This is a genomic window from Nocardia xishanensis NBRC 101358 (assembly GCF_001613365.1).
GTDB lineage: Bacteria > Actinomycetota > Actinomycetes > Mycobacteriales > Mycobacteriaceae > Nocardia > Nocardia xishanensis.
The window spans coordinates 1-57,671 of the sequence record NZ_BDCF01000044.1; the positions used below are offsets into that span (position 1 = coordinate 1).

General features: G+C 69.2%; 51 protein-coding genes and 1 pseudogene (1 of these 52 running past the window's edge). 21 read left to right on the top strand and 31 right to left on the bottom strand.

The annotated features are described in order from the left end of the window. A pseudogene (locus NX1_RS26610) lies at positions 1–599 on the bottom strand (hypothetical protein); the annotation flags it as partial. A gap of 434 nt (positions 600–1,033) precedes the next feature. Between NX1_RS26610 and NX1_RS26615 the strand changes: the two are divergent. Next, positions 1,034–1,990, top strand: a complete 957-nt coding sequence (locus NX1_RS26615; protein WP_068064801.1) for an alpha/beta fold hydrolase — start codon at positions 1,034–1,036, stop codon at positions 1,988–1,990. An 84-nt stretch (positions 1,991–2,074) separates the two neighbouring features. Here NX1_RS26615 and meaB read toward each other — a convergent pair whose 3' ends face one another. The 3 genes from meaB to NX1_RS26630 are packed head-to-tail and all read right to left on the bottom strand — an operon-like array spanning position 2,075 to position 7,274. After that, the gene (gene meaB, locus NX1_RS26620; protein WP_068064804.1) at positions 2,075–3,124 is read right to left on the bottom strand and encodes a methylmalonyl Co-A mutase-associated GTPase MeaB; all 1,050 of its coding nucleotides are present in this window, start codon (positions 3,122–3,124) and stop codon (positions 2,075–2,077) included. Next, positions 3,121–5,385: a methylmalonyl-CoA mutase gene (gene scpA / locus NX1_RS26625; RefSeq protein ID WP_068064807.1), complete on the bottom strand. Its 2,265-nt coding sequence runs from the start codon at positions 5,383–5,385 to the stop codon at positions 3,121–3,123. Before scpA ends, meaB begins: the two co-directional genes overlap by 4 nt. After that, positions 5,385–7,274: a methylmalonyl-CoA mutase family protein gene (locus NX1_RS26630; RefSeq protein WP_084501783.1), complete on the bottom strand. Its 1,890-nt coding sequence runs from the start codon at positions 7,272–7,274 to the stop codon at positions 5,385–5,387. Before NX1_RS26630 ends, scpA begins: the two co-directional genes overlap by 1 nt. A gap of 182 nt (positions 7,275–7,456) precedes the next feature. Between NX1_RS26630 and NX1_RS26635 the strand changes: the two genes are divergently transcribed. Beyond that, on the top strand, positions 7,457–8,158 hold the full coding sequence (locus NX1_RS26635) for a TVP38/TMEM64 family protein (RefSeq protein ID WP_174555527.1): 702 nt from the start codon (positions 7,457–7,459) through the stop codon (positions 8,156–8,158). A gap of 11 nt (positions 8,159–8,169) precedes the next feature. Here the strand turns inward: NX1_RS26635 and NX1_RS26640 are convergent, their stop codons facing one another. Beyond that, on the bottom strand, positions 8,170–9,072 hold the full coding sequence (locus NX1_RS26640; RefSeq protein ID WP_174555529.1) for a S1C family serine protease: 903 nt from the start codon (positions 9,070–9,072) through the stop codon (positions 8,170–8,172). Positions 9,073–9,658: 586 nt separating this feature from the next. On the opposite strand from NX1_RS26640, the gene NX1_RS26645 reads away from it, so the two are divergent. Next, positions 9,659–10,774: an alcohol dehydrogenase catalytic domain-containing protein gene (locus NX1_RS26645; RefSeq protein WP_169812290.1), complete on the top strand. Its 1,116-nt coding sequence runs from the start codon at positions 9,659–9,661 to the stop codon at positions 10,772–10,774. 40 nt (positions 10,775–10,814) lie between these two features. On the opposite strand, the gene NX1_RS26650 is transcribed toward NX1_RS26645, so the two are convergent. From NX1_RS26650 to NX1_RS26670, 5 genes are all read right to left on the bottom strand, one after another. After that, entirely contained in the window at positions 10,815–11,549 is a 735-nt protein-coding gene (locus tag NX1_RS26650) for a hypothetical protein (protein WP_157120088.1), read from the bottom strand. A 178-nt stretch (positions 11,550–11,727) separates the two neighbouring features. Then, on the bottom strand, positions 11,728–13,404 hold the full coding sequence (locus NX1_RS26655; protein WP_068064816.1) for an asparagine synthetase B family protein: 1,677 nt from the start codon (positions 13,402–13,404) through the stop codon (positions 11,728–11,730). A gap of 13 nt (positions 13,405–13,417) precedes the next feature. After that, positions 13,418–14,731 carry a nucleotide sugar dehydrogenase gene (locus NX1_RS26660; protein ID WP_068064819.1) on the bottom strand — a complete coding sequence of 438 codons (1,314 nt, stop codon included), beginning with the start codon at positions 14,729–14,731 and terminating at the stop codon, positions 13,418–13,420. A gap of 3 nt (positions 14,732–14,734) precedes the next feature. Beyond that, a complete protein-coding gene (gene asnB, locus NX1_RS26665) occupies positions 14,735–16,531 on the bottom strand; it encodes an asparagine synthase (glutamine-hydrolyzing) (protein WP_307651506.1) in 1,797 nt (598 codons plus the stop codon). Between the two features lie 119 nt (positions 16,532–16,650). Next, positions 16,651–17,472 (bottom strand): CorA family divalent cation transporter, encoded by an 822-nt coding sequence (locus NX1_RS26670; protein WP_068064825.1) that lies wholly within the window; start codon positions 17,470–17,472, stop codon positions 16,651–16,653. A 216-nt stretch (positions 17,473–17,688) separates the two neighbouring features. On the opposite strand from NX1_RS26670, the gene NX1_RS26675 reads away from it, so the two are divergent. Further along, a complete protein-coding gene (locus NX1_RS26675) occupies positions 17,689–18,648 on the top strand; it encodes an Lrp/AsnC family transcriptional regulator (RefSeq protein ID WP_068064828.1) in 960 nt (319 codons plus the stop codon). Here the strand turns inward: NX1_RS26675 and NX1_RS26680 are convergent. Further along, on the bottom strand, positions 18,635–19,510 hold the full coding sequence (locus NX1_RS26680) for a VOC family protein (protein WP_068064831.1): 876 nt from the start codon (positions 19,508–19,510) through the stop codon (positions 18,635–18,637). The two genes, NX1_RS26675 and NX1_RS26680, sit on opposite strands and share 14 nt — an antisense overlap. 112 nt (positions 19,511–19,622) lie before the next feature. Beyond that, complete coding sequence (locus NX1_RS36560) at positions 19,623–19,781, bottom strand: hypothetical protein (protein WP_157120091.1); 159 nt, start codon at positions 19,779–19,781, stop codon at positions 19,623–19,625. A gap of 48 nt (positions 19,782–19,829) precedes the next feature. Here NX1_RS36560 and NX1_RS26685 point away from each other — a divergent pair, with 48 nt between their 5' ends. Next, on the top strand, positions 19,830–20,207 hold the full coding sequence (locus tag NX1_RS26685; protein WP_068064835.1) for an inorganic diphosphatase: 378 nt from the start codon (positions 19,830–19,832) through the stop codon (positions 20,205–20,207). Between the two features lie 120 nt (positions 20,208–20,327). On the opposite strand, the gene NX1_RS26690 is transcribed toward NX1_RS26685, so the two are convergent. From NX1_RS26690 to NX1_RS26710, 5 genes are all read right to left on the bottom strand, one after another. After that, a complete protein-coding gene (locus tag NX1_RS26690; RefSeq protein WP_068064838.1) occupies positions 20,328–21,980 on the bottom strand; it encodes a hypothetical protein in 1,653 nt (550 codons plus the stop codon). Next, complete coding sequence (locus NX1_RS26695) at positions 21,977–23,782, bottom strand: ABC transporter permease family protein (protein WP_157120093.1); 1,806 nt, start codon at positions 23,780–23,782, stop codon at positions 21,977–21,979. The genes NX1_RS26690 and NX1_RS26695 overlap by 4 nt, the downstream gene beginning before the upstream one ends. An 8-nt stretch (positions 23,783–23,790) precedes the next feature. Beyond that, positions 23,791–25,110, bottom strand: coding sequence for an ABC transporter substrate-binding protein (locus tag NX1_RS26700; protein ID WP_245668692.1), 1,320 nt, complete (start codon positions 25,108–25,110; stop codon positions 23,791–23,793). 156 nt (positions 25,111–25,266) lie between these two features. Next, the gene (locus tag NX1_RS26705) at positions 25,267–26,532 is read right to left on the bottom strand and encodes an SPFH domain-containing protein (RefSeq protein ID WP_068064844.1); all 1,266 of its coding nucleotides are present in this window, start codon (positions 26,530–26,532) and stop codon (positions 25,267–25,269) included. Continuing rightward, the gene (locus tag NX1_RS26710) at positions 26,532–26,963 is read right to left on the bottom strand and encodes an NfeD family protein (RefSeq protein WP_068064847.1); all 432 of its coding nucleotides are present in this window, start codon (positions 26,961–26,963) and stop codon (positions 26,532–26,534) included. Before NX1_RS26710 ends, NX1_RS26705 begins: the two co-directional genes overlap by 1 nt. 144 nt (positions 26,964–27,107) lie before the next feature. Between NX1_RS26710 and NX1_RS26715 the strand changes: the two genes are divergently transcribed. The 4 genes from NX1_RS26715 to NX1_RS26730 all read left to right on the top strand — a co-directional run bounded on the left by NX1_RS26715 (position 27,108) and on the right by NX1_RS26730 (position 31,731). Further along, positions 27,108–27,965, top strand: coding sequence for a DUF3097 domain-containing protein (locus NX1_RS26715; RefSeq protein ID WP_068064850.1), 858 nt, complete (start codon positions 27,108–27,110; stop codon positions 27,963–27,965). A 97-nt stretch (positions 27,966–28,062) separates the two neighbouring features. Next, entirely contained in the window at positions 28,063–28,878 is an 816-nt protein-coding gene (locus NX1_RS26720) for an Rv1486c family protein (RefSeq protein ID WP_068064852.1), read from the top strand. Between the two features lie 339 nt (positions 28,879–29,217). Further along, entirely contained in the window at positions 29,218–30,492 is a 1,275-nt protein-coding gene (locus NX1_RS26725; RefSeq protein WP_068064955.1) for a cytochrome P450, read from the top strand. 12 nt (positions 30,493–30,504) lie between these two features. Beyond that, on the top strand, positions 30,505–31,731 hold the full coding sequence (locus NX1_RS26730; RefSeq protein ID WP_068064855.1) for a cytochrome P450 family protein: 1,227 nt from the start codon (positions 30,505–30,507) through the stop codon (positions 31,729–31,731). 205 nt (positions 31,732–31,936) lie between these two features. Here NX1_RS26730 and NX1_RS37275 read toward each other — a convergent pair whose 3' ends face one another. From NX1_RS37275 to NX1_RS26775, 9 genes are all read right to left on the bottom strand, one after another. Further along, on the bottom strand, positions 31,937–32,383 hold the full coding sequence (locus NX1_RS37275) for a hypothetical protein (protein WP_068064858.1): 447 nt from the start codon (positions 32,381–32,383) through the stop codon (positions 31,937–31,939). A gap of 188 nt (positions 32,384–32,571) precedes the next feature. Beyond that, positions 32,572–33,636 (bottom strand): ferrochelatase, encoded by a 1,065-nt coding sequence (locus NX1_RS26740; protein ID WP_068064861.1) that lies wholly within the window; start codon positions 33,634–33,636, stop codon positions 32,572–32,574. Positions 33,637–33,657: 21 nt separating this feature from the next. Next, the gene (inhA, locus tag NX1_RS26745; RefSeq protein ID WP_068064864.1) at positions 33,658–34,494 is read right to left on the bottom strand and encodes an NADH-dependent enoyl-ACP reductase InhA; all 837 of its coding nucleotides are present in this window, start codon (positions 34,492–34,494) and stop codon (positions 33,658–33,660) included. A gap of 112 nt (positions 34,495–34,606) precedes the next feature. Then, complete coding sequence (gene fabG1 / locus NX1_RS26750) at positions 34,607–35,329, bottom strand: 3-oxoacyl-ACP reductase FabG1 (RefSeq protein WP_068064867.1); 723 nt, start codon at positions 35,327–35,329, stop codon at positions 34,607–34,609. A gap of 78 nt (positions 35,330–35,407) precedes the next feature. Next, the gene (locus tag NX1_RS26755; RefSeq protein ID WP_068064870.1) at positions 35,408–36,412 is read right to left on the bottom strand and encodes a VWA domain-containing protein; all 1,005 of its coding nucleotides are present in this window, start codon (positions 36,410–36,412) and stop codon (positions 35,408–35,410) included. Then, a complete protein-coding gene (locus NX1_RS26760; RefSeq protein ID WP_157120095.1) occupies positions 36,409–37,365 on the bottom strand; it encodes a DUF58 domain-containing protein in 957 nt (318 codons plus the stop codon). The genes NX1_RS26755 and NX1_RS26760 overlap by 4 nt, the downstream gene beginning before the upstream one ends. A 32-nt stretch (positions 37,366–37,397) precedes the next feature. Beyond that, positions 37,398–38,573: an AAA family ATPase gene (locus tag NX1_RS26765; RefSeq protein WP_174555528.1), complete on the bottom strand. Its 1,176-nt coding sequence runs from the start codon at positions 38,571–38,573 to the stop codon at positions 37,398–37,400. 116 nt (positions 38,574–38,689) lie between these two features. Next, complete coding sequence (locus tag NX1_RS26770; RefSeq protein ID WP_068064875.1) at positions 38,690–40,108, bottom strand: NlpC/P60 family protein; 1,419 nt, start codon at positions 40,106–40,108, stop codon at positions 38,690–38,692. 265 nt (positions 40,109–40,373) lie between these two features. Then, a complete protein-coding gene (locus tag NX1_RS26775; RefSeq protein WP_068064879.1) occupies positions 40,374–40,949 on the bottom strand; it encodes an Rv1476 family membrane protein in 576 nt (191 codons plus the stop codon). 289 nt (positions 40,950–41,238) lie between these two features. Here NX1_RS26775 and NX1_RS26780 point away from each other — a divergent pair, with 289 nt between their 5' ends. Then, complete coding sequence (locus tag NX1_RS26780) at positions 41,239–44,040, top strand: aconitate hydratase (RefSeq protein ID WP_068064882.1); 2,802 nt, start codon at positions 41,239–41,241, stop codon at positions 44,038–44,040. Positions 44,041–44,140: 100 nt separating this feature from the next. After that, a complete protein-coding gene (locus tag NX1_RS26785) occupies positions 44,141–44,707 on the top strand; it encodes a TetR/AcrR family transcriptional regulator (protein WP_068064884.1) in 567 nt (188 codons plus the stop codon). 6 nt (positions 44,708–44,713) lie between these two features. Here the strand turns inward: NX1_RS26785 and NX1_RS26790 are convergent, their stop codons facing one another. Together NX1_RS26790 and NX1_RS26795 are read right to left on the bottom strand one after the other, a co-directional pair. Beyond that, positions 44,714–45,505, bottom strand: a complete 792-nt coding sequence (locus NX1_RS26790; protein ID WP_068064886.1) for a hypothetical protein — start codon at positions 45,503–45,505, stop codon at positions 44,714–44,716. A gap of 125 nt (positions 45,506–45,630) precedes the next feature. Continuing rightward, positions 45,631–46,137 (bottom strand): MarR family winged helix-turn-helix transcriptional regulator, encoded by a 507-nt coding sequence (locus NX1_RS26795; protein WP_068064888.1) that lies wholly within the window; start codon positions 46,135–46,137, stop codon positions 45,631–45,633. Positions 46,138–46,206: 69 nt separating this feature from the next. Here NX1_RS26795 and NX1_RS26800 point away from each other — a divergent pair, with 69 nt between their 5' ends. From NX1_RS26800 to NX1_RS26815, 4 genes are all read left to right on the top strand, one after another. Continuing rightward, positions 46,207–46,710 (top strand): cupin domain-containing protein, encoded by a 504-nt coding sequence (locus tag NX1_RS26800; protein WP_068064891.1) that lies wholly within the window; start codon positions 46,207–46,209, stop codon positions 46,708–46,710. Positions 46,711–46,789: 79 nt separating this feature from the next. Further along, positions 46,790–47,206, top strand: a complete 417-nt coding sequence (locus NX1_RS26805; protein WP_068064896.1) for an acyl-CoA thioesterase — start codon at positions 46,790–46,792, stop codon at positions 47,204–47,206. A gap of 259 nt (positions 47,207–47,465) precedes the next feature. Next, complete coding sequence (locus NX1_RS26810; protein ID WP_068064901.1) at positions 47,466–47,921, top strand: hypothetical protein; 456 nt, start codon at positions 47,466–47,468, stop codon at positions 47,919–47,921. 12 nt (positions 47,922–47,933) lie between these two features. After that, positions 47,934–48,896: an MvdC/MvdD family ATP grasp protein gene (locus NX1_RS26815; protein ID WP_068064904.1), complete on the top strand. Its 963-nt coding sequence runs from the start codon at positions 47,934–47,936 to the stop codon at positions 48,894–48,896. Positions 48,897–49,049: 153 nt separating this feature from the next. Here the strand turns inward: NX1_RS26815 and NX1_RS26820 are convergent, their stop codons facing one another. Both NX1_RS26820 and NX1_RS26825 read right to left on the bottom strand, forming a co-directional pair. Beyond that, the gene (locus NX1_RS26820) at positions 49,050–49,289 is read right to left on the bottom strand and encodes a helix-turn-helix domain-containing protein (protein ID WP_068064907.1); all 240 of its coding nucleotides are present in this window, start codon (positions 49,287–49,289) and stop codon (positions 49,050–49,052) included. Between the two features lie 83 nt (positions 49,290–49,372). Beyond that, positions 49,373–51,004, bottom strand: coding sequence for an ABC-F family ATP-binding cassette domain-containing protein (locus NX1_RS26825; RefSeq protein WP_068064909.1), 1,632 nt, complete (start codon positions 51,002–51,004; stop codon positions 49,373–49,375). A 186-nt stretch (positions 51,005–51,190) separates the two neighbouring features. Here NX1_RS26825 and NX1_RS26830 point away from each other — a divergent pair, with 186 nt between their 5' ends. From NX1_RS26830 to NX1_RS26850, 5 genes are all read left to right on the top strand, one after another. Then, complete coding sequence (locus tag NX1_RS26830; protein WP_068064911.1) at positions 51,191–51,955, top strand: SDR family oxidoreductase; 765 nt, start codon at positions 51,191–51,193, stop codon at positions 51,953–51,955. Positions 51,956–52,037: 82 nt separating this feature from the next. Beyond that, positions 52,038–53,174, top strand: coding sequence for a lycopene cyclase family protein (locus NX1_RS26835; RefSeq protein WP_084501785.1), 1,137 nt, complete (start codon positions 52,038–52,040; stop codon positions 53,172–53,174). After that, the gene (gene ku, locus NX1_RS26840; RefSeq protein ID WP_068064914.1) at positions 53,174–54,130 is read left to right on the top strand and encodes a non-homologous end joining protein Ku; all 957 of its coding nucleotides are present in this window, start codon (positions 53,174–53,176) and stop codon (positions 54,128–54,130) included. The genes NX1_RS26835 and ku overlap by 1 nt, the downstream gene beginning before the upstream one ends. 757 nt (positions 54,131–54,887) lie before the next feature. Beyond that, positions 54,888–55,493 (top strand): LuxR C-terminal-related transcriptional regulator, encoded by a 606-nt coding sequence (locus tag NX1_RS26845; RefSeq protein WP_169812291.1) that lies wholly within the window; start codon positions 54,888–54,890, stop codon positions 55,491–55,493. A gap of 161 nt (positions 55,494–55,654) precedes the next feature. After that, positions 55,655–56,293 carry a MerR family transcriptional regulator gene (locus NX1_RS26850; protein WP_068064917.1) on the top strand — a complete coding sequence of 213 codons (639 nt, stop codon included), beginning with the start codon at positions 55,655–55,657 and terminating at the stop codon, positions 56,291–56,293. Here the strand turns inward: NX1_RS26850 and NX1_RS26855 are convergent. Continuing rightward, complete coding sequence (locus tag NX1_RS26855; protein WP_068064921.1) at positions 56,263–56,937, bottom strand: HAD family hydrolase; 675 nt, start codon at positions 56,935–56,937, stop codon at positions 56,263–56,265. The genes NX1_RS26850 and NX1_RS26855 overlap by 31 nt on opposite strands. A gap of 270 nt (positions 56,938–57,207) precedes the next feature. Here NX1_RS26855 and NX1_RS26860 point away from each other — a divergent pair, with 270 nt between their 5' ends. After that, positions 57,208–57,671 carry the beginning of a fatty acyl-AMP ligase gene (locus NX1_RS26860; RefSeq protein ID WP_068064923.1) on the top strand. It continues 1,264 nt past the right edge of the window, so only the first 464 of its 1,728 coding nucleotides appear in the window; the start codon lies at positions 57,208–57,210; the stop codon falls past the right edge of the window.

Genomic DNA, 57,671 nt, shown 5'->3' on the forward strand with positions numbered 1-57,671 from the left:
GCCGCCGTCCCCGCGACGCCGACCCCGAATCCGACGCCCGCCCCGATCAGGCCGCCGCCGACGCCGCCGATGAACGCGGCGGGCACACCCGCGACGGCCGCGCCGATCAGCGCACCCCCGGCGATGTTGCCCGCACGATGCGAGTCGATGCCGACGCCCTGCGACGCCGCAGCCACCTGGGCTTCGAAATCGGCGATGCCGTGATTCACTCCGGCCAACATGTCGCCGGGCACTTCCTGGGGAACGGGTGCGCTGAACTCACCGACGCGCAAGGTGTGCGGCGCGGGCTCGGGCAGCTGCGGCTCCGGTTGGACCTCCGGCTCGACCGGCGCGCTCTGCGGAACCGGCCGCGGTTCCGGGGTCGCGGGTTCGACGTACTGGAGTCCGGGGTCGGCCGCCGGTTCCTGCACCTTGACGGGCTCCGACGGGCCCGGCTCGGCCGGCCGGACCGGCTCGGTGGTGACGCCGGGCTGGCGGGGCGTCTCCGGGGTCACCACGGGCACCGGCTGCTCGGGCTGGGTGATGCCGGGCGTCGCTGGCGTGCCGACCGGATCCGCCGTCGCCGTGCCCGCGCAGACCACGGCTAGCACGATCGGCACCGCTCCCACCATGGGCCGGACGGCATTACGTGCCCCGGAGTTGGTTACCCGACGATGCCGACCTGCCACGGCAAACACTCCCACTGCGTAGGTGAAACACATTCGGAGAACTGGACGTTTATCGCTGCCACGACGAACGCCGTTCCCGGCCAGTAAGTTACAGCACAATAGCCCCGGCGGGCACATCGTGGAAGACAAGCGGTGATCCGTCACAGCGCAACGAGACGAAAGCTCAGCTCGCCGTCGTGCCGGTGTGTTCGACCGCCCAGAGAATCTCGGGCAACGGACCTTCGATCGCCGCGCTGGGCCCGCCCCCACCTAGGTGGTGATCCGCTCCACCCCTGGGGGACCGACCTCAGCACTCGGGGGCCTGCTACCGGCGGCCGATCCGGCGGACAGTTGGGGAAGCCACCATAAGCGAACCGGAGCACGCCATGTCGAACGTCAGCAGCATCGCCACCTCGGCGCGACGACGTGTCACGGTCCGGACCCGGGACGGTGTGGAACTCGCCGTCCGCGAATACGGACCGCGCGACGCGGACCTCACCATCGTGCTGTTGCACGGACACTGCCTGCACACCGAGTCCTGGACTTTCGTCCGAGACGCGCTGTTGCGCCGCTACGAGTGCGCGAGGGTGGTCTGCTACGACCACCGCGGCCACGGCGACTCGGCTGCGGCGTCGCGCCGGACCTACAACCTCGACCAGCTCGGCGAGGACCTGCGTGACGTTCTCGACGCGGTCGCCCCCACCGGACCGGTCGTCCTGGCGGGCCACTCGATGGGCGGCATGACCGCGCTGACCTACGCGGCGCGGTACCCGCATCAGATCGGCACGCGTGTTATCGGCGTCGCGCTGATCGCGACCGCCGCGGCCGGGATCGCCGACACCGGCTTCGGCCGCCTGCTGCGCAATCCGGCCCTCTCGATGTTCCAGGCCGCGGTCCGCCACGCTCCCGGCGTGATGCACCAAGCGAAGCTCATGGCGAGCAAGGTCTTCGCGCCGCTCATCCGCACAGCCGAATTCGGCGATCGCAAGGTCAGCCCCGCGGTTCTCGCCCTCGCGAACGCGATGCACAACCAGACGCCGATAGTGACCATGGCGAGCTTCCTGAGCGCCTTCGCCGCCTTCGACCGGACCGAGGCGCTCGCCGTGCTGTCGCGGATCCCCACCTTGGTGCTGTGCGGGACGGCCGACCTGCTGACACCGCCGTCGCACTCCGTCGCGATGGCCGCCGCCGTCGAGTACTCGGATCTGGTGCTGCTCGACGGCGCGGGCCACTCCGTGATCCTCGAACAACCCCGGCAAGTCGCCGACGCCATCGGCCGCCTGCTCACCCGCACGGGAGAGACGTGCCGGAGCGAAGGCGCGCAGCTCGAACTGGTCGCGTAGTCGGCCGTCCCGGTTACGGCAGAACCCGGCAGCCGACGCCCGGATCGCTTCCGGAGCCGACCGCGCGGCGCGGCGCTCGAGTGATCAGTCGCGCAGGGCGTCGAAGGCGTCGAGAAGTTCCTCGGCGGCGAGCGCCGCGGTGAGCGTGCCCTCGCGCACCTGCTTTTCCACCTGTCCGCGAATGGCTTTCACATTCGGATTGTCGGCGAGCCTGCGCAGCAGCTGGTCGTGCACCATCGTCCAGGTCCAGTCGACCTGCTGACGGCGGCGCTTCTCGTCGAACTCGCCTGCGTCGGTGAGCACCCGGCGGTGCTGGAGCACCGTATCCCAGAACTTGTCCAGGCCGACGCCTTGCAAACCGCTCATGGTGAGCACCGGCGGACGCCACAGCGCGTCGTGCGGGTGGATGAGGCGCAGCGCACCGGCCAGCTCGCGCGCGGCGGCCTTGGCCTCCACCTCGTGCTTGCCGTCGGCCTTGTTCACCGCCACCAGATCGGCGAGCTCGAGCACGCCTTTCTTGATGCCCTGCAACTGATCTCCGGTACGAGCCAGGGTCAGGAAGCAGAACACGTCGACCATGTTCGCCACCGTCACCTCGGACTGGCCGACGCCGACGGTCTCCACCAGGATCACGTCGTAGCCCGCCGCCTCCAGCAGCACGATGGTCTCGCGGGTCGCCTTGGCGACGCCGCCCAGCGTGCCCGCCGTCGGCGAGGGACGGATGTAGGCGTTGCGCTCGACCGAGAGTCGCGCCATGCGCGTCTTGTCGCCGAGGATGGAGCCGCCGGTGCGGGTAGAGGACGGGTCGACGGCGAGCACCGCCACCCGATGTCCCTTGCCGATCAGATACATGCCGAGCGCGTCGATGAACGTCGACTTGCCGACGCCGGGCACGCCGGTGATGCCGACCCGATTCGACAGGACCGCGCCCGCGGAACCCTGCGCCTCGGGGGTCAGCTTCAGCAGCAGCCGCTGGGCAAGGGCACGGTGATCGGCCCTCGTCGACTCGACCAGGGTGATGGCCCGCGCCAAGGCGGCCCGCTCGTTGTTGCGGACCGCCGTGGCGAGTGCGTCGACGTCGATGGTGCGGCGCGCCGCTCCCCCGCGCGGTGGAGCGGAGTCTCCTTCGCTCATTCCGCGGCGCCGCCGCCGATCTCGTGACCGAGTTCGGCCGCGAGCTTCTTCAACAGATCGATCGCCGCGTCGGCGATGACGGTGCCGGGCGGGAAGATCGCGGCGGCGCCCGCCTGGTAGAGCTCGTCGAAGTCACCGGGCGGAATGACGCCGCCGACGATGACCATGATGTCGGGTCGCCCGACATCGGCCAGCGCCTGCCGCAGGGCGGGCACCAGCGTGAGGTGGCCTGCCGCCAGCGAGGACACTCCGACGACGTGCACGTCGTTGTCGGCCGCCTGCTGAGCCACCTCTTCGGGGGTCTGGAACAGCGGGCCCACGTCGACGTCGAAGCCGAGGTCGGCGAATGCGGTGGCGATCACCTTCTGCCCTCGGTCGTGCCCGTCCTGACCCATCTTGGCGACGAGGATGCGCGGCCGCCGTCCTTCGGCCTCGGCGAATTCCTCGACGAGTTCGCTCGCCGTGGTGATGTTGGTGACCTTCCCTGCCTCGTCGCGGTAGACGCCGGAGAGCGTGCGGATCTCGGCCTGGTGGCGGCCGTACACCTTCTCCAGCGCGTCGGAGATCTCGCCGACGGTGGCCTTGGCGCGCGCCGCGTCGATGGCGAGCGCGAGCAGGTTGTTCGCCATGCCGCCCTCGGAAGACGCCGCGGCCCTGGTCAACTCGCTCAGCGCCCGCTCGACGGCGGCCGGGTCGCGGTCGGCGCGCAGCTGCCGCAGCTTCTCGATCTGCTCGGCGCGCACCCGCGAGTTCTCGACCTTGAGGACCTCGACCTCGTGGTCCTCCTCCACCTGGTACTTGTTGACGCCGATCACCGGCTGCTGGCCGGTGTCGATGCGCGCCTGGGTCCGCGCGGCGGCCTCCTCGATGCGCAGCTTCGGGATGCCCTCCGAAATCGCCTGCGCCATACCGCCGTGCGCCTCCACCTCAGCGATGTGCGCGCGGGCGCGGTTGGCCAGCTGGTGGGTCAGCCATTCGACGTAGTAGGAGCCGCCCCACGGGTCGATCGGCCGGGTGGTATTGGACTCCTGCTGGATCAACAGCTGGGTGTTGCGGGCGATGCGCGCGGAGAAGTCCGTGGGCAGCGCCAGCGCCTCGTCGAGCGCGTTGGTGTGCAGCGACTGGGTGTGGCCCTGGGTCGCGGCCATCGCCTCGATGCAGGTGCGCGCCACGTTGTTGTAGGCGTCCTGCGCGGTCAGCGACCAGCCGGAAGTCTGCGAATGGGTGCGCAGCGACAGCGATTTCGCGCTCTTCGGCTCGAACTTCGCGACCAGCTCGCTCCAGAGCAGCCGTCCCGCACGGAGTTTGGCGACCTCCATGAAGAAGTTCATGCCAATGGCCCAGAAGAACGACAGCCGCGGAGCGAACTCGTCGACCTCCATGCCCGCCTCGATGCCGGCGCGGATGTACTCGACGCCGTCGGCGAGGGTGTAGGCCAGCTCCAGATCGGCCGTGGCTCCGGCCTCCTGGATGTGGTAGCCGGAGATGGAGATCGAGTTGAACTTCGGCATCTTCGCGCTGGTGTAGGCGAAGATGTCGGAGATGATCCGCATCGAGGGCTTGGGCGGATAGATGTAGGTGTTGCGGACCATGAACTCCTTCAGAATGTCGTTCTGAATGGTTCCGGCCAGCTGCTCGGGCGCGACGCCCTGCTCCTCCGCGGCGACGACGTAGAGCGCCAGGATCGGCAGCACCGCGCCGTTCATCGTCATCGACACACTCACCTGGTCCAGGGGAATGTGGTCGAAGAGCTGGCGCATGTCGAGGATGGAGTCGATGGCGACGCCCGCCATGCCGACATCGCCCTGCACGCGCGGGTGATCGGAGTCGTAACCGCGGTGGGTCGCGAGGTCGAACGCCACCGAAAGGCCCTTCTGACCGGCCTGCAGATTGCGGCGGTAGAAGGCGTTGGAGTCGGCGGCGGTGGAGAAGCCCGCGTACTGGCGGATGGTCCACGGCTGATTGACGTACATGGTCGGGTACGGACCGCGCAGGAACGGCGCGACACCAGGCACGCTGTCGAGCGGGTAGCCCTCCGCCGCGACGGCGTCCCGATCGGCCTTGGTGAACACCGGCGGCACGTCGATGCCCTCCGGGGTCGACCACACCACTTGCTCAGGGGTGTAGTTGTTGGCCGCCGCCGCGTCCTGCACGTAGGCCTCGACCTGGGCGGCGTCGACCGCGGCAGGTTCTGGCGCGTGCTCGTCGAGCGGCACCTCGGCGAAATTGCCGATCACGTGCTTGATCTCACGCGTAGTCATCAGGCTCCCACCTTCTCCAGCAGGCCGGACAGCGCCGCCACCGCATCGATCTTCGCGGCGAGGAATCCGTCAGGGCGCTGCCTGCCGCTCAGCTCGGCGACGGCCTTCGCCGAGCCCGCCAGCAGCACAGTTGTCACACCGGCGGCGCGCAGCGCGTCGACCGCCGCGCCCGCCTCCGCGCCGTAGCGCGCGTCCGAACCGCAGAGCACCGCGATCGGAGCGTCGGCTTCCGTTGCGGCGGAGGCGATTCCAGCCACATCCAGCGGCCCGGGGTTGATCGACTCGATGCCGCCGGAGGCCAGCAGGTTCGCGATGAAGGTGACCCGCACGTTGTGCTCGGCCACCGTGCCGAGCGGCACCAGCAACGCCTTCGGCCGGGTTCCGTTGGCCGCCAGGTACACGTCGGACCGGTCGCGCAGCGCTTCGAAGGCCGCGCCGTAGCGGGCGACCCGGCCCGGCGTGCGGGCCGCCGCCGAGAGCGGCTGCTCGGCCAGGTTCGGGAATTCGTTGACGCCGGTCACCGCGGTCTTGCGGTGCGCGACATCGGAATCGCGCGCGGCCTTGGTCGCGGCGACGCGTTCGGCGAGCAGACCCGAGTCCAGCGCGGCGACGTAGCCGCCCGCGGCCTCCAGCTCCTGCATGAATTCCCAGGCCTTCGCGGCCAATCCGGCGGTGAGGTCCTCGACGTACCAGGAACCGGCGCCGGGATCCTGGACGTGGCCCAGGTGCGACTCCTCCAGCAGCAGCAGCTGGGTGTTGCGCGCCATGCGGTCCGCGAAGGACTTGGACACGCCGAGTTCGCCGGCGGGCAGCGCGGAGTCGAAGGGCAGCACGGTCACGGTGTCCGCGCCGCCGACGCCCGCGCCGAACGCGGCGAGCGTGGTGCGCAGCATGTTCACCCAGGGATCGCGCTGGCTCATCATGGCCGCGGAGGTCACCGCGTGCTGCGGTGCGCCGCCGAAGCCGGGCGCGCCGCACGCGTGCGCGACGCGGGCCCAGAGCTTGCGCGCGGCACGGAATTTCGCGATCGTCGCGAACTGGTCGTCGGTGGCGGCGAACCGGAACTCCAGCTGGCCGAGCGCGTCCGCGATGTCCTGGCCCTCGGTGAGCGCGCGCAGGTACTCGAGGCCCGCGGCCACCGCGGCGCCGAGTTCCTGCGCGTCGGAGGCGCCCGCGTCGTGGAAGACGGTGCCGTCCACGGTGATCGCGCGCATGGTCTCCGGTCGTGCGATGGCCTCGGCGGCCAGCGCGACGGTCTCCGCGAGATCCGCGTCGGCGATGTCGGCGAAGCGGCTGGTCAGCGGCGCCGCGCCGAGCGAGACGCTGATATCGGCCCGCTGCGGCGCCTCGTACCCGTCCAGCGCGGTGAAAAGCGCTGCGGCCGCGGCCGATACCTGCGCGCCCGCGTCCAGGGACAGCGGCGCGAGTTCGAAGAGCAGGCCGTCCAGCGCGGCGGGCAGCTCGGCGACGGGGACGCCCCGCTCGCCGATACCGAGCCAGATCGCGCTGATGCCGTTCTCCAGTCCGGCCAGGATCTCCCGCTTGGCGGCGGCGCCCTCGCCCGCGCCGACGAAGGCGCTGACGTACCAGCCGCGGTGCACGTCGCGGGTGGCGTCGCGGCCGCGCACGAAGGGGAAGGCGCCGGGCAGCGGCAGTTCGGGCCGCTCGTCGCGCCGGGTGTACAGCGGCGCGACGGTCAGCCCGTCGTAGGTGGTCTGCTCGAGCAACTGCTCCGGCTCGTCCGGCAACTCGGCGACCTCGACCCGGCGCGCCTTGGCGAGCACACCCGCGACGCCCTTACGCCAGGCGCCATACTGGGGAACCGGATCCGCGGCATCGGGTAGCTCCGCGAGCTCCGCGCCCGGAGACGGATCTGAAGCAATCGGCATAGCTGCTTTTCCTCTTCCACTCGACCACGGGGCGCACCCGAGGGTTGCGCCCGAACCGTCGCATTCGCCCAGCTCAGCGAGCACTTCGGTTAACGAGCATTCGTCCCGTTTCCCTTGATGCTAGCGGCAGCGGCAGCATCGGTTGACCCTGGCCGCCACTACCAACCGGTAACCTGTCGCGGGTGTCCAGGCTGTTCCGTAACCCGCGTATCCTCGCCTCGCTCGCCGGTGTAGGTGCGCTGTTCGTCGCGGCGTTGCTGGTCCCGCTACCCGGTCCGACGCAGATCCAGCAGTGGGCAGCCTCGGTCGGTCCGTGGTTCCCGTTGCTGTTCTTCGGGGTCTACTCGATTCTCGCAGTGGCGCCGCTGCCGCGCACGGTGCTGACCGTCAGTTGCGGTGTGCTTTTCGGAGCATTGCTCGGCACCGCGGTCGCGCTCTCGGCCACGGTGGCCGCCGCCGCGTTGGCGCTCGTCTTGGTGCGCGTGCTCGACCGCAACAGGGTGGCGTCCCGGCTCACTCATCCCACCGTCCGCGCCATCGACGAAAGACTGGAGCGGCGCGGCTGGCTGGCCGTCGGCTCGCTGCGGCTGATCTCCTTCGCGCCGTTCTCGGTGGTCAACTATTGCTGCGGGCTCTCCTCGATCCGCTTCTGGCCGTACCTCGCCGCCACCTTCGTCGGCTCGGCTCCCGGCACCATCGCCACCGTCGTGCTGGCCGACGCGCTGACCGGCGGCCCCGACCCCGCCATGCTGGCGGTCTCTGGCGTGTGCCTGGCGATCGGTCTGCTCGGCTTGGTCCTCGACGCCCGCTGGCGGCCCGCGAGTCCGGCCACCATGCTGTTTTCCCCGGACCAGCCGCTCGCCGAGGCAATCACCCGCGACTGATCCCCGGCGGTTCAGTCGACGGTCAGTTCGCTGGGCACGGCGATCACGTCGACCATCGCCCCGTTGCGCAACACGGTGACCGGCGTCGGCCTGCCGATGGCGTCGGCGAACAGCTGGCGCTGGATGCCCTGGGCGTCGCGGACTTCGGACCGCCCGACGCTGAGCACCAGGTCTCCGCGGCGCAGCCCGGCGGTCTCGGCGGGCGCGCCGCGCACCACCTCGACGATGCGAACCCCCGCCCGCTGTCCGGATCGCTCGGCCACCTCGGACGGCAACGGAGCGGGAACGCCGACCAATCCGAGATAGGCGCGGCGCACGCGACCGTCGGAACGCAGGGTGGCGATGATGCGCCGGGTGGTGGCGTTGATCGGAATGGCAAGTCCCAGACCGATCCCCGCGACGGCGGTGTTGATGCCGACCACCCGGCCCGCCGAATCCGACAGTGCGCCACCGGAATTGCCGGGATTCAGCGCGGCGTCGGTCTGGATGACGTCCTCGATCACCCGTCCGGCGCGCCGCGAGGCCACCGGCACCGCTCGCCCGAGCGCGCTGACCACGCCCGCGGTGACCGAACCCGCCAAACCCAACGGGCTGCCCACCGCGACGACCAGCTGACCGACCACCAGCTTGTCCGCGTCGCCGAGCACCGCCGCGCCGGGCCCGCCGCCACGCCCGCGCAGCACGGCCAGGTCCGAGAGCGGGTCGATGCCGACCACGTCGAACCGGGATTCGACGCCGTCCGCGAACACCACCTCCCCGTGCGCGGCCGCGCCGATGACGTGGGCGTTGGTGAGCAGGAATCCGTCGTCGGTGAACACGACGGCCGAACCGCTACCCCGCCGGGTCCGCAGGCTCGCCACGTGTGGGGTGACCGATTCGGCCACCGCGATCACCGTTCGCGAGTACGCGTCCATCGCATCGTCCACACCGACCACCCTCTCGCCATCGAAACCAGGCACCTCCAAGGATGCCCCTCGGCCCCCGCGCCGCGCACCGTCTTCGTCGTCGCCGCGAAAACCGCCGGGCACGGCTGCCGAAGTTTCAGTCGCTGAAGCGAATTCCCCCCGTCTTGGAAAGTCACATGACGCGTTCTTCGTCGGCGCGGCGCGTCAAGTCTCCTGAACGTGTCAAGCCCTCCGACGTCGCGGCCGCGTGCCATCGGCGCCGCGTTCGGCGATCGGGCCGCTTCGACGGACGAATTCCAGCGCAATCGCCTGTTCACCGATACCACCGATCCCGATCTAACAAACGGCGAAATGGCCGCGCAGGTGGCGTCGAGTCAGTTTTCGCCCGGGAAACCGAGGTGAATTCAGGATGTTACGGCGTTCATGCCGAAGAACGCGGGGTACCGCCACCATGAAGCAGCGGCGAATCACGATCATCGATCCGCCGTCGACCGGGTCCGTTAAACTCCCCCGTGTGGCGGAATGTGTCCATCGAGCCGAATCCCGCACACATCGCTCATCTGCTTCACCGACGATTCCGAACAAGGAGTGCGAAGTGGATTATGCCGGAACATCCGAGGATCGGATAATACGCGCGCGTTGCCTCGTCGTACCGCCCGATTCGACGGGCGTGCCGCGCGAGGTGATCAGAACGGTGGACGCCAACGATCCGCGCGGTCCGTTGATTCGCACCGTGGAAGTGGGCGTCTGCGGGACCGACATCCAAATCGTCGCGGGGACGGAAGGACAGCTTCCCGCGTCGGCGGACGAAATGGTGCTCGGCCACGAAGTCCTCGGACGGGTGGTGCATAGTTCGACGCCCGGGATCGAAACCGGTCAGTTGGTCACTTGCGTGGTCCGCGATCCGGACCCGGTGCCGTGCGGCCAATGCCGCCGCGGCAGGCCCGACCTGTGCAGCAACGGCTCGTGGAAAGAGCGCGGCATCCGAGAACTCGATGGCTTCATGGCGGAGTACTGGCACGCGCCCGCGGACAAATTGGTTCCCGTTCCGGAAGAGCTGATTCACCTCGGCGTGCTGATCGAGCCCGCATCCATCGTGGTCAAGGCGCTGGACACGCTGCGAACGATGGACGAGCGGCTGGGCATGTCGGATCCGTCCGGCCATACGCTGGTGATCGGCTGCGGCATCATCGGCCTGCTCACCACCGCGTTCCTGCGGTTCGCCGGGCACAAGGTGACCGTGGTGGATCCCGCGCCGCCGGGTTCGCTCGCGGCCCATGCGGCGACCTCGTTCGGCGCGGAATATCAATCTCATCAACTGGTGCCAGGCGACATGATGACCGAGCAGATGATCGCGGCCCACCGCAGCATCATCGACGCGGCGGGCGTGGCGTTCCTGCCGCGTCTGCTGGCGACCCACGGCGCGGAGAACGCGTCCTGCTGCATCGTCGGCCTGCCGAGCGGGCAGCATGCCGAGGTGGACGGCGGCGCGCTGCTCGGCACCATGGTCAAGCGAAACCAGGTGCTGTTCGGCGTCGTCAATTCCTCGCGGGTGCATTTCGAGGGCGCGATCGAACTCCTGCGCGAGGTCGACGCCGCCTGGCCGGGCGTGATCGGCTCGACGACGACGCGCATTCCCTTCCATCGTTTCCGGGAAGCGTTTCTTCCGCACGCGCGGGCGGGGGCGAAAGAAATTCTCGTCTTCGAATGACCGTCCGCGGAATAGATATAGCGGCGGCCGGGGACCGCCGCTATATCTCTTCGTACCCGATTATTCGAATATTGCTGTACTCGAGCCCGTCCAATTCGCAGTGCACGATCACCAGAAAATCCTTCTTGCCGTGGATGAGATTCCAGACATCGGTGCCGCGCGCCACCCGCTCCAGCAATGCGATGGTGGCGATCAGCGTGCCGAACGCCCAAACGCCGAACAGCGCGACGCACCGTTTCCCGGACGGCGTGCGGCTGACCGCGATGAAACCGTAGTCCTCCAGCAGCGAGCCGTTCTCGTCCGCGGTCACGTCGTAACTGATCGAACCGTAGGACGCCACGTGCTCGGGATAGCGAATCTGGAACTTGGGAAAGCACCGCTTGAGCAGATTCCCGGTCAACCGGTTGACGCTCGGGCCGCCGATGAGAATCGTCAGCCCGTGGGTGTCTTGGTAGGCGTCCTGGGTGCTGATGCTGATCCGATTCCGTTTTCCGAGTCCGCGCCAGGCCAGCACGGCCTCGGCGATGGCGCCGCCCTCCGCCATGGGCATCACCCGGACATTCGGCGGCATCTCCGCCTTCTGATCGGTGCCGTAGATCGACAGCCAGCCCGCGTGAAAATCGGGGATCACTATCTGAATGTCCTGCCCCTCGGCCAGCACATTCAGGTGACCGGATTTACGCCGGACTCGCGTCGCGTCGTAGAACCGCGTCACCCCGAACGTGGTGGCCGCGACGATCAGTCCCGACACGATACTGAGTAGCCAGGTAACCATCGAGCGTCGAATCCTGTCTTCGAGAGATAGTCAAAGGCCGTCCGATCACTCTGCGAGCGGTACTCGTCACGGGCTCGGTAGCGAAGAGGGCCGCCATTCGGATCGTGCCAGTTCCGGCTTGCGGTGTCCCGGAATTCGCGGACTCGCGCCGAAGCCGTCCGTGCCCCAAACGAATCCACTATGGTGCGGCGGGCTCCGCCGGACCGCCGTGCCCGGCCCCGTCGCGGCGCCGCGGCGGCAATTCGGTCAGCCACGCGTCGAGAAAACACAGCGCCCACAGGATCCCGCTTTTGTCGTCGAGCCCGCATTCGTGCGAATCGATCAGTGCCCGAACGTATTTCGTCCCCAGCAGATCGGCGGCCACCGTTCCGTGCGGTAACGAGTCGTGCAGGCGGGCGCGCAGCGGGCCGCGGAACCACTCGGCGAACGGGATCCAGAACTTGTGCTTCCGGCGCTTCAGAATGCGATCGGGCAGGTGCGCCGCGATACCCGCCCGCAGCATCGCCTTGCCGTCGAGGGCCCGATAGCGCTGATCGGCGGGCATTCCCGCGACGAACGCCAGCACGCGCGGATCCGCGAACGGCAACACGCTGGTGATCCCGACACCACCGAACGTGTGATGGTCTTTGCGATACACGCCCTCGGTCAACCAGGTCTTCCACTGGCCGAACAGCAAGCGGTCCAGCGCGGTGTGCGCGCGATGCTCCTCGTACAGGTCGGCCAGGATGCCGACCGCGAGGTCCGCACCGACGCCGAGCGCGTCGTACATCAGTGCGCGGTCGTCCGGACCGCCCAGCCCGATCCGCCCAAGGTAGTACCGCGCCAAGTCCGCCGATGCCGCGGGAAGGTCGACGAGGTGGATGTCGTCGTTCGGTGACATCGGGAATCCCATCGCTTCGTCGCCGCCTTCGCCGGTGACGATGTGCGAGCACCCAAGCCGGGCGGCGCGCTCGGCGATCGCTTGCGTGGCGACGATCGCTTGGTCGGCGTTCGGACTGTCGAAGGCGCGCACCATGTCCGGCAGACTCTCGACGATCTCGGGCCCGACCGGCACCACGACGTGGTCGAGACCGAACCGTTCCGCGACCAGCGCGGCGTATTCGGTCTCGTCGTACCCGGCCTCGCGGAAGGAGGCGGTGAAAGCCGGTGGTCTGCGGTCCAATCGGGTGGCGAGCACGGTCGCGTTGGTGCTGGTGTCGATACCGCCGCTCAGCATCATGCCGACGCGCTCGGCGGGCGCGATGCGGCGGGCGAGCGAATCGGTGAGCAGGTCGAGCACCTCGGCCGCCAGTTCCTCGGGTGCGACCGGGTCACCCGTCCTCGGCTCCGCCGGTCGCGGATACGAGGCGTGACGACGCACCTGGCAGCCGCCGCCCCGCCGCGTCACCACGGCACCCGGGAGCAGTCGCCGCACCCCGTCGAAGATCGAATACGGCGCGGGGACATATTGAAACGTCAGATACAGGGCGAGCCCTTCGCGCGATACCGCGCCGGTCCCGACGTCGTAGGGCCGCGACCCGAACGCGAACGACGAGCCCGCGTCGCGATAGCACGCGTGGCCGAATCCGCCTGGGTCGCCCACCAGATGCGTCTGCCCGCGCGAACGATCGTGCACGACGGCGACATAATGCCCCTCCCGCGCGGCGATGGCGGACATTCCCCGCTCGCGATAGAGCGCGAGCAGCTCCGCCGCACCACCGCCGGAGCAGAGCCAACCGTCGAGAACACAGATCGCGTCGCCGGCCTCCGCGACGGTGTAGTTCCCGCCGTCGGCCGAGAGCACGATGTCGTCCACCACGCGCCACCAGCCGCCGTAACCGCCGCCCTCGGCGCGCGGCCGGACCAGAATCCCCATGGCGACATCCCTTCTACTTCGCGTCGACGTCCTGTTCCGCCGCGTCGGCGCCGCTGCCGCCGCCCGCACGTCCGACCCCTCGGTAGCGCAGCCCCGCCGCCTCGACATCGGACCGTACGAGGGCGTTCTTGGCGTCCACGACAAGGCAATCCGGCCGTGCCAGTTGCGCCAGCGCGGTCCAGTCGATGGCGAGAACCTCGGGGAACTCGGTCAGCACGAGGACGACAGAGGCGTCGAGCACGGCCTCCTTGAGCCCCGCCGTACGCCGAACGCCGGGGAACAGGCCGGCGAAGATCTTTTGGCTCAGTACCGGATCCCAGACCCGGACGTCGGCGGCGATCGCCGCGAGCCCGGGCACCACCGTCCGGCTCGGCGCCGCACGCATGTCGTCGCTGCCCGGTTCGTAGAGCAATCCGAGGACGGCGACCTCGGGCGGCGGTGCGCCCGTCGCCGTTTCGTGCGCGACGATCTCGATCGGGAACCGCAATTGGCGGTCGTTCACCTCGGCCACCGATTCGAGCATCGTCATCGGCCGTCCGTGACGACGGGCGAATCGGGCCAGCGCGGTAACGTCCTTGCCGAGACAGGAATCGCCGTAACCGATGCCGGGACGCCAGAATCCCTGCCCCATACGAGGATCCAGCGCCACGCCGCCGAGCACGGCGTCCACGTCGATGCCGTGCTCGCCGCAGAAATTCGCGATCTCGTTCGCGAAGCTGATCTTGGTGGCCAGGAAGGCGTTGCTGGCGTACTTCACCGCCTCGGCCTCGGTCGGGCCGACCACCACCCGCGGCGCGGTCTTGTCGTGGTACAGCGCGCCGAGCAGCGGCAGCAGCTCGTGGTTCCACAGCCCGAGCACGATGCGGTCCGGAGCCTGCCAATCGGCAAGGGCGCGACCCTGATTCAGGAATTCAGGATTGTGCGTGTACACGCGCCGGAGCGCGGGAAACCGGGCCGCCCATCCCTCGCTGGTCCCCGGCGGGATCGTGCTTTTCACCACGACGAGTTCCGGCAGCGATCCGGCCGTAAGCAGCTCGGCGAGCACGGACCGCACGTTTGCGAGGTCGACGGCGCCGGTCGCGTCGAGCGGCGCGGATACGGCGATGATCACCGCGTCGACGGGAACGTCGAGCGTCCGCCGGAACGTCACCGCGGTGGTGAGCAGCGCCTCCGCGACGTCCGGCTCGTGAAACGGGCAGCACCGCTGGCGCAGCAGTGCGACGCGGTGCTCGTCGTGATCGATGCCCAGTACGTCGTGTCCTGACTTTGCGAGTCCGAGCGCAGCCGTCAGCCCGACATACCCCATGCCGATCACTGCCACCTGCATCGATCATCTCCTCGCACGAGCGATGTTGTGCCGACACCACATTTCGAGCATCAGGGCTTTGAACGAAAAGGGCGAGCCTGCCCCGTCCGGGAAGTCGGCGACCGAAAGCCGCCGGGCGGCGGCTTCGGTGAGAATGCCGCGGCGCACCAGCTCGCCGCCGGGCAGCAGGTCGCCGTAGGCCCGCAGGAAGGCGGCGTGCCACGCGCGCAGCGGCGGCGAGAAGCTCTGCTTCGGCCGGTCGGCGATCGACGCGGGAAGGAGCGCGTAGGCCGCCTCCCTGAGCCGCTGTTTCGGCGGGTCGCGGTGATCCGGCCGCATCTTGCGCGCACCGACGACGGCCTCGACCAGGAGGTGGTCGACGAACGGCGCACGCAGTTCGACGGAGTTGGCCATGGCGAGCCGATCGCACTGGGCGATGCCGTTCTCGCGCAGATAGGTTCGGGTGATCAACCCGGTCAGGTCGATATCGGCCCGAGCGCCGGACGACTCGAACCCGGTCCGCGCCGCGCCGCGCATCGCCTCGCCGAAGTGGTCAGGGCCGACCCGCTCGGCCTCACGGAAGTCCGGATCCAGCTCGTAGAACACCGGTTTCCCGCGCGCTTCGCTCAGCGCGACGGCCTGCCGCACCCACGGGTAGCCCCAGAAGAGTTCGTCGGCGCCCTGGCCTTGCAGCATCACACGCACGCCCGCCTCGGCCGCCGCGCGCATGACCGCGTGGTAACAGACGCCCGCGAAGTCGGCGACCGGATCGTCCTGCGCCGCGACGACGGCGGGCAGATCCGCGGTGGCGCCGGCGGCGTCGATCTCGATCTCGTGGAACGGCATGCCGAGCGAGGTCGCCAGCTGTCGCGCGTCGCGCCGTTCGTCGTTGGCGGGCCTGCCCGCGTAGCCCACCGAGAAGGCCCGAACCGGCGCGGCGCAGAATTTGGCCGCGAGCGCCGCCACCACGCTCGAGTCGAGGCCGCCGCTGAGCGAAATGCCGAGCGGCTGATCGGTTCTGGTGACCAGCGGACCGAGTTCGGTGAGAATCTCGCCGACCAGCTCGGCGCACGAACCGTCGATCGGCTCCGCGTCCTCGAGACGCCAGTAGGGTCGTGACCGGACCCGCCACGGCTCGACGTCCACGGTCACCACGTGTCCGGCAGGCACTTTCCGCACGTCGCGCAGGATGCTGCGCGGCTCTGGGACGTATTCGAGGTGGAAGAAGTCGGCCACACCGTCCGGATCGAGTTCGACCGGCACGCCCGCGGCCGTCAGCGCTTTCGCTTCGGAGGCGAACAGCAGTCCGTCCGGTCGTTCCGTGTAGTAGAGCGGTTTCTCGCCCATCCGGTCGCGCGCCAGTATCAGCCTGCCCCTGCGCCGATCCCACAGGGCGAACGCGAACATGCCGCGCAGGTGATCGACGGCGTGCTCGCCGTGCTCCTCGTAAAGATGCAGGATCACTTCGCAATCGCCGTCGGTGGTGAAGACGTGGCCGCGCCGCCGCATTCCCGCACGCAGTTCGGCGAAGTTGTAGATCTCGGCGTTCGCGACCAGGACCAGCTCGCCGTCGGCACACGATCCGCTGGCGGCCGATCCGTTGGCGGCACTGCGCAGCGGCTGCACCGAGCCGGAGACGTCGATGACGGCCAACCGGGTGCAGCCGAGGGCGAGCGATGGGTCCGCGAACACCGCGGCGGCGTCCGGCCCGCGATGGCGCAACGCTCCGGTCATCCGCTCGACGAGATCGACACGCGACGGAAAGCCCGATCTGGCGACGTGGCCACTGATTCCACACACGGCCCGCTCCGTTCTTCCCACCCGCGGGTCTGTCGAATACTACCTGGCGGAATGGCGTGGAACGGCCGGATCGCGAGGACGAGTTCCGCTGTGAGACTGGGATTTTCGGTGCGGGTTTCGGTAGCGGTACGGCTGCCGGATCAGCCGAGGACCACCAGGTAGCACAGGGCGAGGATGCCGAGGGAGACCAGGGCGGCCGACAGGGCCAGGATCTTGACGACTCTGGCGTGCTGCATCTCGACGCGCAGCAGCAGCGCGTGCTGGAGGTAGCGGATGCGATCGTGTTCGGCGTCCGCTCGCCCGCGGACGTCGGCGATGTCGGCGAGCAGGTCGCGGATCGCGCTGTCCAGATCCCCGGTGCGCCGGCCGTGCTCGGCCCGCAGGCGGCGTCCGGCGCGGATGAGGTCGCGCTGGGTGTCGCGCACCCGGGTGACGGCGTCCTCCACGGCGTCCATCCGGACCAACGCGGCGCGCAGGTCGCGGATCTCGAGCGGCCGGTCGCTGCCGTCGACGGTGGTGTCCATGTCGCGAGCCAACGTGTCCGATTCCGCCCGCGCGTGCCCGAGCACCGCCTCGGCGGCCTCGGTCAGCGAGCGCAACAGGGCGTAGAGCACGCCGTGCGGTGAACCGGCGAGCGCGGGCCTGCGACCCATCTCCGTGACGGCGCGATCGAACGGCGCGAACGGTTCCGCGGAGTACGCGGTGACCACGAAATCGCCGCCCAGCGCGAACACGACCGTCTCGCGCCGCACGGCGCCGCCGCGCAGGTAGGTCGCCATGACCGGGAGATAGACGAAATCGCCTGTCTCCCAGATGCTGTCGTGGGGGCGCGAGAAATCGATGCCGAGGCGTTCGCACAACACCGCCGCGGTGTCCTCGTCCGACGCCGTCAGCGGAATCCAATGCAGGCCGAGCACCTCGGTGTCGAAGCGGTCGGTGGGCGTGCTGACCGCGCTGGTCATCTCGGACTCCGAGTCGGCGTTCCGATGGTCGTATCCGGCATCCGCCGCTCACCCCGCTTCACTCGTCAGGCTGCTGTGTGGCGCGATACGCGCCACCGTCCATTAGTAACGGGCGTCTCGGGCCGCGTCAATCGAGGGGGATGTGCGGTTCCCCACGCTTGTCTTCGCGTATCCGCCCGGCCCGCAGCGGATTCCGAGTCACCGTATCCTCGAGGGGTGGAATCCGAGACGTTCGACGCGGTCGATCTCGGGCTGCTGCACGCGCTGCAGGTCGACGGGCGAGCGCCGTTCAGCAGGATCGCGCGGGTGCTGTCGGTCTCCGATCGCACCGTGGCGCGGCGGTTCGCGCGACTGGCCGCGACGGGCGCGGTGCGTGTCACCGGCGTGACCGACAGCGGACGTATCGGCGGCGCGGAATGGGTGGTACGGCTCAGGATCCGGCCGCACCGGGCGGACGAGCTGGCACGAGCGCTGGCCGCCCGGCCGGACACCGCGTGGGTGACGGTGCTGTCCAGCGGCGCCGAGATCGTCTGCGTCTTCCGTACGGCGGCCGCCGAATCCGCACCGCTGTCCGCACTGGCCAGGCATTCCGACATCCTCGGCGTCGACGCCCAGCGAATGGTCCGCCATCTCACGCGCCGGCGCTGGCGTGGCCGCACCTCCGCGCTCGACGACGACCAGGTGGCCGCGCTGCGGCCGGCACAGCCGGTTGCGACCGTTCCGGTCGCCCTCGGCGATCTGGACCGGCGCATGCTGCCCCGGTTGGCCGCCGACGGACGCATCGGCTATCCGAATCTGGCCGGTGCGCTCGGCTGGTCGGAGTCCGCGGTGCGCCGCAGGCTGGACGAGCTGCGGCGGGCGGGCGTGCTCGGCTTCGACGTCGAAGTGGACGCCGCGCTGCTCGGCTACTCCTTCCAGTGCGTGCTGTGGCTGACCGTGGCGCCGCAGCATCTCGCGGCCGTCGGCGCGGCGCTGATCGAGGACCCCGAGATCGCGTTCGCGGGCGCGATCACCGGACCGCACAACATCATCGCCGTGGCGGTCTGTCGTGACGCCGACGCGGTGTTCGACTACGTCGTCGACCGGGTTGGCGCGCTGCCCGGCGTGACGCGCCTGGACACCGCGGCGGTCACCCGCTATGCCAAGCGCGCGGCGCCCGCGCTCATCCCGCGGTGAAGAACAGACCCGCTCCGTGGGCGTCGCGGCCGGAGACGAAGAATCCGCCCCGCACGTCACGGGTGGAGATGCCGCCGCGCTCGACCACCCCGCGCGCTTCGGCGAGGTCGGCCACACGGATCGTCATGGCGGCGAGATACGAAGGGGCCGGGACGGGTTCGCCGGGCAGCACCGCGGCGACATCGGCTGTGCGCAGCAGTTCCAGGCGCACGTCCTTGTGTTCGAGAACGGACAGCGGTCCGTCGGCCGTCCATTCGGCCCCGAGCAGATCGGCGTACCGCCGCGCGATCCCGTCGTATTCGTCGTCGGCCGCCACGATCAGCACCGCGGCGATACCGCGCGCGCCGTTTCGATGCGTGAGATAGCGGGGCTGGTGCACGTATTCGCGCGTGAGGTGTTGCGCGAGACCGATATAGCCCTCCGGCGTGGTGCGCGGATCCAGGTGCACGGCGCGCGCCAGGACCGTGCGCGGGCCGTCGGCGGTGTCGACGTCGCGCTCGAGATCGAGCACGCCGGACGGCCGCATCCCCAGGGCCACGAGCCGGTCGTCCGTGGCCGCCGCGTCGTCGGTGTCGAGGTTGAGAATGCGGAATCCCTCGTACCGATCGGCCATCGCCTTGGTATGCCACGGGTCGGGCGCGGACTCGTCGACGATGCCGAGCAGTTCGATATAGGACCCGCCGAACAGGGCGCACAGATTCGCGGTGCAACCCGGCTGCGGCGGCTCACCGGGCCGCGCGCTCAGCAGGTGCCGCGAGCGCGGGCTGAGGGTGAAACCCATGGCGCGATAGACGCTTTCGAGCGCATCGAGATCGCGGGTGAGGATACCGGCGTGGTGCACGGCGGTGATGTTGTCGGCCATGGTCCCAGCCTGCGGGGCGATGCCGCCGAACACCCGTCACCGGACGCCGCGCGCCGGATTCCGGCGCGGACACGGCGGAGCCGGACGGATTCCGACGCGTCGCCGGCGCGAGTCAGCGATCCGGATCGAGCGCCGCGCGCAGTTCCTCGCCGCACGCGGTGGCGCCGTCGAGCAACTCCGCCTCGGCGATCAGCAGCCTGCCGGTGACCAGATCCAGCGCGAGACGCAGCACCTCGCGCTCGGTCGGCGCCACCACTTCAGCAAACTTCATCGGCGGCGGGTCGGGCGACCGGACCACGACCCGGCCTAAGGTGGCCGAATGGACATCCCCGCGGACGCCGACTCCGCGTCCCTGCGCTTGGCCCGGCCCTTTCTGAACCGACGCGTCGCACTGCGTTTCGATCGCCCGCTCGGTAGCAGGCATCCTCGATGCGGGTTCGTCTACGAGGTGAACTACGGCTACGTCCCCGGCACCCTCGCACCGGACGGCGCCGAACTCGACGCCTACTACCTCGGCGCCGACGAACCGCTGGAGCACGCCGAGGGCCGCTGCGTCGCCATCGTCCATCGATTCGACGACGACGATGACAAACTCGTGGTCATCGCCGACGGCGCGACACCGCCCGGCGACGACACGATCCTCGCGGCAGTCGCCTTCCAGGAGACGCCGGGCGCGCACACGATCATCCGCTCCTGAGCACTGAAACGCTCGACTCCGTCCGGCATCTCGCGCCGTGTGGGCGTTGTATGGGCCGACGGATCACGCGATGCCGCAGACGGCTCGTGACCGGCGAACACGGAGTCGCCGAGCACGGCGTCAGCCGCTCGCAACCCTCTCGTGCGCCGGCAACGGCCACCGGTTCGCGTCGGCGCGCGGCGTCACGCCGTGCAGCGTGATCGATTGGGCCCGATAGTGATTCGCTGTCAACGCGGCGGGATACAGCGCCTGGGCCTCGGCCAGCCAGCCGGTCGCCTCCTCGACCGCGAGAGCGGGTGGGAGCACCGGGTCCCGCCCGAGCACCTCGTCGGCGCAGCGCGGCTCGGCGATCACCGCCGCGGCGAGATGCTGGAGGCAACGGGCGATGCCGTGATCGTCGCGCAGCGCCCGATAAGCGGTCAGCGACAGCCGCCAGCACCGCAGCGCGCGGGTGCCCTCCCCGCGGGCCCACCAGACGTGGCCGAGGATCTCGTGCATGTGGGCGCGACCGCCCGGATCGCGGCCCTGCCTGGTCAGCGCCTCGGCCAGTTCCAGGCGATCCTGCGCGTCGTCGAGCAGACCCTGGCGCAGGAGCACCACACCCAGGTTGACGAGGGCGCAGACCTCACCAGGGATGTCCTCGCGCGGAAGCGACCACCAGACCCGATCCAGCCGTCGGCGCGCCCGCGCCAGCTGCGCGGCGGTGCTAGCCGACGGGTCGGCTCCCAGCGTTTCGAGTGCTTTCGCGTGCTCGTAACGCGCGGTCAGATCGGCGTAGCGGCCGCCGTCGCCGCCGCGGCGCGGCGGTTCGGCATCCGGATCAGCGCGCAGCCGAACCTGCGCGGCATGCGCGCCGAGTGCGTCCAGCTCGTTCAGCTGACACAGTTTTCCGGCCAGCTCGGCGTCGTGTCCGCCGGTGCGCGCGTGCCAGACGTCCAGGGCGTCGGCGATCCGGATCAGGCCGGGTATCGCGGTCATCGGCAGCCCGTCCCCGAAGGACGCGCACTCGATCACCAACCGCCGCAAGAACGACTCCTCGGCCTCGAACCAACCGCGCCCGGCAGCGGCGAAACGCGGTGTGCCGAGGCCGATCGCCCATCGCTCGGCGCGGTCGGCGTGATGCCGCACGAGCGCCGTCACCGCGGCTTTCCACCGCAGCCCGTCCCGCGCCTCGGCCGCGGAGGGGGCGCGGGGCGCCGCGACGACCCAGTACTGCTGCACACCGGCGCTCTTCACGAACCCTCGCTCCTGGAGCTCGGCGAGCAGCAGCGGCGCGGTGGTCGACGCGGGCGCGCCGTCGGACGGATCGCGCGACGGCGCGTCCAGAACAGCCGTGAGCACGGCCAGCAACGCGGCCGCGCTGTGTTCGCGCACCGGCAGCTCCCCCAGCACCGCCGCCTCCTCGTGGGTGGCGGCGAACAGCGTCGTCAGCGGCGGCGCTGCGACGTTCGGGCCGGCTCCGATCGGCGTCTCCGCGTCGTCGAACTCGCTGAGCAGCTCCAGTTCCCTTGTGGTGTGCGGGCTTTCGCGAAGTCTGCGCCGTTCGGCGGACAACCAGCGACCGACGAGGAACAGCACGGCGAGCAGCGCGACCACCAGCAGTCCCACCGAAAGCAGCACGCCGACGCCGCGTTCGAGGAAGAGGCTGGACACGATATTGATGACCAGCCCGAGGAGCACGGCGCCCGCCAACGCGCCACCGCCGAACCGGAAGCGCAGCAACGCCGGCGGAGGCGCGGCGACCCCGGGAGACGGCGGCGGCCCTTCGGTCATCGCAGCGCTCCCCCGGTCAGACCCGGCACGAGGAACCGGCGCCAGGTCGCCAGCAGCAACAGGACCGGGACGATCGCGAACACCAGCGATCCGGCGGCCAGCTGCGGCAGGTTCTCCTCGTATTGGCGGGCCTCACCCCACAGCAGCAGCGACCACGGGCTGACACCGGCGCCGCTGATCATCAAGCTGACGAAGAAGTCGTTCCACACCAGGATGAACTCCAGCACCGCCGCCGTGACCACGGCGCGACCGGCGCCGTCCCACAGCCGCCGCGCCACCGCGCCCGGTCTGGCCAACCCGTGCAGCGGGGCCGAACTCGGATTCTCCTCGGCCGCCCGCATCGCACCGCGCAGGATCAGCACGCTGACCGGCAGACCGGCGGCCCCGTGCACCAGCATCAGCGGATACTGCGTGCCGGACAGCCCCAAGGACTCGCTCACCTCGTCGATCGGCCCGAGATACATCTGAGCGGGCAGCACGGCGAGCACGATCAAGGCGGTGACGACGAGACGAACACGCCACGTGTCCGACGGCGTGACGGACAGCCACCGCGCGACGGGCAGCGCGGCCGACACCGCGAGCACGGTCGCGACCGTCGCCACCAGCGCGGTCAGCCCCAGCGTCGAGGGCAGCCCGGCCTGCCAGACACGGCCGATCGCGGGCAGGCCGAGCCCGTCCGGCCGCCGCATCGAGACAAATGCCAGCATCAGCAACGGCGCGACGGAGACCACGGCCATCAGCACCGCGAATCCGGTGGCGACCGGCCCGGCCCGCCGCGCGGCGTACGCTTCGTGCGCACTCGGGTGCGGCGGCAACCGCAGCTCGCGCGCGCCACCCGCCTGCCACAGCGCGAACGCGCAGACACCGACCAGGACCGCCAGCGGAATCGAGTAGGTCGCCACCCCGCCCGAGGTCCCCTCGGTGGTGAGCAGCCGCCACCAGCGCACGGTCGCGCTGTCACTGTCGTACTGGTAGGCCGAGGGGATGCCGATGAGGATGACGTCGAACACCCTGGCCGCCGCGACCACCGCGGCGATCCCGGCGATCAGCACCACCGGCTGCACCAGTTGCCGGGCGCGCCAGGCCATGACCGCGAACCGGAAGGGCCCGGTCGGCGCGTTGAGGTATCCCCAGCGCACCGGGTCCGTCTCGATCGCCCGCAGACCTGCGGAGAACATCCCGGTGAGGAACCCGAACCAGGTCCAGCAATAGGCCAGCACCGGCATCCACCGGTAGCCGGACTGGAACGTCGCGACGTCGCCCTCCGGCACCGCCGCCTCGAACATCACCCGGAAGGCGAGGCCGGAGACGAAGGCGGCGACGCCGAACGGCACGACCAGCGGTAACCACAACCACCGCACGTCGCGGCTCCACCACGCGGTGCACAGCGCCGCCGTCATGACGCCGAGTCCGGCCAGCACGAAGAGCAGCGTCCGGCGGTAGACGCCGAGCGCGTCCGCGTCCGCTTGCGCGACGAACACCAGCGGCCCCGCCAGCAAGAGACCGACGGCGACGACCTCCGCTACGACCCGCGGCTTACCATGCGCGAACATTCGGGCCACGATCATTGCCGCGACACCGGCGAGAAAGAGCAGCAGCGGTAGCCACACTCGCATGCCCGCACCGAGCATTGTCCAGCCCGAGGCGAGCAACAACAGCGCCGCCAGCGACCACGCGGTCGCCGCCCTGGCCCACTCCCATCCGCGCCAAGGATGGCGACCGCCGATCAGCGCGCCGCGCATGCGCCGGGTGGCGAGCTCGAGATGCAGTCCGTTGCTGGAGAATCCTGGCGTCGTCGTCATCGCCGCGCTCACCACCGGTCCAGGGCCGAGACGGCATCGTCGACGGCGGGACCGATGCGGGAGGGCTCGCCGTCGACGGCGATGAGGAACTCGGTCAGTATCCGCCACAAGCCGTTTCGGCCGCCGAGCGGTCCGATCCGATCGGACAGATCGAACACCGTCTCGTCACGCGGATCGGAGGCCGCCGTCTCGCGCAGCCGCTGGGCCGACGGACGCAGGAACGGCGAATAGGCGGCGTCGGTGTGCGCGTTCGGCGCGAGGAAACCGTGAAACCGGTTGATCCACGGCAACGGCGCCGAGGGAGCGGCGAGCGCGGCGAGCACTCGTCCCGCGCGATCGTCCGCCGAACGGGTCAGCACGAGGACGTCACCGCCGACGATGCGCGGGCGCGGCCCTTCCCGGCCGATACCGGGAAAGGCCGTCACGCCGACCACGTCGGCGGGTTTGCGGCCGGAATCCGCGACGGCCTTGCGCACGACCGGTTCGGCGAAATCGGGCGCGACCACCATCACCGCCCGCTTGCGCTCGAACACCTCCCGGACGGCGTCGGAGAACTGCATGGTCAGCGAGGTGCCGACCCCGCCCGCGAACGCCTCGCTGTTCGCCGCCCACGATCCGAGCAGGGCGAGAGCGCCGCGCACCGCGTCCATTTCCCAGGTCACCGCTGCGTCGCGCTGGGCGAGCGCCGCATACGTGTCCGGGTTCTGCGCGTAGAGCAGATTCTCGAACAGATCGGTCAGCGCCCACCCGTCCGCCGCGGCCAGCGCGAGCAACCGCTGATCCTTGCCCGCGAGGAACTCGATGCGGTCGAGCCAGTGGTCCAGTGTCCACAGCGCCGGGGTGCCGACCCCGGATTCGGCCGCCGACTGACGGTCGAACCAGACCATCGACTTGTCGGACGCTTTGAACGGCACGCCGTACGGGCGTCCGTCGTAGTACAGCAGGTCCGCCCACACGGGCGAATAGCTGGGCTGGTTCGCCTCGTCGAGCCACAGCGATTCCGGAACGTCGCGCAGCCTGCCGAGTTCGGCCAGGTCGCGGACCCAGCCCGCCTGCGGCAGCATGACCAGTTCCGGCGCCGACCGGCCGCCCGTCAACGCCGTCTCGATCTCGTCGCCGAGCGGGATCACGTCGACCGAGTGCGACAACCGCAGCGCGTCGAGCACGGTGCGGAACGCGACGAGCTCGGAACCGCTCCACGACACCGCGATCCGCACCGTGCCCGGCGTGCCGAGCACGCCCGCGCCGCAGCCCGCCAGCGGCGCGACCAGCGCCATCTGCACCAGCGCCCTACGGGTCAGCATGTTCCCCCGGATGTCGGTTTGCACGCGAGCACCCCAATTATCGACCGAGCCAGCGAATTTCGGCCGAACACCGCGAAATACACCGCGCCCCTGATTACTTGGGCATTCCCAGCGACACGACACGCCACGAAGAACCGCCCCGCCGCTCGACGATCGGAGCGGCGGGGCGGTGCGAAAAATCTACTGCCGGTAGTTCTCCGGCGGCTGCCACGGACGGCCGTGCGGGTCGTCCGTGCGGTGGGCCGGAGGGTGCGGGGCCTGCTCGGGAGCCGGCGACGACTCGCCGCCGGGCGGGATCACCTGCTGATGCGAAGAGGGTTCGTGCGGGCGCAGCTGCGGGGTCGGTGTGAGCCCCTCCACCGGCTGGCGCGCACTGGCCTCCGCGGCGCGCACGGCGCGTTCGATGGTGGGATCGGGCGCGGTGTCGAACCAGTCGGCGACGTCGGAATCGTCCTCCACCTTCACCGGAGCCGCTTCCTCTGCGGGCGGCTCGTAGCGGAACACGCCGTCCTCGCCCTGGGTGCCGAAGCTCTTGGCGAAGCCCTCCAGCGCCTTGCCGAAATCGCTCGGCACCAGCCACACCTTGTTCGCGTCGCCGCGCGCGACCATCGGCAGCGTCTGCATGTACTGGTAGGCAAGAAGTTCCGGCGTCGGCTTGCCGGATTTGATTGCGGCGAAGACCTTTTCGATGGCCTTCGCCTGACCCTGCGCTTGCAGGTAGGCGGCGGCGCGCTCACCCTGGGCGCGCAGGATGCGGCTCTGCCGTTCGCCTTCGGCGCTCAGGATAGCGGACTGTTTGGCGCCCTCGGCGGAGAGGATCTGCGCCTGCTTGGCGCCCTCGGCCGTCTTGATCTGCGACTCCCGCGTGCCCTCCGCGGTGAGGATCATGGCTCGCTTCTCGCGGTCGGCCTTCATCTGCTTTTCCATCGACTCCTGGATCGACGGCGGCGGATCGATGGCCTTGAGCTCCACCCGCGCCACGCGAAGGCCCCAGCGGCCGGTCGCCTCGTCGAGCACGCCGCGCAGCTGGCTGTTGATCTGGTCGCGGGAGGTCAGCGTCTCCTCCAGCGTCATGCCGCCGACCACGTTGCGCAGCGTGGTGACGGTGAGCTGCTCGACCGCGGCGATGTAGTTGCTGATCTCGTAGACCGCGGCCTGCGGGCTGGTGACCTGGAAATACACCACCGAGTCGATCTGCAGCGTCAGGTTGTCCTGGGTGATGACCGGCTGCGGCGGGAAGGACACCACCCGCTCGCGCAGGTCGACCTTGGCGCGGATCCGATCGGCGAACGGCACCAGGAACGTCAGCTGACCGGACACCGTCCGCGAGTACCGGCCGAGCCGTTCGATGACCGCCGCCTCGGCCTGCGGCACCAAGGCGATGGATTTGAACACCACCACCACGACCAGCAGGACGAGCACGGCGGCGACGATCAATACAGCCATTACGGCCCCTTCCAGACGACGGCCGTCGCGCCGTCGATCTTCATCACATACACGGTCACTCCCGGCTCGTACACCTCGTCCGGGTTCATCGGCCGGGCGGTCCACACTTCGCCGCCCAGTTTCACCCTGCCCGAATGGGCGGCCACTTCCTCCAACACCAGGGCCGATTTCCCCGGCAGCGCATCCACATTCGTCGGAATCGGCGGCGGCGTGCCGAACCGGCGGCGCAGCACAGGCCGCACCCCGAGCAACAGCACCGCGGTGATCACCGCGAAGACCACCGAGTCGGCCACCAGCGTGGTGTCCGCCACTGCGCTCACCCCGGCCGTGCCGAGGGCCGCGACGCCGATCATCAGCAGCGTGAGGTCCCCGGTGAGCATCTCTGCCGCCGCGAGCAGAATCCCCGCGACCAGCCAAGCTATTGCGGCCACGCACCTACTCTAACGGCGCTCTCGGCCGATGTCCGTCGAAAACCCAGCCCAGCGCGGCGCACGGCCGCCTGCCTCGCCGGCCAGCGGCCGAACACGTTGCGTCGCGCCCGCGAAATCCGCGCGCCACCGGGTAGTTTCGGGCGGGTGGGTACGCGCGACAGGTACGGCGACATCTTCGCCGGACACGAAAGGTCCAAGAAGACGCCCGCGCCGCGGGTCACCGCCGAACGCGACCTGGTGGTGGAGGACGCGGCAAGCGGATTCTGCGGCGCCGTGGTCGGATTCGACCGCAGCTACGACGGCGAGTTCGTGAAACTGGAGGACGCGCGCGGCGCGGTGCGGCTGTTCGCGCTGCGGGAGGCCGCGTTCCTGATCGACGGACGACCGGTCACCCTGGTGCGCCCCGCCGCAGCCGCGCCGAAGCAGCAGGCCAGGTCGGCGTCCGGTTCCACCCGCGTCGCGGGCCTGCGCGCCCGGGTGGCCAAGGCCAGCAGGATCTGGGTGGAGGGTGTGCACGACGCCGCCCTGGTCGAGCGGGTGTGGGGCCACGACCTGCGGGTCGAGGGCGTGGTGGTGGAGCACCTGGAGGGTCTGGACAATCTGGCCGAGCGGCTGACGGAGTTCGAGCCGGGGCCGGGCCGCCGGGTCGGCGTGCTGGTCGACCACCTGGTCACCGGCTCCAAGGAAACCCAGCTCACCACCGGCCTGGGCCCGCACGTGCTGGTGACCGGGCATCCCTATATCGATGTCTGGCAGGCCGTCCGGCCGGCCGCGCTGCGTATCGAGGCCTGGCCGCAGGTGCCGCGCGGCGAAGACTGGAAGACGGGGGTGTGCCGTCGCCTCGGCTGGGGGACCCCGCAGGACGGGTGGCGGAGGGTCTACGACGCCGTCGAGTCCTTCCGCGATCTGGAGGCCCCGCTGATCGGCGCTGTCGAACGCCTGATCGACTTCGTCACCGAACCGGACCGACCGGGAGACGCGGCGGGGCAAGGGCCGAGGTGACGCAGCCGGGGGCCGCCGGATTCGGGAGTGCGTGCAGCTCACGAGGGTTGATGCGCCGATGCCCACCGGTAGCCCGGAGCGTTTATGCTCGATGATTATGTGCTCTCCTAGTGCCACGCTGACGGTCTGGGCCGGCTCCTGGCTGGCCGGATGCAGCGCGCCCGACGATGTGCTGGAGGCGCTGCACGCCTGGGCGCCGCGGCACACCATCGCCGCGGGCGACCCGCTGACCGGCGGCCGCACCGACCTGCCCTGGTCCTCCCGCAGCACGTTGCCCGGCTCCGGTCTCATGGCGCTGCTCAAGGTGATTCGCGAGGCCATGACCCAGCCCGGCGCGCAGCTTCGCCTGGTGCTTCCCGTCCCCGGCGACGTGCGCGGGCTGCCGCCGGGCACCGTGTTCACCGCCGACGCGATGGACGCCGAGGAAGGCATGCTGGTCGGCGTGCCCGGCGCCGACGGCACCGGGCTGATCCCGCAATGGGCCGACGAGACCACCCTCCAGTGGACGCTCTACAGCACCCCTATCCCGCCCGCGTTCGGACCCGACATGTCGCTCGGCGAGGCCGAATACACCATGCGGGAAGCCGTCCGCGACGCGGCCGACGCGCTGATGAAACTGCACACCACCGCGGTCGGTTCCGTCGAATCCGATCCGCGCGAACTCATCGAGGCCGAACTGGCCGATTACGCCAGGCACGACTACCCGGACTCGATTCCGCTGCGCGCCAAGCGCATCCTGGACACCGCCGATCACGTGGCCGCGATTCTCACCGTGGCGCAACGTGAACCGGCCTCCGCCCCCACCTCCGCCAGCGCCATCGGCGCGCAGGAGACGTTGCTGCGCCCGCTGTGGGACGCGATCCGCGCGGCCAGGCTCGTCGCGGTACACGCCGCCGCGCGCGGCGAGCGCTAGGCGGCCACCGCCGCGAGCCGAACGTCGCGCGAATCAGACATCCTGACAGCCACTTTCGGAGTCTCACCTGCCGCATGAACAGGCGTTTCGGCGAGCCACGCACCGGCCGCCGAAAGTTTGTTAACGCATCGAAAGAGAACTCGTCGCGTTACTGCTAACGTGGGCGAGTTGTCGAGTTCTGGACGCTTGGGTCGGGATGTGCTCGGATCGACGGCGATCGCAGGCCCGGATCGCCTGTCCGACAAGGACTGTGCGGTGAATCTGGCGAACTACGGTGCAGCCCACCAGAGTTCCGGTCCTCGGCGCGGAGCTCATGTCCCTCGTCAGGAGTACCGTCTTTTGACCTCGTCACAGCCCGCGGTCACCGCGCCGCACGCCACCGCACCCGGAGTCTGCCCCGTTCAGCACGGATCCCCGATCGGCTCGGACGGCCCCCGAATCCCGCTGCACGGACCAGAGTTCGCCGCCGACCCGCACGGAGCCTATGACGGCATGCGTCGCCAATACGGTTCGGTGATCCCCATCGAGCTGGCGCCCGGCGTGCCCGCGACGCTGATCATCGGCTACAACACGGCGCTGCGCATCCTCAACGACCCGGATCACTTCCCCGCGGACCCGCGGACCTGGCAGAAGGACATCCCGGCCGACTGCCCCGTCAAACCGATGATGGAGTGGTACCCGAACGCGCTGCGCAACGCCGGCGCGGTGCACGCGCGCTACCGACAGGCCTACGTTGCCAGTATCGACGGAATCGACTTACACGCGCTCCACGCGACCGTCGAGAAGATCGCCATCCCGCTGATCAACTCCTTCTGCGAGGCGGGTTCGGCCGACCTGGTCACCCAGTACGCCTTCCCGCTCGTCTTCGAGGTCCTCAACCAGATGGTCGGCTGCTCGACCGAGCTCGGCCAGCGCGTGGCGACCGGCATGGCGATGCTCTTCGACACCGTCGAGGCGGCGCGCGGCATGGAGATGCTCAGCGCGGCGCTGATGGAACTGATCGCGCTGCGGCGCGCCGAGCCGGGCGACGACGTCACCTCGCGACTGGCGCACCACCCGGCCAAGCTGGACGACGAGGAAATGCTCTGCCAGCTGATCAGCTTCTACGGCGCGGGGATCGAACCGCAGCAGAACCTGATCACCAACACCCTGCTGCTGATGCTCACCGACGACCGGTTCGGCGGGCACGTCCTCGGCGGCAGCCTCTCGACCCGCGACGCGCTCGACGAGGTGCTGTTCAACGACCCGCCGATGGCGAACTTCTCCATCACCTACCCGCGCCAGCCGATCCTGATCGACAACACCTGGCTGCCCGCGCACCAGCCGGTCCTCATCAGCCTGGCCGCGTGCAACAACGACCCGGCCGTCAGCGGCGGCGACCGCACCGGCAACCGCTCGCATCTGGCGTGGGGCGCGGGTCCGCACGCGTGTCCGGCCCGCTCGGTGGCGTACCTGGTGGTGCAGGACGCGATCGACCAGCTGCTCGACGCGCTGCCCGAACTGGAGCTCGCCGTGCCCGCCGCCGGCTTGGGCTGGCGGCCAGGGCCGTTCCACCGCGCCATGGCGGCGCTTCCGGTCGTCTTTCCCCCGTCCCCTCCGTTGCATCTCGGGTAAAGGAGCCCACCGATGGAGTATGAACCGATAGTCCTCGACCTGACCGGCGCCGACATCCAGGGCGAGTCCGCGCGGATCCGCGAGCGCGGACCCGCCGCGCTCGTGGAACTGCCCGGCGGCGTGCCCGCGTGGTCGGTGACCGACGCGGCCGTGCTCAAGAGCCTGCTGGCCGATCCCAGGGTGTCCAAGGACGCGCGCCAGCACTGGTCGGCGTTCATCAACGGCGAGATCACCGAGGCGTGGCCGCTGCACCCCTGGGTCGCCGTGGACAACATGTTCACCGCCTACGGCGCCGACCACCGCCGCCTGCGCAAGCTCGTCGCCCCCGCGTTCACCCATCGGCGCAGCGCGGCGCTGCGGCCGCGCATCGAGGAGATCACCACGCAGCTGCTCGACGCCCTCGCCGCCACGCCGCCCGGCGAAACCGCCGACCTGCGTGAGGGTTTCGCCTACCCGGTGCCGATCCAGGTCATCACCGAGCTGCTGGGGGTGCCCGAGTTCCTCGGCCCCGGTCTGCGCAAGTGCGTGGACGGATTCTTCGACACCTCGCTGGGCCCGGAGGAAGGACAGGCCAACTACCTGGAGATGTACGGGCTCGTCAGCCAGCTCGTCGCGCACCGGAGGGACAACCCCGGCGACGACGTCACCAGCGTACTGATCGCCACCCGCGACGAGGACGGCTCGCAGCTGACCGAGAAGGAACTCGTCGACACACTGATGTTGGTGATCAACGCCGGGCACGAGACCACCGTCAACCTGCTCGACCAGGCCATCTTCGCGCTGCTCACGCACCAGAGCCAGCGCGCCGACGTGGTCGAGGGCCGGGTGCCGTGGTCGGACGTGGTCGAGGAGTCGCTGCGCCACGAGTCACCCGTCGCGCACCTGCCGCTGCGCTACGCGGTGGAGGACATCGAGATCGGCGATATCCGCATCCCGAAGGGCGAGGCGATCCTGGCGTCCTACGCCGCCGCGAGCCGCGACCCGAAGGTGCACGGGGAGACCACGAACGAGTTCGACGTGCACCGCGCGAACAAGGAGCACGTCGCCTTCGGCCACGGCGCCCACCACTGCATCGGCGCTCCCCTGGCCCGGCTGGAAGCCGAGATCGCGCTGCCCGCGATCTTCCAGCGGTTCCCGGACATGCGGCTGGCCGTCGACCCGTCGGAGCTGCTGCCGGTCGGCAGCTTCGTCTCCAACGGGCACCGCACGCTACCGGTGTATCTGCAAGCGCCGCGGTAGCTTTCACTCGCGCTCGGGTGGGGTCCGCCCTACCCGAGCACCCGCGCTTCGCACCGGCGCCGCCCGCCATCCCTGGCTTCGCAGCCCTTTCACACGCCTCGCACAGGTTCTGACCTCTGCGAGGCGTTGAAAGGGTCTGCGAGGCCAGACGTCGAAATGAGTTGCTGGGCTGCGTGTTCGCCGGTACCGAGCGCGGCGGCTGTCGTCAGTACTGCGACGGGTATTGCTGCGGATAGGGCTGCTGCTGATACTGCGGCGGGTACGGCTGCTGCGGATAGGGCGGCGGGTACTGCGGCTGCTGCGGATAGGGCGCGTGCTGATACTGCGGCTGCGCGTACGCCTGCTGGCCGTACTGCTGCTGGCCGTACTGCTGCTGGCCGTACTGCTGCTGCGGATACTGCGGCGGCGGCAACTGCTGCGGCGGCGGGGTTTCGGAGCTCTTCTTGCTGAAGTACCGAATCACCACGACGAGCACGGCGATCACCACGATCGCGAGGATGATCCACATGATGTACTCGTCGACGTCGCTATCAGCGCCGCCTCCACCGCTGCTCCCGCCGCCTCCGCGCCGGGCTTCATAGGAATCCAGCGCCGCCGTCCAGACGGTGCTTTCCGTCATCAGATCGGCATTGGCCAGCAGCTCGAGATACATCAAAGGGCCTCCCCGGCACGAGTTATGGTCGGTCCTCCTCCCGAAGACCGGCCCCGATGCTATCTCAGGCCATGGCACGCAACACAATCGGTGTGCGCAGCCGAAGAAGCTCCGAGCGCACTCGCGTGCAAGCAATTACAAGTGCGGGCCGAACACACCGCCGTGAAACAGCGGCCGGGGATCGAGCCTCAGGACCGACCGGGCCGTCCACCGCGGGCCGGTGCGCAACAGCCGACGGCGCACGGCTCGCCGTCACGAGTGCAACCGTACCCGGGCACCGCGCCCAACCGCCGCGGTTCGACGCCGCCGATGTGCTCGCCGACCAGCTCGACCACCAGGCGCGCGAAACGCGGATCGGTGCCCGGCGTGGCGGCGCGGGTGAACGCCATCCCGAGTTCGGCGGCCTTGGCCTCGGCTTCGTTGTCCAGATCCCAGATGACCTCGAGGTGGTCCGACACGAAACCGACGGGGCAGACCACCACCGACCGCACGCCCTTACCGGACAGCACCTCGAGGTGGTCCACGATGTCGGGCTCCAGCCAGGGCACCTGCGGCGGACCGGAACGCGACTGCCAGACCACGTCGTAGTCGTCGAATCCGGTTGCCGCGGCGCACAATCGGGCCGCCTCGGCGACCTGGCGGCGGTACAGCCCGCCGCCATCGGCGGGCGGACCCGCGGCGGCGTCGGCGGACACCGGAATGGAGTGGGCGGTGAACACGAGACGGACGTCGTCGCGGCGATCGGCTGGCAGTCCGGCCACCGCGGCGCGGATCGCATCGGCGAACGCCTCGATCAGCAGCGGGTGGTCGAAATACTGGCGCAGCTTCACCAGTTCCGGCGCGCCGTCGCCGAAAGCCCTTCGCGCCCTGGCGATGTCCTCGTTGTACTGCAAGCAGCCCGAGTAGCCTCCCCACGCCGAGGTGGGAAACACCAGGGCGGAGCGGACACCGTCGGCGGCCATCCGCGTGACGGTGTCCTCCACCATGGGATGCCAGTTGCGGTTGCCGAAATACACCGGCAGATCCATACCCGCGGCGGTGAGTTCGCGCTCCACCGCCGCGATGATGTCGCGGTTGAGCGCGTTGATCGGGGATACCCCGCCGAAGTGCAGGTAGTGCTGCGCGACCTCTTCGAGGCGTTCGCGCGGCACCCCGCGGCCCCGGGTGACGTTCTCCAGGAACGGCATCACGTCCTCGGGGCGCTCCGGGCCGCCGAAGGACAGCAGCAGCAGTGCGTCGACGGCCGGTGGCACGGCATCTCCTCCGTTACGAACTCAGTTGTCCGACCAGTTCTCCGGGAACCAGGTGTTGTGGCTGGCCCCGCCGTCGACGTAGATGATCGAGCCGGTGGTGCCTGGCAGCCAATCCGAGAGCAGCGCGACGATCGACTTGGCGACCACGGTCGGGTCGTCGACGTCCCAGCCGATCGGCGAGGCGCCGTCCCAGTAGGTGTTGAGCTGGTTCAGCTTCGCGGCGTCGTCGGTGGCGGTGCCCGCGATGGCCTTGGCGGCCAGCGTCTTGATCGGGCCCGCGGCGATCAGGTTGGAACGGATCTTCTTGGCGACGCCGACCTCGCGGGCGACGTAGCGGTTGACCGACTCCAGCGCCGCCTTTGCCACGCCCATCCAGTTGTAGTACGGCATCGCGGTGCGCGGGTCGAAGTCCATGCCGACGATGGATCCGCCCTCGTTCATGACGGGCAGCACCGCGCGGGCCAGCGAGGCGTAGCTCCACGCCGAGATCTCGAACGCCTTGGCGGCGTCGGGGCCCGGACCGTCCAGGAACGGGCGGGCCTCGGGACCCATCAGTGTGCGCGGCGCGAAGGCGATCGAGTGCAGCACGCCGTCGACACCCTCCGGCGCCAGCTCGCGCACCTTGTCGGCCAGCGCGGCCAGATCGTCTTCGTTGGTGACATCGAGCCCGATGGCGGGCGGGATCTCCTGCGGCAGCCGCTTGCCGATCCGGTCGATCAGCCGCAGCCGCTCCGGAATGCCGGTGATGATGACCTTCGCGCCCTGCTCCTGCGCGACCGCGGCCGCGTGGAACGCGATCGACGCGTCGGTGATGATGCCGGTGACCAGGATGGTCTTGCCTTCGAGCAGTCCGCCCATGAGTTCTCGGTTCTCCTGAAGTTGAAAGTCGAGTTGTCGCCCGTCGCGCGCGAGACATCGTCCCGCCGCGCGACGCCACGGTGTTCGGGGCAGCTCGCCCGGAACGAAAGTACTAGTGGCCCATGCCCATGCCGCCATCGACCGGGATGACCGCGCCGTTGATGTAGGAGGCGTCGTCGGAGGCGAGGAAGCTGATCGCGGCGGCGACCTCTTCCGGCTGGCCGGGACGGCCCGCGGGCACGCCGTACTTCAGGACCACTTCGCGCATCTCCTCGGTGACTTCCTCGCGCGTCATGTCGGTCTCGATGAAGCCGGGGGCGACCACGTTGGCGGTGATGTTGCGGGAACCGATTTCGCGGGTGATCGAGCGCGCCATGCCGATCAGGCCCGACTTGGAAGCCGCGTAGTTGACCTGGCCTGGACCGCCGCCGAGGCCGACCACCGAGCCGAGGAAGATGATCCGGCCGAACTTGGCCCGCAGCATCGCGCGGTTGGCGCGCTTGGCGCAGCGCCACGCGCCGGTCAGGTTGGCGTCGATGACGCGGGTGAACTGGTCTTCGCTCATCCGCATCAGCAGGGTGTTGTCGACGATGCCCGCGTTGGCCACGAGCACCTCGACGGTGCCCTGGTGGGCCTCCACCTCGGCGAACGCCGCGTCCACCGACGCGGTGTCGGTCACATCGCACTTCACGCCGAACAGTCCGTCCGGCGCCCCCGACCCGCGATGAGTGACCGCCACCTTGTGGCCGTCGGCGGCCAGACGCTGCGCGACCGCGAGTCCGATGCCACGGTTACCACCGGTCACCAGGACCGACCGGGATGTGATGTTCGACATAAGCATCAACCTATCTGTTCGGGTTCGTGCGCCGAGCCCCGGGCATCGCACCCTGTGCGATGCCACAGCGGCGCGGCGTTACGGCAGGCGTTGACGATAGAGCAATCCGGTCACGATGCCCGCGGCGACGACCAGCATGCCGAGCAGCAGCCACGGCCTGCTCGCGTCGCCGCGCGTCGTCTCGTACCCGATCTGCTCTTCGAGCGTGTCGTAGACGGCGGTGAGTTCCTCGAGGCTGGAGGCGGTGTAGAACTCGCCGCCGGACAGCTGGGCGATCTCGCGCAACGAGTCGTTGTCGACGGGCACCTTGACCCGCTGCGCGCCCTGCCCGTCCTGATCCGGGATCTCCACCGAACCCCATTCGGTGCCGAAGGAGATCGTCGACACCGGAATGCCCTTGCTCTTGGCCAGGCGGGCGGCGGTGAACGCGTGCCGCGGGTTGTCGACGTCCTTGTCGTCCGGGACGGTCTGCTTGCCGTCGGACATCAGCACGACGCGCGCGGGCGGCGGGGTCTCCGCTCCGCCGAGCACGGTGGCCAGGGTGTCGATGGACTGGAGTGCGGTCAGGATGCCTTCACCGGTCGCGGTGCGTTCGGCGAGCTTGATGTTGTCGATGGCGGCCTTGACCGACTCCCGGTTCGTCGTGGGCGACACCATCACCGAGGCGGTGCCCGCGAAGGTGACGAAACCGAGGTTGATGCCCTGGGTCAGGCCGTCGACGAACGCCTTGCCCGCTTCCTGCGCGACCTGGAGCCTGCTCGGCGGCACGTCGGTGGCTTCCATGGACAGCGAAACGTCCATCACCAGAACGACTGTCGCGCGGTTGCGCGGCACCTTCTTGACCGCCGTCGGACCGGCCGCGGCGACGGTCAGGAACATCAGGCCGACCAGCATCAGCGCGATCGGCACGTGCCGCATCGGACTCGGCCGCGCCGGCGCGACCTTCTCCAGCAGCTCCATATTGGTGAAGCGCAGCATCTGGCGGTGCCTGCTGCGCTGCACCAGCACGTAGCCGAGCGCGATCAATACGACGATCGCCAGGAAGCCGAGCCAGATCAGTGCGGTGAAATGCGAAATACTCACTGGCGCGGCACCCGCCCGGTCGGGGCGCCGAAGCTGTGACGCCGGGTGGACACGAACCGGACCACGTCGGCGATCCAGTCCCGATCGGTTCGCAGGGTCAGCACGGGCGCGCCGCAGCTGCGCAGCGCCTGCTCGACCTGCTCGCGGTGCCGCTGGGCGGCGGCCGCGAAATCACTACGGAGCGTTGGGGTCACGCTGAACTCGCGGGTGCGGCCGGTCTCCGGGTCGTGCAGCACGACATCGCCCACATCGGGCAGTTCCAGATCCCGGGGGTCGAGCACCTCGACCGCGAGCAGATCGTGGCGCGCGGAGATGGCGCGCAGCGAACGCTGCCAATCGATCTCGCCGAGGAAATCGCTGATGATCACCGCGAGACCGCGTTTGCGTTGCGGGCGGCGCAGCGACTCGATGGCGCCGCGCAGATCACCGCGCACGCCGTCGCGGGCGTGCGGCGTGGTGGCCACCCCGCGCAAGAGCGACTGGGCGTGAATTCGCCCGCTGCGTGCGGGAATTCGCACCAGTTGCTCACCGGTGGCGACGACCGCGCCGATCCGGTTGCCGCCGCCGCTGGTGAGGTGGGTGATCGCCGCGGCGGCCGCGATGGCCAGATCACGTTTCTGGCAGGCCGCCGTGCCGAAGTCGAGGCTGGCCGAGAGGTCGACGACCATCCAGGTCTCCAGCTCGCGATCGGCGATCATCTGCCGCACGTGCGGATGCGTGGTGCGCGCGGTGACGGACCAATCCATTTGGCGCACATCGTCACCCGGCTGGTACATCCGGGATTCGCCGGGTTCGGAGCCGGGGCCGGGGATGAGGCCGAGATGGTCGCCGTGCAGCACGCCGTCCAGGCGCCTGCGCACGGTGAGCTCCAGGGTTCTCAGCGCCGCCGAGAGCCGCGGGTCGGTCAGCTCTCCGGCCCGGAACGACGGCGGTGCGTGCGATGACGTGGTCACTCGGGAACCCTCGGGCGCGGCCGACGCGGCCGTCACTTGGTCTGGTGGTTGCCGGCGGCCGGAGCCATCTGCGGCTGGCTCTGCTGCGGCGGCTGCGGGATCTGCTGCTGGTGCGGCGGCTGGGGCGCACCCGGCGCGGGCGCGGCCTGACCGCCGGAGTTCACCGCCTGCGGCGCGACCTGCGGCAGGCCGACGGTCTGCAGCACCCGCTTGATCACGTCCTCCGGGCTGATCTCGTCGGCCAGCGCGTCGTAGGACAGCACGAGGCGGTGGCGCAGCACGTCCGGGATCACCTCGACCACGTCCTGCGGCACCACGTAGTCGCGGCCGCGGATCAACGCGACGGCGCGAGCCGCGGCGATGATGCCGAGGCTGGCGCGCGGCGAGGCGCCGTAGGCGATCCAGTTCGCCACGTCGGCCATGCCGAAGTCGAGCGGCTTGCGGGTCGCCGCGATCACCCTGACCACGTAGTCGACCAGCGCGTGGTGCACGAACGTGTTGGCCGCGACCTTCTGCAGCCGGATCAGGTCTTCCGGGCCGAGGATCTGCTTGGCCTCGGGCGGGGTGACGCCCATCCGGTAGATGATCTCGCGCTCCTCCTCGACCGAGGGGTAGTCGACGACGACCTTGAACAGGAAGCGGTCGCGCTGCGCCTCGGGCAGCGGGTACACGCCCTCGCTCTCGATCGGGTTCTGCGTCGCCATGACGAGGAACGGGTCCGGCATCGGGTAGGTCTTGCCGCCGATCGACACGTGCCGCTCGGCCATCACCTCGAGCAGCGCGGACTGCACCTTGGCCGGCGCGCGGTTGATCTCGTCGGCGAGCACGAAATTGGCCACGACGGGGCCGAGTTCGGTGTCGAACTCCTCGCGGCCCTGGCGGTAGATGCGGGTACCGATCAGGTCGGTCGGCACCAGGTCGGGGGTGAACTGGACGCGGGAGAACGAGCCGCCGACCACCTTGGCGAAGGTCTCCACCGCGAGGGTCTTGGCGATACCCGGCACGCCCTCGAGCAGCACGTGGCCGCGCGCGAGGACGCCGACGAGCAAGCGTTCGACGAGCCGATCCTGACCCACGATGACCCGCTTGACCTCGTAGATCGCCTTCTCCAGGGTCTGAACGTCACGCTCGAGGGTGCCCGACGCGGGCTCCGGCGCCTCTTTCGCCAGATCTGCCCCGCTCACACTGTCCGTCGAAGTCACCAACATCCCCGCTTTCGCCTTGGTCTTAGTGCGTGCTCGCCCCAACTATTCCAGGTATTCGCGCAGCATGCCGCAACCGGCTCCGGTATCACGGGAATTCGTGCCGTATCGACAACGGTTTCTCAGGTCACGATGCGGACCGCGTACGGCATGATGCCGCTCTCGCGGACCGGGGACACCTTCACCACGTCGCCGGACTCCGGCGCCTCCACCATCTTTCCGTCGCCCAGATACAGCGCCACGTGCTGACTGCCGTTCGGGCCCCAGAACAGCATGTCGCCGCGGGCGCGCTCGTTCATGGGAACGCGGGTGCCCGCGTTGTACTGATAGCCGCTGTAGTGCGGCAGCGAGACGCCGATTCCTGCGAACGCGTAGATCATCAGCCCCGAGCAGTCGAAGCCGACTTTGCCGAAATCGCCGTGGCTGTCGGCGACGCCGCCGTCGCGAATGCCGAGCGTCGGCCCGTCCTCGTCGCCGCCGCCCCAGGCGTACTGCACGCCGAGCTGCGAAAGCGCCCGGTCCACCACGATTTCCACCGCCTGCGAGCCGTGCACGGACGGCCCGCTCGGCCGCGGCCTGCTCTGCCTGGGCCCGGGCGCGCTCTCGAGCTGGGTGTGCGGCCGTCGGCCGTTGCCCGCCTGGGCGGCCCGGTCGCGCGCGGCTTGGTCGACGGCGGCGCGGGCGGCGGCGGCTTCGGCGGCGGCGCGGATCACGGCCTCCTCGGCGCGGCGCCTTTCGTCCCAGACCAGGAAGGCGTCCCGTTGGCTCTGCAGCCCGGCGACGTTGGCGCGGGCGATGTCGAGCCTGCCCTGTGCGGCATCGCGCTCGCGCAACAGATCGTCGCGCCGCACGGTCTGCTGATCGAGTTCGGCCTTGGCCGCGGAGACCGCGTGCTCGGCCTCGATCTTCTTCTGCTCGGCCAGCGCCGCGGCCGCGTCGGCCTCCGATTTGGCTTGGCGCGCACTGGAGTTCCTGTTGCCCTGTTCGATCTGGGCGCGGCGCAATCCGTCCAGCACCTGCTGCTGGTTCTTCGTCACCAGGCCGAGCAGCTGCGACCGGTCGATCGCGCCGCCGGGGCTCGAGGCCGACAGATAGGTGACCATCGAGCCGCCCGCGGGCCGGGTGTAGGCCTGGGTGGCGAATTCGTCGAAGTTCCGCCGCGCCTGCGCGACCTCGGTCCCGGCCTCGGAGAGGTCGGTCTGGGTCTGCACGACGACGGCCGCGGCCGCGTCGGCGGCGTCACGCGCGTTCTGCAGGTCGACCAGCGCCTTGTTGACTTCCTCGCGCTTGCGCGCCACCGCGTCGTCGAGTTCCTGCAGTTGCTGGTTCACCGCGCCGACCTGGTTGATGAGTGCGCCGACCTCGGTGACGCCCGCGTCGACGCGCGCGCCGGCATCGGCGATCTCACTGTCGCTCGGATTGGGCGGTGCGGGTGGCACTGCGGCGGTCGGTCCCGCGGTCATGGCCAGGACGGCGGAGACCAGCAACCCAAGAGCGACCGATAGTCGGCGGCACCGACCGGTCGGACCCCTTTTGTGCATCGCACCTCCCAAGGACTCGAATGCGGCTTCGCCTCACGAGCCCCGACCGCACCATTCAGCTCAGTGGTCGGCGGGTAGCCCTCGACTACACAGTTTTCCCATCAGTAACTACATGAACCGTACGGCACTTCTTTCACTAAAAGAACTCCAGCAACATAAACACACGCGCGAAATTTTCGCATTGCCCAGAATTAGCCGGAGATCCGATCGGAGCTTGGGAGTTGAACAGACCGATCGTCAGGAAAAGCGCCGGAAGGCAAACCGCTTATCGAATGGGAGCGCCGAGCTCATCGCGCTCGGCGACGGTCGCGGCCGCGGATTCGCCCGCAGCGCGCCGCGATTTCACCCAGTAGAGTCCGGCGATGGTGATCGCGGTGACCGCCAGCAACACACTGGTGATCGCGGTCCACGACACGCTCTCCGGCTCCTCGAGGTGGCCGACGAAGTCACGGGCCGCCTCGACCGAGTTACCCTGCTTGCCCTTGGCCGCGTCCTCGGCCCACTCCAGCCTCACGCGGCTGATGGAATCGCTGTAGGTGCCGACCCAGTCGTCGCTGAGCACCACCACGGTGCCGTGCTGGACCTTGCCGATCTCGGTGGCCAGGTCCCGTAGATTGGAGTCGTGGCCTGGATTGCCGGGGATGACCACGATGCTGAGCGGGATCCCGTGCGATCGCGCTTCCATCACGATCGCCTCGAGGCCCGACTGATCCTTCCCCTTCGGCGTCGCCACGTGATTGTCGGCGACGTCGGCCTTGATGGTCCGCAACGCGCTGTCGTTGATGGTGGGCGGCAATTCCGCGGCCATGGGGGAGAACACCGAGGTGTACGAGGGGGCCATCTTCCATCCGGTCTGTCGATCCGCGTCAGCGGGCGCTGCGACGGACATCCAACACTGCAGGGTGAGCTACTAGTACCCCGACTAGCTCGAAAGCACAGTACGCGACGGGATGTTCGTCCACCGCCACCCGTCACACCGAACGGCCCCCGCGCAGTTCACAGGACAAGCGTACTGTTAGAGTCGTGGCGCGAGGAACCGGCGCTACCCCAGGCGCAGGAGCCCCTCCAAAGACTCGAGTCGCCGGCACAGCCCCGCCGGCGGCCAACCCTCACAGACGAGTGGAGCTGACGTGACGACAAGTATCGATACTTTCGGCGCCAAGGGCACCCTCGAGGTCGGAAGCAACTCCTACGAGATCTTCCGTCTCTCGACCGTGCCGGGCACCGAGAAACTCCCCTACGCACTGAAGGTCCTCGCGGAGAACCTGCTTCGCACCGAGGACGGCGCCAACATCACCGCCGACCACATCCGCGCCATCGCGAACTGGGATCCGTCGGCCGAGCCCGACACCGAGATCCAGTTCACCCCGGCCCGCGTGATCATGCAGGACTTCACCGGCGTGCCCTGTGTCGTCGACCTCGCCACCATGCGTGAGGCCGTCACCGCCCTCGGTGGCGACCCGAACAAGGTCAACCCGCTCTCCCCCGCCGATATGGTCATCGACCACTCGGTCATCCTCGACGTCTTCGGCCGCGCCGACGCACTCGAGCGCAACGTCGAGCTCGAGTACGAGCGCAACGGCGAGCGCTACCAGTTCCTGCGCTGGGGCCAGGGCGCCTTCGACGACTTCCGCGTCGTCCCGCCGGGCATGGGCATCGTGCACCAGGTCAACATCGAGTACCTGGCGCCCACCGTCATGGTCCGCAACGGCCAGGCCTACCCCGACACCTGCGTCGGCACCGACTCGCACACCACCATGGTCAACGGCCTCGGCGTGCTCGGCTGGGGCGTCGGCGGCATCGAGGCCGAGGCCGCCATGCTCGGCCAGCCGGTCTCCATGCTCATCCCGCGCGTCGTCGGCTTCAAGCTGACCGGCGAGATCCAGCCCGGCGTGACCGCCACCGACGTCGTGCTCACCGTCACCGACATGCTGCGCAAGCACGGTGTGGTCGGCAAGTTCGTCGAGTTCTACGGCAAGGGCGTCGCCGAGGTGCCGCTGGCCAACCGCGCCACCCTTGGCAACATGAGCCCCGAATTCGGCTCCACCGCAGCGATCTTCCCGATCGACGCGGAGACCATCAACTACCTGCGCCTCACCGGCCGCACCGACGAGCAGCTCGCGCTCGTCGAGGCGTACGCCAAGGAGCAGGGCATGTGGCACGACCCCGACCACGAGCCCGCCTACTCGGAGTACCTGGAGCTCGACCTGAGCACCGTGGTGCCGTCCATCGCGGGCCCGAAGCGCCCGCAGGACCGAATCCTGCTGTCGGAGAGCAAGATCGCCTTCCGCAAGGACATCTGCAACTACGTCACCGAAGGTGACAGCGCGCCGCACTCCCAGCTGGACGAGGCCGTCGAGGAGTCCTTCCCGGCCAGCGATCCGGCCGTGCTGTCCTTCGCCGAGGACGACGCCGTGCTGCCGACCGCCGCCAACGGCTCCGAAGGCCGCCCGACCAAGCCGATCAAGGTCTCCGATCCCGAGCGCGGCGACTTCGTGCTCGATCACGGCGCCGTCGTCGTCGCGGGTATCACCTCCTGCACCAACACCTCCAACCCGTCGGTCATGCTGGGCGCCGCCCTGCTGGCCCGCAACGCGGTGGAGAAGGGCCTGTCCTCCAAGCCGTGGGTCAAGACCAACATGGCCCCCGGCTCGCAGGTCGTCGCCGACTACTACGAGAAGGCCGGCCTGTGGCCGTACCTGGAGAAGCTCGGCTTCTACGTGGGTGGCTTCGGCTGCACCACCTGCATCGGCAACACCGGCCCGCTGCCGGAGGAGATCTCCAAGGCGATCAACGACAACGACCTCTCGGTCACCGCGGTGCTCTCCGGCAACCGCAACTTCGAGGGTCGCATCTCGCCCGACGTGAAGATGAACTACCTGGCCTCGCCGCCGCTGGTCATCGCCTACGCGCTCGCGGGCACGATGGACTTCGACTTCGAGACCGACTCGCTTGGCAAGGACACCGAGGGCAACGACGTCTACCTGCGCGACATCTGGCCGTCCCCGCAGGAGATCGACGACACCATCAAGTCGGCGATCAACCGTGACATGTTCACCAAGTCCTACGCCGACGTCTTCAAGGGCGACGAGCGCTGGCAGAACCTGTCCACCCCCGAGGGCGACACCTTCGCGTGGGACGAGAACTCGACCTACGTCCGCAAGGCGCCGTACTTCGATGGCATGGCGCTCGAGCCGTCGCCGGTCACCGACATCAAGGGCGCTCGCGTCCTCGCGCTGCTGGGCGACTCGGTCACCACCGACCACATCAGCCCGGCCGGCCCGATCAAGCCCGGCACCCCGGCCGCGCAGTACCTGGACTCGCACGGCGTGGAGCGCAAGGATTACAACTCCCTCGGCTCGCGTCGCGGTAACCACGAGGTGATGATCCGCGGCACCTTCGCCAACATCCGGCTGCGCAACCAGCTCCTCGACGACGTCTCGGGCGGTTACACCCGTGACTTCACCCAGGAGGGCGGCCCGCAGGCCTTCATCTACGACGCCTCGCAGAACTACCAGGCCGCGGGCATCCCGCTGGTCGTGCTGGGCGGCAAGGAGTACGGCTCGGGTTCCTCGCGCGACTGGGCGGCCAAGGGCACCCGCCTGCTCGGCGTGAAGGCGGTCATCACCGAGTCCTTCGAGCGCATCCACCGCTCGAACCTGATCGGTATGGGCGTCATCCCGCTGCAGTTCCCGGCCGGTGAGAGCGCGAAGTCGCTGGGCCTCGACGGCACCGAGACCTTCGACATCGATGGCATCACCAAGCTGAACGAGGGTGTGACTCCGAAGACCTTGAAGGTGACCGCCACCAAGGAAAGCGGTGAGAAGATCACCTTCGACGCGGTGGTCCGGATCGACACCCCCGGTGAGGCCGACTACTACCGCAACGGCGGCATCCTGCAGTACGTGCTGCGCAACATGATTCGCGGCTGACGGCTCGACTGTCGCCCGCGCGGAGGGTCCGCGCATCGCTTCGGTGATGCGCGGACCTCTCCGCATCCCGCCGCGCCACCCGCTTCGGAGGAGCTACGCCATGCCCAAGGTCAGTGATGACCACCTCGCCGCCCGGCGCAGTCAGATTCTCGACGGGGCGCGGCGCTGCTTTGCCGAATACGGATACGACGGCGCTACCGTGCGCCGCCTCGAGGAGGCCATCGGCCTGTCCCGCGGCGCCATCTTCCACCACTTCCGCGACAAGGACGCGCTGTTCCTCGCGCTGGCGCAGGAGGACGCCGAGCGGATGGCCGACGTCGCGGCCAATCAGGGCATCGTGCAAGTGATGCGCGATATGCTCGCCCACCCCGAGCAATTCAATTGGCTCGGCACCCGTTTGGAGATCGCGCGGCGGCTGCGCACCGATCCCGAGTTCCGCGCGGGCTGGACCCAGCGCTCGGCCGATCTGACCGCGGCCACTCTTGCCCGCCTCGAGCGTCGCAAGGCCGCGGGCGCGCTGCGCGACGACGTCCCCACCGACGTCCTGCTCGGCTATCTCGACCTGGTCCTCGACGGCCTCATCGCCAGGATCGCCTCCGGCCACACCAACGAGAACCTCTCCGCCGTCCTCGATCTCGTCGAAGCCTCGGTACGCCGCAAGGACTGACCCGCCTCAGTACGTGGCGTTCAGGTAGTCGGCGGCGTGCGTCGTCCAGAGGACGTTCGTGCCGGGCATGTTGTGACCGGAGTAGAGAACGTGCTGGCCGTCCGGCCACGGGGTGAGGTACCCGATGACGCCGTGCATCGCCCTGGTGTAGCGGTCCAGGTTCGCCAGCGGGTTCTGTAACAGGAAGCGCAGCAGTTCGTCGAAGATCAGCGGGGTCACGTTCCCGAAGCGAGCGCCCTCGACGAACGAGAACGGTGAGATGCCTACATCGATCACGCGCAGCGGGGAGTCCGCGGGCGAGGACGTGATGATGTCACCGGGATTGGCGTATTCCTTGACGTCGAGGCTCGGCCACGCGCCGCGCTGGCCGTGCAGCCCGTAGGTGGACGGCGGGCACAGGTTGCCCACGGACTGACCCGCTTTGCGCAGCGGGTTGGCGATGTTCACCACGAACGCGATCTCCAGCGGCGAGCCGTCGACATTGCGGTACTCGCCCGACCTGACGCCCTCCAGTATGCGGCTCGCGCAGATCCCGCCCAGCGAATAGCTCAGCAGCCCACACACATTGGGCGAATCCTGAATCGCGCGCACGCCGGCCGCGATGCCGAGCCGGACCGAGGTCTCCAGCGAGGGACCCCACACCTCCGGCGCCGGGCCGACCGACGCCGGCCAGTCCGGCTCGAACGCGGTGAACTTCTCCGGATCGAGCAGTTTGGTGACGTCGCGCAGCATGCCCGCGGGTGCGCCGTCCGCGTTCCGGGGCTCGCCGGTGCCCCGGAGGGTGATGATGTCGATCATCGGTACTCCTTGCCCGCCTGGAATTCTGGAGTCAGAGCCACACGGTAGGTCCGCGCGGCGCGGCGCACACGAGTAGTGCACTACTCGATTTCGCGCGATGGTCTTTCCGACGCGCCCGGCGAATGTCAGTCCTGGCCTTCGAGACTGGCGAGCAGGCGCCGCGCGATGCGGTCCAGATCCTTTCGGTCCTGCGCGGAAAGCACCGAGAGGATGCGGGTCTCGTTGCGCGTGTGCGCGGTGACCACGGTGTCGACGAGCTCCTTACCCTCGTCGGTCAGCGCGACACGAACGGCGCGCCGGTCGGACGCGTCGGCGAGACGGCGCACCAGACCCGCCGATTCCAGCCGGTCGAGGCGTCCGGTCATGCCCGCGCGGGACAGCATCAGGGTGTCGGCGAGCACGGACGGGTTCAACTCGAAGGGCGCGCCCGAACGGCGAAGGGCGGCAAGCACGTCGAACTCGCCGCGCTGCAAGCCGTGCGCGGTGAACACCGCCTCGATCGCGTGCTGCGCCACGATCGTCAGCCGCCCGAGCCGTCCGATGATCGCCATTGCCTCCAGGTCGAGATCGGGGCGCTCGCGCCCCCACTGCTCGGCGATCGCGTCGACGGGATCCATTCTCGCTTCGGTCATGGACAGAATTCTATTCGCTGGGATATAGTTCGGTAGCGAATTATCAATCACCGAACTACTGGAGCAGACATGACCAGCGCCCTCCCCCACCGCGACGCCGCCATCCGTCAGCCGCACGAGGCGGAGAACCTCGGCACCGACAGCGTGCGCATGCGCCTCTTGATCGACGCGAACGAGACCGGCGGGTCGGTCAGCAGCCTGGAGGTCACCATGGACCGCGGCGCCGACGGGGCCGCGCCGCACTACCACACCAAGTCCGACGAGCTGTTCTACGTGACAGAAGGCGAAGTCCAGGTGCTGGCGGGCGACAAGATCGTCACCGTCGGCGCCGGCGGCGCGCTCGTGGTTCCCAAGCTCATGCCGCACGCGTTCGGCGCGTCACCGGAGAGCTCCGCGCGGCTGCTGATCGCGCTCATGCCCGGCGTCGAACGTTTCGAGTACTTCCGTCTGCTCGACCGCCTCGGCAAGGGCGAATCGACCCTCGCCGATCTGGCCGCCTCGCAGGAGGAGTTCGACAACCACTTCGTCGACGCGCCGCAATGGTGGGCCGAGCGCACCGCCAACCGGCGGTAATGCATTGGCGCACAAAACTGTGACGCAAAACTTCCGCGCGCACGGGAACATCCGCGGGACGCGACGGGTTCGCCCTGGCATGACCTTTTCCGTCTCAGTCGTCGTCCGCGGATACGAACTCGACGTCCAAGGCCACCTGAATCAGGCGGTATACCTGCAGTACGCCGAGCATGCCCGCTGGGAGCTGCTGCGCGCCGCCGGGATCGCCCAGGAAAAGCTCATCGCGGCAGGCATCGGCCCGGTGGTCCTGGAGAACACGATCAAGTACTTCCGCGAACTGCGCGGCGGCGACGAGGTGACGATCAGCTGCGAATTCGAGTGGGCGGCGGGCAAGATCTTCCGTATGCACCAGCAGATCCGCAAGCTCGACGGCACCCTCTCGGCCGAGGTCTCGGTGACCGGCGGCGTGCTCGATCTGACCGAGCGCAAGCTGGTCGCCGAGCCTGCCGAACGTTTCCGAGCCCTCGCCGAGCGACCGGATCTGCTCGGCCTGTAGCGTCGCGGCGCGGGCGGCATGGCCGCCAATCTTGGGCAATGCTCGTCCGCTACCCCCAGATGGAATTAGCTGAAAGATTGCGGTAGGCCCATTTTCGGACTGTCGAAAATCTTTCGGCGCTAGCGGCTTCCGCGTCCGGATCCGGTTTGCCAACGGCCGTGAAATCTTTCGATCCGGGCCGGGGCAGCCCCCTCCCGCGTTATGATTCGGTTCACGCTCGGGGGTCCTGGCAAATCGCGAGCAGATCGGAGAGCAGACCATGGCCGACGCAATCCACCGCCCCGGTGTCACGTCGACGGAAGACCGCGTACCCGCGCTGCAGGGCCGTTTGGTGGCCGAGTCGGAACGCGAGATCACCGTCCGCGTCGCCGAGGGCACGTGGACCTTCCGCCGTGACGATGTGCTCCGCATGCTCGACAACGCCGCCGACGACCACGCGGGCGACGGCAGGCCGGTGCTGGTGGACATCCGCCCCGGCGCCACCGCCGACTTCACCCGCAGGCTGCGCATCGATCTCGTCGACCGCCCGATGACCATCGCCGCGGCGCCCTCGGAAGCGCTGGGCGACGAACTGCTGCAACAACTCACGGCCACCTGGGCGGATCGGTTACGGCTGGTGGACTACCCGGCGGGCAGCGGCGCGACCTATACCTATTGCCAGACGAAATCGTTCGCGACCAGTGACGACGGCATCAACTGCGACAGTCTCGACTGAGCGGACCTGCCCATGGTGAGCCGTCTCCCAGGCTCGGTCCTGATCGTGTCCGAATCCGATGATCTGCACGCCACCGCGATGGCGGCGACATTGCGAGAACACCACGGGCTCAGTCCGATACACCTCGACCTACGCGACTTCCCGCGCGAGTCAGGCAGTTTCCGGCTGGACCGGCTCGGTACGACGCGCTCGCTCTCGCACGTGATCGGGCTCGACACCGTCCGCTCGGTGTGGTGGCGTCGACCGCACCCGTGCCGGGTGCCCGGCGGGGTGCGCGCCTCCGACGACGCCTACCGCCAAGCCGAGTGCGACGGCTTCATCCAGGGCCTGCTGTGGTCGATCCCGGCGTTCTGGATCAACGATCCGGGCGCCGACCGCACCGCGGCCCGCAAGATCGTCCAGCTCGAGACGGCACAGCGCGCCGGATTCGCGATACCGGAGACGCTGATCACCAACGATCCCGACGAGGCCCGCAGCTTCGCCGAATCACGGCCGGGCCCAGTGGTTTACAAGCGCACCGGCACAGGGCGCGCGGAGTTCGCCGAGACCAGGGTCATCACGGCGGCCGACTTCGGCAAGCTGGCGGGCATCCGATCGGCGCCGACGACGTTCCAGGACTACATCCAGGCCGAGTGCGATCTGCGCGTGGTGTGGGTGGACGGCATCGCGTGGACGGTGCGCATCGATTCCCAGGCCGGCGTCGGCCGGGTCGATTCGCGGCTGGACACCTCCGTCGACTTCGCCCGCGACCAGCTGCCCGCCTCGGTGAGCAAATCCCTGGCCACGCTCATGGGCGCGCTGGGCCTGAGCTTCGGCGTGCTCGACCTGCGCCTCGGGCTGGACGGCGAGTACTACTTCCTCGAGGTCAACCCGCAGGGTCAGTTCGCCTACCTGGAGATCAAGACCGGCCTGCCGATCTTCCGCAGCCTGTCCAACCTGCTCGTGCACAGCGACGGCATGGTCCCCGGGTACTGAACGAGGCTCGGCCGACGTCCCGCGATCTCGCGCCGGACCGGGTTCGTCCCGCCGCGCGCCGTCACGGCATCCCGAACGGTGCGGACATCACGAATTCCTCGCGGTGGCTGCGAAAGATGCTGCGCAGCCACCGGTTTCGGACCGGCGCGGACGCTACTTGGCCGCGCCCTTACGGCGGTTGGCTCCACCGCGGCTGCGGAGCTGCACGTGCGACTCCACCAGCACATTGTGGATGAAGCCGTACGAGCGCCCCGTCGACCGCGCCAGCGAGCGGATGCTGGCGCCCGCCTCGTATTGCTTCTTCAGCTGCGATTGCAGACGGTCACGCGATTTCCCCGTGACGCGTGTGCCCTTACCCAAAACGGCCTTGCTTTGTGTGGCCCTGTCGCTCATGGCTTCCTCCGAGTCGCCGAGCAGCGCGTCTTTCCAGGCTAAGCACTGAGCAGTCCGTGATCAACGGGTTCGTGTGATGAAACTCACGCAAGCTGAATAAGTTCCAAATATTCCGCGGACCAGTGGTCTTCGGTGCCGTCGGGGAGGAGAATGACCCGCTCCGGGGACAGCGCCTCGGCCGCGCCGGGATCGTGGGTGACCAACACGACGGCCCCCGCGTAGGTGCGCAGGGCGTCGAGCACCTGCTCGCGGGAGACCGGGTCCAGGTTGTTGGTCGGCTCGTCGAGCAGCAGCACATTGGCCGCCGAGGACACCAGCCCGGCCAGCGCGAGACGGGTTTTCTCACCACCGGACAGGGTGCCCGCGGGCTGGTCGAGCTGCGGACCGGTGAACATGAACGCGCCGAGCAGGCCGCGCAGGTCCTGCTCACCCGCGTCCGGCGCCGCGTGCCGGATGTTCTCCCAGACCGTGGCGTCGTCGTCGAGGGTGTCGTGCTCCTGGGCGAAGTAGCCGATCTTCAGGCCGTGCCCCGGCACCAGCCCGCCCGCCGTCGGCTGTTCCACCCCGGCCAGCAGGCGCAGCAGCGTGGTCTTGCCCGCGCCGTTGAGGCCGAGCACCACGACCCGGCTGCCACGATCGATCGCCAAGTCGACGCCGGTGAAGATCTCCAGCGAGCCGTACATCTTGGTCAGGTTCTCGGCCATCAGGGGAGTCTTGCCGCACGCGGCGGGCTCGGGGAACTTGATCCTGGCCACCTTGTCGGCGACCCGCACGTCGTCCAGCTCGTCGAGCAACCGCTCCGCGCGCTTGACCATGTTCTGCGCCGCAACGGCTTTCGTCGCCTTGGCGCCCAGCTTGGCGGCCTGCGCCTTGAGCGCGGAAGCCTTCTTCTCGGCGTTGGCGCGCTCACGGCGGCGGCGCTGTTCGTCGGTGGCGCGAGCGTCGAGGTACTTCTTCCAGCCCATGTTGTAGACGTCGGCCTCGCCGCGCACGGCATCGAGGAACCACACCTTGTTGACCACCGCGTCGAGCAGCTCGACGTCGTGACTGATCACGATCAGGCCGCCGTCGTGGCTCTGCAGGAACCCGCGCAGCCAGGTGATCGAGTCGGCGTCGAGGTGGTTGGTCGGCTCGTCGAGCAGCAGGATGCGGTCCGAGCGCCCGCCACTGCCGTCGGAGGCGGAGAACAGGATGCGCGCCAATTCGATTCGGCGGCGCTGACCGCCGGAGAGGGTGCGCAGCGGCTGGCCGAGCACCCGGTCGGGCAGGCCGAGGCTGTGGCAGATGCGCGCGGCCTCGCTCTCGGCGACGTAACCGCCCAGCGCCGAGAACCGCTCCTCGAGCCTGCCGTACTTGCGGACCGCTTTCTCGCGCTCCTTCTCGTCGGCCACCTCGGCCATCAGCGCCTGCTGCTTCTCCATGTCCCGGATCAGCGTGTCCAGACCGCGGGCCGAGAGCACCCGGTCGCGCGCGAGCACGTCCAGGTTTCCTTCCTTCGGATCCTGCGGCAGATAACCGATCTCGCTGGAGCGCAGGATCTTTCCCGCGTACGGCTCGCCCTCGCCCGCCAGGATGCGCAGCGTGGTTGTCTTGCCCGCGCCGTTGCGCCCGACCAGTCCGATGCGGTCACCGGCCTGTACCCGCAGCGCGGGACCGGGCGCCGACAGCAGGGTGCGGACTCCGGCCCGGACCTCGAGGTCGGTCGCGGTGATCACAGATGGGCTCCTCACGGATGGCGTTGCTGGACTGGTACGGCGGGGCCGGGCTCGCTGCCCGATTGTGCGCCCCGAAACGCACGAGAACCACCGATTTTACCCGGGCCCGGATGCAGCCACGCACCAGAGGAAGCCGGTGTGACCGCGATAACTGCCGTTCGCCCGGCTTCGGTAGCGTTCGGTGCCATGAGTACCGATCTGTTGGGCAAGAGCGCGCTGGTCAGCGGGGCCAGCCGGGGCATCGGCAAGGCGGTGGCGGCCGAGCTGCTGCGCCGCGGCGCGAACGTGGTGATCACCGCGCGGAAACCCGAACCGCTGGAGGAGGCCGCCGCCGAGCTGCGCGCGCTCGGCCACCAGGGCGAGGTCGTCGCGCTGGCGGGCAACTCCGGCGACCCGGACAGCCGCGCGGCCGCGGTCGGGCGCGCCGTCTCGGAATTCGGTTCGATCGACATCCTGGTCAACAACACCGGCATCAACCCGATCTACGGCGCGCTGATGGACGCCGACCTGGACGCCGTGCGCAAGATCTTCGACGTGAACGTGGTCGCCGCGCTCGGGTACATCCAGGAGGCGTACAAGGCGTGGATGGGCGAGCACGGCGGTGCGATCGTGAACGTCGCGAGCGTCGCGGGCATCAGGTCCAGCGGCGTGATCGCCGCCTACGGCGCCTCCAAGGCCGCGCTCATCCACCTCACCGGCGAGCTGGCCTGGCAGCTGGGCCCGAAGATCCGGGTGAACGCGGTGGCGCCGGGCGTGGTCAAGACCAAGTTCGCCGATGCGCTCTACTCCGCGGACGAGGAGCGGGCGGCGGCGGTGTACCCGATGAAGCGGCTCGGCGTGCCGGAGGACGTCGCGCGGCTGATCGCGTTCCTGGTGTCGGACGAGGCCGCGTGGATCACCGGCGAGACCGTGCGGGTCGACGGCGGACTGCTCTCCACCGGAGGCATCTGAGCCGGACATCGGGCCGGAACCAGTTCGGCGGGACCGAGTCGACGGGAGGGCAGCAACCGATGCGCCGAGCCGTGATCGCGCCGTGCCGCCGTCCGGCGCCGCCGCCGTGACGGCCGACGTCGTCGTCTGCGGTCTCGGCCCGGCCGGACGCGCGCTGGCGCACCGGTGCCTGAGCAGAGGGATGTCCGTGGTCGCGGTCGATCCGTCGCCGTCGCGACGATGGACCGCGACCTACGCGGCCTGGGCCGACGAACTGCCGGAGTGGCTGAATCCCACGCTCGTCGCGGCGGCGACCGTGGCACGCCCCACGGCCTGGGGCACCCGGCGGCACGAGCTGGATCGGCCCTACGTCGTCCTCGACAACGAGCGGCTGCGCGACTCGCTCGCGTTGGCCGGAGCCGAGATCGTCACCGATCGCGCCGTACGGCTCGATCGGAACGCTGTGACGCTGGCCTCGGGTCGGGTGCTGACCGCAGGCCGGGTGATCGATGCGCGCGGCATCGCCCGCTCCCCCGCCCGTGCCGAGCAGACCGCCTACGGTGTGGTCGTCGACGCGAGCACGGCGGCTGGGATCGAACCGATGTTCATGGATTGGCGCGCCGACAACGGCGCGGATCCGGTCGCGCCGCGCTCGTTCCTGTACGCGGTGCCGCTCGGCGGCGGCGCGCTGCTGCTCGAGGAGACCTGCCTGGCCGGGCGGCCCGCCCTCGACATCGGCGAACTGCGCACCCGGCTGCGGCACCGGTTGCGGGCGCGCGGTATCGCGCTCGACGGCGACGAGCCCGTCGAGCGGGTGCGCTTTCCGGTGCAGGGCGGCCGTCCCGGTCGGCGCTCGTTCGGTGCGGCGGGCGGATTCACCCATCCCGCAACGGGTTACAGTGTGGCGGCCGCGCTCGACGCCGCCGACACGGTCGCCGCGGGAGGCAATGCGTGGCCGCCGTCCGCCCGCGCCGTAAGCGCCTTGCGCGCGGCCGGGCTGCGCGCACTGCTCGCGCTGCCGCCCGCCGACGTCCCCGGGTTCTTCGACGCGTTCTTCGCCCTGCCCGCGCCCCTGCAGCGCGCCTACCTCTCGGGTCGCACCGACCTCGGCGGGACCATCGCCGCGATGCGCGCGCTTTTCACCGCGCTTCCGGCCGGCACGCGAGTGCGAATCGCCGCCGCGACCTCGGGGATCCCGGTTCGCTCGCGCGGGCCGGGTGGTTCGGCCATCATGGAGTGATGGCACGAGCTATCTGGAAGGGCTCGATTGCATTCGGGCTGGTAAACGTCCCGGTCAAGGTGTATACCGCCACCGAGGACCACGACATCAAATTCCACCAGGTGCACGCCAAGGACGGCGGCCGGATCAAATACCAGCGCGTCTGCACCGTCGACGGCAAGCCGGTGGACTACGTCGATATCGCCAAGGCGTACGAATCCCCGGACGGGGACACGGTGATCCTCTCCGACGAGGATTTCGCCCGCCTGCCCGCCGCCGAGAAGCACGAGATCCCGGTGTTGCAGTTCGTGCCGTCCGAGCAGATCGACCCGATCCTGTTCGACAAGAGCTACTACCTCGAGCCGGACTCCAACACGCCGAAGGCATACGTGCTGCTGGCGACCACGCTGGAGCGCATCGATCGGACCGCGCTGGTCCACTTCACGCTGCGCCAGAAGACCCGCCTTGCCGCGCTGCGAGTGCGCGAGGGCATGCTGGTGCTCCAGACACTGCTGTGGCCCGACGAAGTGCGCGCCGTAGAGTTCGAATCGCTGGAGGACGCGTCCGAACCGCGGCCGCAGGAGATCAAGATGGCCGAGACGCTCGTCGAATCCATGTCCGACGATTTCGACCCGAGCCAGTTCACCGACGACTACCAGGCCGAACTGCAGAAGATGCTCGACGAGGCGATCGCGAGCGGCAGCGACCGGGTGACCGCCAAGCCCGAGCCCGTCGCCGCCGAGATGGACGCCGAGGTGGTCGATCTGGTCGCCGCGCTGCAGCGCAGCCTGGAGGCCAGCGGCAGGCGCGCGGCAGGCTCCGGCGGCGCGGCGAAGAAGACCGCGGAGAAGGCCGCGCCCGCGAAGAAGACCGCGAAGGCCGCCAAGACGACCAAGGCGGCGAAGGCCACCAAGAAGACCGCCGAGAAGCCTGCCAAGAAGGCCGCGAAGAAGACGCCCGCGCGGAAAGGCGCATAGCGCGGGCTCGCGCCTCGGGCGGCGACACCGATGACCCGCAGTGGCTTCCATCTCGCCGCGACCCGTCACACTGTTCGTGCCCCCCAATCCCGAAGAGCCGCAAGCGGACGCGGGCGCGGCGCTGCCACCCGTCACACTGGGAAACAAGCGCGATCTCATCCGCCGCGGCCGGCCGGCGGGCGAGGGCCGCGGCGGACGCCGAGCGCCCGGCCACACCCGCGAATCATGCCGGGCGCCCCTATTTTTCGTGGCTTGACTATTAATTGCGGCACAGACTTCTCACAGCCACGTTTCCGATTCTTGCGGTAAGTGTTAACGGATCGGGAACACTCGAAGCCGAATTGTGCGCTGCGGAACAACCGGGTTGTGGAGTCAACCGTTTACGGATAGGGTCACTTCCTATAACCGGTCTCAGGTTCCAAATGCCAAGTGTCGGTGGTTGTTTCGATGCCGATACGGGGCGGGGGCCGGTTCTCTGGTTCATCGGTGAACGGAATCCAGCGGGTTGATGCCGTGTGCTGTCGTGGCATCGGCCGACGGGTCGGTGACGCACGGGGGTGTCTCGAGGATGCTTGCCGCGTCCCGACTCATGCAACCCCCGAGGTGGATGGTGAAAATGAGTGGAACCGCCCGAGTGAAACGCTCGGCAAACATCGAAAATGCGGCGCCGGACGCCGTTTCGGAATGTTCCGCTCCACGTCTCGTCTCGGTGATACCGACGAACGGTCTGCCGCAACGGGTGGTCCACATTCAGATTGTGACGGACAACTTTCTCACCCGCGAGATGTTGTGCGGTTTCCTGAATTCCGAAGAGGATTTCGCGGTGGTCGGCGACGTGTCGTGGACCGAGGCCGGATATCTCGCCGCCGCCGTGCACCCGGACGTGATCGTGCTCGACAACGACGAGATCGGCAGCGCCACCGTGCAGATGGTGCGCGCGCTGACCCGCGCCTGCCCGGCCGCGGCGGTCGTCGTGCTCAGCTCCACGGGCACCGAGACCCTGCTCTACGACATGCTCGACGCGGGCGTGCGGTGCTTCCTGCACAAGAAGATCTCGCGCAGCGAGCTGGTCAGCGCGATCCGCGGGGTCGCCTCGGTGGAGGACCAGATCACCGTCAGCGTGCCGCGTGACTTCCTCACCGGCTCGGCGGCGAATCGGGGCAGGCTCTCGGCGCGCGAGGAGCAGGTGCTGCGCCTGGTGGCCGAGGCGATGACCAATCGCCAGATCGCCAACGCGCTGTCGATCACCGAGGGCACCGTCAAACGGCACCTGCGGAGCATTTTCGACAAGCTGGGCGCCGTCTCCCGAATAGACGCGGTGAATCGGTACCGGGCCCATACGGGACAACAGAATTCCGCATGACGGCGCCGCCGGACGCGGCCCGCCCGAAGTACGCGCGCGGCCGTGGCGTCGGGCGGTTTCGCGCTGACCCGACCGGGCATTCGAGCAGCAACCGGAACTGGTCGCTATCCGTCTACCCGTACACTGGGTCGACCAGAAGTAGCCGCGGACGGGAGGCGGATATGCGTATCGCCGAGTTGAGCAAGGTCTCGGGCGTGCCCGCACCCACTATCAAGTACTACATGCGCGAGGGACTGCTCTTTCCGGGCGAACGTACCAGCCCGAACCAGATGCAGTACGACGATTCCCACGTGCGGCGGCTCAAGCTGGTCCGGGCTCTGATCGAGGTCGGCGGCTTGTCGGTGGCGGCGACGAGGGAAGTATTGGAGAAGATGCGGACGCCGGGCATGACGGTGCTGGAATCCGCAGGCAAGGCGCAGTTCGCGATGTCGCGGCCGCCCGCCGTCGAACCGGACGAGACGCAGCTGGCCGCGGCCGAGCAGGTCCGTGATCTCATCGCACGGCGCGGCTGGCAGGTGCGCGAGACCAATCCGGCCCGCGGCACGCTCGCGGCGGTGCTCGCCACCCTCGGCAAGCTGGGGCAGGAGTACTGGGGCCTGCTCGACGACTACGCCGAACTGGCCGAACGGATCGCGGCCAAGGAAATCGACACGCTGTTGCGCCAGCCGAACGCGGAGAGCTTGGCCGAGGCGCTGGTCGTCTGGACCGCACTCGGCGATGCGATGTTCAGCGCTCTGCGCCGGCTGGCGCACGAGGACGCGGCCTCGGCCTATATCGCGACGCCCTCGCCGACGAGCTGACGCACCTCGGCGTCCACCTCGGCGGTCGCGGTCGCGGCGTCACGGAACTGCACCGCGCGCCAGCCCGCGGCCAGCGCGCCCGCGCAGTTCTGCGGCAGGTCGTCCACCAAAACGCACCGCTGCGGTTCGATGCCCGCGCGCGCGGCCGCCAGCTCGAAGATCTCGGGATCGGGCTTACGGCAGCCGACCTGCGCCGAGTTGACGATCTCCTCGAACAGTTCCTCCGCGACCACCATCCGCCGCCAGTGCGGCTCCCACGCGGGCGGCATGTTGGACAGCATGCCGACGAACAGGCCGGCTTCGCGGTAGCGCCGCAGCGCCTTCTCCCACTGCGCGTTGGCCTTTCGGCCGTCGAACCAGGCCTCGGCGAGGCTGGGGACCTCCGTGTGCACGCCCTGCTCGCGCAGCGCGACGCGCACCAGATCCAGCCATTCGTCCTCGCTGATCAGCGGTGTGTCCAGCGGCAGCATCATGTCCTCGGTGCCGAACGACGCGGTGACTTCCGCGATCGCGCGGCGCAGCGGATCCGGCGCCAATCCCGTCTTCGCGCAGAATGCGGCGAATGTTTCGGCAACCGGCGGCGTGAGAACTCCCCCGAAATCCGACCAAATGGCGATGCGCTCCCGCGCTGTGCTGCTCGTCACAGTTCTTCTCCGCTCTGTGTTGGGCAATTCTTCGGTGCAGCGGGAACTTATCCGGCACACTGCATCGATCGCCATTACACAAAGGTGACAGTTCCTCCGGACTATTCCTTGTGAAAGTTTTCCGTCCGAAAGTGATATGTCTTCCGATCGCCGGCGCGTCGTCCTTCGAACCCCGTTCTATGCCTGTCTATTTCGTCGCCTCCGCCCGTAATGTCCCTGTTCTGTCGGCACCGTCGTGATGGGCTGCCGGCTGATCGAGGAGGGATTGCGATGGAAACCACACTGCGGGCCCGAACGCTCGCCGAGGCAATTTCGCAGCGCGCCGCCGACGCTGCCGACAGAATTGCGTACACATTTTTGCCGGACGGCGAAAACGAATCGCATTCCTGGACCTTCGGCGAAGTCGAGCAACTGTCCCGCGCATTGGCCGCTCGTATTTCGCAGGACGCCGCGCCCGGCGATCGGGCGCTCATCGTGGCGCCGGATTCCGCGGATTTCGTGCTCGCGTTCCTGGCCTGCCAGTTCGCCGGCGTGGTCGCGGTGCCGGTGTACCCGCCGTTCCCCGTCACCTCGCCGCGGCGAGCGCAGACCCTGCGCACCATCGCCGAGGACTGCGGCGCCACCGCGGTGCTGTGCGCCGCGCCGGAGCAGACCCGCGGGCTGTTGACCGGGGCCGTTCCCGAGCTGGACCGGCTGCGCTGGATCGGCATCGCGGCCGACCCGCAGGGCGCACA

What these genes read in the sequence shown, in the direction of transcription:
- NX1_RS26615 (WP_068064801.1), top strand. Translation starts at nt 1,034, where the DNA reads ATGTCGAACGTCAGCAGCATCGCCACCTCGGCGCGACGACGTGTCACG.
- meaB (WP_068064804.1), bottom strand. Translation starts at nt 3,124, where the DNA reads ATGAGCGAAGGAGACTCCGCTCCACCGCGCGGGGGAGCGGCGCGCCGC.
- scpA (WP_068064807.1), bottom strand. Translation starts at nt 5,385, where the DNA reads ATGACTACGCGTGAGATCAAGCACGTGATCGGCAATTTCGCCGAGGTG.
- NX1_RS26630 (WP_084501783.1), bottom strand. Translation starts at nt 7,274, where the DNA reads ATGCCGATTGCTTCAGATCCGTCTCCGGGCGCGGAGCTCGCGGAGCTA.
- NX1_RS26640 (WP_174555529.1), bottom strand. Translation starts at nt 9,072, where the DNA reads ATGGACGCGTACTCGCGAACGGTGATCGCGGTGGCCGAATCGGTCACC.
- NX1_RS26650 (WP_157120088.1), bottom strand. Translation starts at nt 11,549, where the DNA reads ATGGTTACCTGGCTACTCAGTATCGTGTCGGGACTGATCGTCGCGGCC.
- NX1_RS26655 (WP_068064816.1), bottom strand. Translation starts at nt 13,404, where the DNA reads ATGGGGATTCTGGTCCGGCCGCGCGCCGAGGGCGGCGGTTACGGCGGC.
- NX1_RS26660 (WP_068064819.1), bottom strand. Translation starts at nt 14,731, where the DNA reads ATGCAGGTGGCAGTGATCGGCATGGGGTATGTCGGGCTGACGGCTGCG.
- NX1_RS26670 (WP_068064825.1), bottom strand. Translation starts at nt 17,472, where the DNA reads ATGACCAGCGCGGTCAGCACGCCCACCGACCGCTTCGACACCGAGGTG.
- NX1_RS26680 (WP_068064831.1), bottom strand. Translation starts at nt 19,510, where the DNA reads ATGGCCGACAACATCACCGCCGTGCACCACGCCGGTATCCTCACCCGC.
- NX1_RS36560 (WP_157120091.1), bottom strand. Translation starts at nt 19,781, where the DNA reads ATGAAGTTTGCTGAAGTGGTGGCGCCGACCGAGCGCGAGGTGCTGCGT.
- NX1_RS26685 (WP_068064835.1), top strand. Translation starts at nt 19,830, where the DNA reads ATGGACATCCCCGCGGACGCCGACTCCGCGTCCCTGCGCTTGGCCCGG.
- NX1_RS26690 (WP_068064838.1), bottom strand. Translation starts at nt 21,980, where the DNA reads ATGACCGAAGGGCCGCCGCCGTCTCCCGGGGTCGCCGCGCCTCCGCCG.
- NX1_RS26695 (WP_157120093.1), bottom strand. Translation starts at nt 23,782, where the DNA reads ATGACGACGACGCCAGGATTCTCCAGCAACGGACTGCATCTCGAGCTC.
- NX1_RS26705 (WP_068064844.1), bottom strand. Translation starts at nt 26,532, where the DNA reads ATGGCTGTATTGATCGTCGCCGCCGTGCTCGTCCTGCTGGTCGTGGTG.
- NX1_RS26720 (WP_068064852.1), top strand. Translation starts at nt 28,063, where the DNA reads ATGTGCTCTCCTAGTGCCACGCTGACGGTCTGGGCCGGCTCCTGGCTG.
- NX1_RS26730 (WP_068064855.1), top strand. Translation starts at nt 30,505, where the DNA reads ATGGAGTATGAACCGATAGTCCTCGACCTGACCGGCGCCGACATCCAG.
- NX1_RS37275 (WP_068064858.1), bottom strand. Translation starts at nt 32,383, where the DNA reads ATGTATCTCGAGCTGCTGGCCAATGCCGATCTGATGACGGAAAGCACC.
- inhA (WP_068064864.1), bottom strand. Translation starts at nt 34,494, where the DNA reads ATGGGCGGACTGCTCGAAGGCAAGACCATCCTGGTCACCGGCATCATC.
- fabG1 (WP_068064867.1), bottom strand. Translation starts at nt 35,329, where the DNA reads ATGTCGAACATCACATCCCGGTCGGTCCTGGTGACCGGTGGTAACCGT.
- NX1_RS26765 (WP_174555528.1), bottom strand. Translation starts at nt 38,573, where the DNA reads ATGTTGGTGACTTCGACGGACAGTGTGAGCGGGGCAGATCTGGCGAAA.
- NX1_RS26770 (WP_068064875.1), bottom strand. Translation starts at nt 40,108, where the DNA reads ATGCACAAAAGGGGTCCGACCGGTCGGTGCCGCCGACTATCGGTCGCT.
- NX1_RS26775 (WP_068064879.1), bottom strand. Translation starts at nt 40,949, where the DNA reads ATGGCCCCCTCGTACACCTCGGTGTTCTCCCCCATGGCCGCGGAATTG.
- NX1_RS26785 (WP_068064884.1), top strand. Translation starts at nt 44,141, where the DNA reads ATGCCCAAGGTCAGTGATGACCACCTCGCCGCCCGGCGCAGTCAGATT.
- NX1_RS26790 (WP_068064886.1), bottom strand. Translation starts at nt 45,505, where the DNA reads ATGATCGACATCATCACCCTCCGGGGCACCGGCGAGCCCCGGAACGCG.
- NX1_RS26795 (WP_068064888.1), bottom strand. Translation starts at nt 46,137, where the DNA reads ATGACCGAAGCGAGAATGGATCCCGTCGACGCGATCGCCGAGCAGTGG.
- NX1_RS26800 (WP_068064891.1), top strand. Translation starts at nt 46,207, where the DNA reads ATGACCAGCGCCCTCCCCCACCGCGACGCCGCCATCCGTCAGCCGCAC.
- NX1_RS26805 (WP_068064896.1), top strand. Translation starts at nt 46,790, where the DNA reads ATGACCTTTTCCGTCTCAGTCGTCGTCCGCGGATACGAACTCGACGTC.
- NX1_RS26810 (WP_068064901.1), top strand. Translation starts at nt 47,466, where the DNA reads ATGGCCGACGCAATCCACCGCCCCGGTGTCACGTCGACGGAAGACCGC.
- NX1_RS26815 (WP_068064904.1), top strand. Translation starts at nt 47,934, where the DNA reads ATGGTGAGCCGTCTCCCAGGCTCGGTCCTGATCGTGTCCGAATCCGAT.
- NX1_RS26820 (WP_068064907.1), bottom strand. Translation starts at nt 49,289, where the DNA reads ATGAGCGACAGGGCCACACAAAGCAAGGCCGTTTTGGGTAAGGGCACA.
- NX1_RS26830 (WP_068064911.1), top strand. Translation starts at nt 51,191, where the DNA reads ATGAGTACCGATCTGTTGGGCAAGAGCGCGCTGGTCAGCGGGGCCAGC.
- ku (WP_068064914.1), top strand. Translation starts at nt 53,174, where the DNA reads ATGGCACGAGCTATCTGGAAGGGCTCGATTGCATTCGGGCTGGTAAAC.
- NX1_RS26850 (WP_068064917.1), top strand. Translation starts at nt 55,655, where the DNA reads ATGCGTATCGCCGAGTTGAGCAAGGTCTCGGGCGTGCCCGCACCCACT.